Annotated in this window: 56 protein-coding genes and 1 tRNA gene (1 of these 57 only partly in view); 35 read left to right on the forward strand and 22 right to left on the reverse strand. The window is 68.8% G+C overall.

Features of this window, described 5'->3' with window-relative positions:
- The first annotated feature begins 279 nt into the window (after positions 1-279).
- From AC3WON_RS18495 to AC3WON_RS18515, 5 genes are all read left to right on the forward strand, one after another.
- Positions 280-1953: an AMP-binding protein gene (locus tag AC3WON_RS18495; protein WP_492321655.1), complete on the forward strand. Its 1674-nt coding sequence runs from the start codon at positions 280-282 to the stop codon at positions 1951-1953.
- 40 nt (positions 1954-1993) lie between these two features.
- Positions 1994-2380: a DUF488 domain-containing protein gene (locus AC3WON_RS18500; protein ID WP_340522989.1), complete on the forward strand. Its 387-nt coding sequence runs from the start codon at positions 1994-1996 to the stop codon at positions 2378-2380.
- A 57-nt stretch (positions 2381-2437) separates the two neighbouring features.
- On the forward strand, positions 2438-3682 hold the full coding sequence (locus AC3WON_RS18505) for a nucleoside recognition domain-containing protein (protein WP_492352453.1): 1245 nt from the start codon (positions 2438-2440) through the stop codon (positions 3680-3682).
- Between the two features lie 397 nt (positions 3683-4079).
- Positions 4080-6197 (forward strand): FUSC family protein, encoded by a 2118-nt coding sequence (locus AC3WON_RS18510; RefSeq protein ID WP_492352454.1) that lies wholly within the window; start codon positions 4080-4082, stop codon positions 6195-6197.
- A 112-nt stretch (positions 6198-6309) separates the two neighbouring features.
- Entirely contained in the window at positions 6310-6588 is a 279-nt protein-coding gene (locus tag AC3WON_RS18515; RefSeq protein ID WP_492321658.1) for a DUF1488 family protein, read from the forward strand.
- Positions 6589-6643: 55 nt separating this feature from the next.
- Here the strand turns inward: AC3WON_RS18515 and AC3WON_RS18520 are convergent, their stop codons facing one another.
- Positions 6644-7114, reverse strand: a complete 471-nt coding sequence (locus tag AC3WON_RS18520; RefSeq protein ID WP_492352455.1) for a universal stress protein — start codon at positions 7112-7114, stop codon at positions 6644-6646.
- A 204-nt stretch (positions 7115-7318) separates the two neighbouring features.
- On the opposite strand from AC3WON_RS18520, the gene paaA reads away from it, so the two are divergent.
- The 7 genes from paaA (at position 7319) to AC3WON_RS18555 (ending at position 12845) form a co-directional block, all read left to right on the forward strand.
- Positions 7319-8338, forward strand: a complete 1020-nt coding sequence (paaA, locus tag AC3WON_RS18525; protein WP_010813470.1) for a 1,2-phenylacetyl-CoA epoxidase subunit PaaA — start codon at positions 7319-7321, stop codon at positions 8336-8338.
- Positions 8339-8366: 28 nt separating this feature from the next.
- Positions 8367-8654, forward strand: a complete 288-nt coding sequence (gene paaB, locus AC3WON_RS18530; protein ID WP_010813469.1) for a 1,2-phenylacetyl-CoA epoxidase subunit PaaB — start codon at positions 8367-8369, stop codon at positions 8652-8654.
- A 10-nt stretch (positions 8655-8664) separates the two neighbouring features.
- Positions 8665-9516, forward strand: a complete 852-nt coding sequence (paaC, locus tag AC3WON_RS18535) for a 1,2-phenylacetyl-CoA epoxidase subunit PaaC (RefSeq protein WP_492321660.1) — start codon at positions 8665-8667, stop codon at positions 9514-9516.
- A gap of 31 nt (positions 9517-9547) precedes the next feature.
- Positions 9548-10108 carry a 1,2-phenylacetyl-CoA epoxidase subunit PaaD gene (paaD, locus tag AC3WON_RS18540; protein ID WP_492352456.1) on the forward strand — a complete coding sequence of 187 codons (561 nt, stop codon included), beginning with the start codon at positions 9548-9550 and terminating at the stop codon, positions 10106-10108.
- Positions 10109-10135: 27 nt separating this feature from the next.
- Positions 10136-11221 carry a 1,2-phenylacetyl-CoA epoxidase subunit PaaE gene (gene paaE / locus AC3WON_RS18545; protein WP_492352457.1) on the forward strand — a complete coding sequence of 362 codons (1086 nt, stop codon included), beginning with the start codon at positions 10136-10138 and terminating at the stop codon, positions 11219-11221.
- A 194-nt stretch (positions 11222-11415) separates the two neighbouring features.
- Positions 11416-12219, forward strand: a complete 804-nt coding sequence (locus tag AC3WON_RS18550) for a DUF1835 domain-containing protein (protein ID WP_492352458.1) — start codon at positions 11416-11418, stop codon at positions 12217-12219.
- 8 nt (positions 12220-12227) lie between these two features.
- Positions 12228-12845, forward strand: a complete 618-nt coding sequence (locus tag AC3WON_RS18555; protein ID WP_013958276.1) for a TetR/AcrR family transcriptional regulator — start codon at positions 12228-12230, stop codon at positions 12843-12845.
- Positions 12846-12872: 27 nt separating this feature from the next.
- Here AC3WON_RS18555 and kefC read toward each other — a convergent pair whose 3' ends face one another.
- Entirely contained in the window at positions 12873-14687 is a 1815-nt protein-coding gene (gene kefC, locus AC3WON_RS18560) for a glutathione-regulated potassium-efflux system protein KefC (protein ID WP_492321663.1), read from the reverse strand.
- Positions 14684-15238: a glutathione-regulated potassium-efflux system oxidoreductase KefF gene (kefF, locus tag AC3WON_RS18565; RefSeq protein ID WP_492321664.1), complete on the reverse strand. Its 555-nt coding sequence runs from the start codon at positions 15236-15238 to the stop codon at positions 14684-14686. The genes kefC and kefF overlap by 4 nt, the downstream gene beginning before the upstream one ends.
- Before the next feature lie 335 nt (positions 15239-15573).
- Here kefF and AC3WON_RS18570 point away from each other — a divergent pair, with 335 nt between their 5' ends.
- Positions 15574-16272, forward strand: coding sequence for a GNAT family N-acetyltransferase (locus AC3WON_RS18570; protein ID WP_010813461.1), 699 nt, complete (start codon positions 15574-15576; stop codon positions 16270-16272).
- A gap of 98 nt (positions 16273-16370) precedes the next feature.
- Here AC3WON_RS18570 and AC3WON_RS18575 read toward each other — a convergent pair whose 3' ends face one another.
- The 5 genes from AC3WON_RS18575 to AC3WON_RS18595 all read right to left on the reverse strand — a co-directional run bounded on the left by AC3WON_RS18575 (position 16371) and on the right by AC3WON_RS18595 (position 20608).
- On the reverse strand, positions 16371-16865 hold the full coding sequence (locus AC3WON_RS18575; RefSeq protein WP_010813460.1) for an Lrp/AsnC family transcriptional regulator: 495 nt from the start codon (positions 16863-16865) through the stop codon (positions 16371-16373).
- Positions 16866-17267: 402 nt separating this feature from the next.
- Complete coding sequence (locus tag AC3WON_RS18580) at positions 17268-17864, reverse strand: EF-hand domain-containing protein (protein ID WP_492352459.1); 597 nt, start codon at positions 17862-17864, stop codon at positions 17268-17270.
- Between the two features lie 152 nt (positions 17865-18016).
- A complete protein-coding gene (locus tag AC3WON_RS18585; protein ID WP_492352460.1) occupies positions 18017-18718 on the reverse strand; it encodes a type II secretion system protein N in 702 nt (233 codons plus the stop codon).
- A gap of 114 nt (positions 18719-18832) precedes the next feature.
- Positions 18833-20062, reverse strand: coding sequence for a globin domain-containing protein (locus AC3WON_RS18590; protein WP_492352461.1), 1230 nt, complete (start codon positions 20060-20062; stop codon positions 18833-18835).
- Positions 20063-20155: 93 nt separating this feature from the next.
- Entirely contained in the window at positions 20156-20608 is a 453-nt protein-coding gene (locus tag AC3WON_RS18595) for an RrF2 family transcriptional regulator (protein ID WP_492321668.1), read from the reverse strand.
- Positions 20609-20826: 218 nt separating this feature from the next.
- Between AC3WON_RS18595 and gspG the strand changes: the two genes are divergently transcribed.
- From gspG to gspF, 11 genes are all read left to right on the forward strand, one after another.
- Complete coding sequence (gspG, locus tag AC3WON_RS18600) at positions 20827-21294, forward strand: type II secretion system major pseudopilin GspG (protein ID WP_010813455.1); 468 nt, start codon at positions 20827-20829, stop codon at positions 21292-21294.
- Positions 21295-21323: 29 nt separating this feature from the next.
- Positions 21324-21824, forward strand: a complete 501-nt coding sequence (locus AC3WON_RS18605) for a GspH/FimT family pseudopilin (RefSeq protein WP_492321669.1) — start codon at positions 21324-21326, stop codon at positions 21822-21824.
- Positions 21821-22243: a type II secretion system minor pseudopilin GspI gene (gene gspI, locus AC3WON_RS18610; protein ID WP_492321670.1), complete on the forward strand. Its 423-nt coding sequence runs from the start codon at positions 21821-21823 to the stop codon at positions 22241-22243. The genes AC3WON_RS18605 and gspI overlap by 4 nt, the downstream gene beginning before the upstream one ends.
- Complete coding sequence (locus AC3WON_RS18615; RefSeq protein ID WP_492321671.1) at positions 22221-22925, forward strand: PulJ/GspJ family protein; 705 nt, start codon at positions 22221-22223, stop codon at positions 22923-22925. Before gspI ends, AC3WON_RS18615 begins: the two co-directional genes overlap by 23 nt.
- Entirely contained in the window at positions 22922-23962 is a 1041-nt protein-coding gene (gene gspK, locus AC3WON_RS18620; protein WP_492352462.1) for a type II secretion system minor pseudopilin GspK, read from the forward strand. Before AC3WON_RS18615 ends, gspK begins: the two co-directional genes overlap by 4 nt.
- A 270-nt stretch (positions 23963-24232) precedes the next feature.
- Positions 24233-25660 carry a type II secretion system protein GspL gene (gene gspL / locus AC3WON_RS18625; protein ID WP_492352463.1) on the forward strand — a complete coding sequence of 476 codons (1428 nt, stop codon included), beginning with the start codon at positions 24233-24235 and terminating at the stop codon, positions 25658-25660.
- Positions 25661-25678: 18 nt separating this feature from the next.
- Positions 25679-26287: a type II secretion system protein M gene (locus tag AC3WON_RS18630; protein ID WP_492352464.1), complete on the forward strand. Its 609-nt coding sequence runs from the start codon at positions 25679-25681 to the stop codon at positions 26285-26287.
- Positions 26287-27096 carry a type II secretion system protein N gene (gene gspN / locus AC3WON_RS18635; RefSeq protein ID WP_492344972.1) on the forward strand — a complete coding sequence of 270 codons (810 nt, stop codon included), beginning with the start codon at positions 26287-26289 and terminating at the stop codon, positions 27094-27096. The genes AC3WON_RS18630 and gspN overlap by 1 nt, the downstream gene beginning before the upstream one ends.
- A gap of 34 nt (positions 27097-27130) precedes the next feature.
- Entirely contained in the window at positions 27131-29569 is a 2439-nt protein-coding gene (gspD, locus tag AC3WON_RS18640; RefSeq protein ID WP_492352480.1) for a type II secretion system secretin GspD, read from the forward strand.
- Positions 29570-29577: 8 nt separating this feature from the next.
- Positions 29578-31131 carry a type II secretion system ATPase GspE gene (gene gspE / locus AC3WON_RS18645; RefSeq protein WP_492321676.1) on the forward strand — a complete coding sequence of 518 codons (1554 nt, stop codon included), beginning with the start codon at positions 29578-29580 and terminating at the stop codon, positions 31129-31131.
- 15 nt (positions 31132-31146) lie between these two features.
- The gene (gspF, locus tag AC3WON_RS18650) at positions 31147-32364 is read left to right on the forward strand and encodes a type II secretion system inner membrane protein GspF (protein WP_492321677.1); all 1218 of its coding nucleotides are present in this window, start codon (positions 31147-31149) and stop codon (positions 32362-32364) included.
- 81 nt (positions 32365-32445) lie between these two features.
- Here the strand turns inward: gspF and AC3WON_RS18655 are convergent, their stop codons facing one another.
- Positions 32446-33729 carry an NYN domain-containing protein gene (locus AC3WON_RS18655; protein WP_492352465.1) on the reverse strand — a complete coding sequence of 428 codons (1284 nt, stop codon included), beginning with the start codon at positions 33727-33729 and terminating at the stop codon, positions 32446-32448.
- Between the two features lie 347 nt (positions 33730-34076).
- Between AC3WON_RS18655 and AC3WON_RS18660 the strand changes: the two genes are divergently transcribed.
- On the forward strand, positions 34077-37670 hold the full coding sequence (locus AC3WON_RS18660) for an indolepyruvate ferredoxin oxidoreductase family protein (protein WP_492352466.1): 3594 nt from the start codon (positions 34077-34079) through the stop codon (positions 37668-37670).
- 66 nt (positions 37671-37736) lie between these two features.
- On the opposite strand, the gene AC3WON_RS18665 is transcribed toward AC3WON_RS18660, so the two are convergent.
- Positions 37737-38348 (reverse strand): HD domain-containing protein, encoded by a 612-nt coding sequence (locus tag AC3WON_RS18665; protein WP_492319995.1) that lies wholly within the window; start codon positions 38346-38348, stop codon positions 37737-37739.
- 138 nt (positions 38349-38486) lie between these two features.
- Here AC3WON_RS18665 and AC3WON_RS18670 point away from each other — a divergent pair, with 138 nt between their 5' ends.
- The 5 genes from AC3WON_RS18670 (at position 38487) to AC3WON_RS18690 (ending at position 42414) form a co-directional block, all read left to right on the forward strand.
- Positions 38487-38906 carry a GNAT family acetyltransferase gene (locus AC3WON_RS18670; RefSeq protein WP_492319996.1) on the forward strand — a complete coding sequence of 140 codons (420 nt, stop codon included), beginning with the start codon at positions 38487-38489 and terminating at the stop codon, positions 38904-38906.
- 32 nt (positions 38907-38938) lie between these two features.
- The gene (locus AC3WON_RS18675) at positions 38939-39289 is read left to right on the forward strand and encodes a GFA family protein (protein ID WP_013958300.1); all 351 of its coding nucleotides are present in this window, start codon (positions 38939-38941) and stop codon (positions 39287-39289) included.
- A 7-nt stretch (positions 39290-39296) separates the two neighbouring features.
- Positions 39297-39716 carry a VOC family protein gene (locus AC3WON_RS18680; RefSeq protein WP_492319997.1) on the forward strand — a complete coding sequence of 140 codons (420 nt, stop codon included), beginning with the start codon at positions 39297-39299 and terminating at the stop codon, positions 39714-39716.
- Between the two features lie 97 nt (positions 39717-39813).
- Positions 39814-41103, forward strand: coding sequence for an MFS transporter (locus AC3WON_RS18685; protein ID WP_492352467.1), 1290 nt, complete (start codon positions 39814-39816; stop codon positions 41101-41103).
- 87 nt (positions 41104-41190) lie between these two features.
- Entirely contained in the window at positions 41191-42414 is a 1224-nt protein-coding gene (locus AC3WON_RS18690; protein WP_492319999.1) for an MFS transporter, read from the forward strand.
- 6 nt (positions 42415-42420) lie between these two features.
- Here AC3WON_RS18690 and AC3WON_RS18695 read toward each other — a convergent pair whose 3' ends face one another.
- Positions 42421-43305: a DODA-type extradiol aromatic ring-opening family dioxygenase gene (locus tag AC3WON_RS18695; protein ID WP_492352468.1), complete on the reverse strand. Its 885-nt coding sequence runs from the start codon at positions 43303-43305 to the stop codon at positions 42421-42423.
- A 232-nt stretch (positions 43306-43537) separates the two neighbouring features.
- Between AC3WON_RS18695 and AC3WON_RS18700 the strand changes: the two genes are divergently transcribed.
- From AC3WON_RS18700 to AC3WON_RS18710, 3 genes are all read left to right on the forward strand, one after another.
- Positions 43538-43912: a hypothetical protein gene (locus AC3WON_RS18700; protein ID WP_492320001.1), complete on the forward strand. Its 375-nt coding sequence runs from the start codon at positions 43538-43540 to the stop codon at positions 43910-43912.
- Positions 43913-44138: 226 nt separating this feature from the next.
- Positions 44139-45071: a hypothetical protein gene (locus tag AC3WON_RS18705; protein WP_492352469.1), complete on the forward strand. Its 933-nt coding sequence runs from the start codon at positions 44139-44141 to the stop codon at positions 45069-45071.
- Positions 45072-45152: 81 nt separating this feature from the next.
- Positions 45153-46463 carry an MFS transporter gene (locus tag AC3WON_RS18710; RefSeq protein ID WP_013958307.1) on the forward strand — a complete coding sequence of 437 codons (1311 nt, stop codon included), beginning with the start codon at positions 45153-45155 and terminating at the stop codon, positions 46461-46463.
- 72 nt (positions 46464-46535) lie between these two features.
- Here the strand turns inward: AC3WON_RS18710 and AC3WON_RS18715 are convergent, their stop codons facing one another.
- Entirely contained in the window at positions 46536-46892 is a 357-nt protein-coding gene (locus AC3WON_RS18715) for a DUF2314 domain-containing protein (RefSeq protein WP_492320004.1), read from the reverse strand.
- A 105-nt stretch (positions 46893-46997) separates the two neighbouring features.
- On the opposite strand from AC3WON_RS18715, the gene AC3WON_RS18720 reads away from it, so the two are divergent.
- On the forward strand, positions 46998-47615 hold the full coding sequence (locus AC3WON_RS18720; protein WP_492320005.1) for a DNA-3-methyladenine glycosylase I: 618 nt from the start codon (positions 46998-47000) through the stop codon (positions 47613-47615).
- Positions 47616-48001: 386 nt separating this feature from the next.
- On the opposite strand, the gene AC3WON_RS18725 is transcribed toward AC3WON_RS18720, so the two are convergent.
- The gene (locus AC3WON_RS18725; protein WP_492352470.1) at positions 48002-48970 is read right to left on the reverse strand and encodes a cation diffusion facilitator family transporter; all 969 of its coding nucleotides are present in this window, start codon (positions 48968-48970) and stop codon (positions 48002-48004) included.
- Between the two features lie 150 nt (positions 48971-49120).
- Here AC3WON_RS18725 and AC3WON_RS18730 point away from each other — a divergent pair, with 150 nt between their 5' ends.
- The gene (locus tag AC3WON_RS18730) at positions 49121-49372 is read left to right on the forward strand and encodes a hypothetical protein (RefSeq protein WP_010813430.1); all 252 of its coding nucleotides are present in this window, start codon (positions 49121-49123) and stop codon (positions 49370-49372) included.
- 79 nt (positions 49373-49451) lie between these two features.
- Here AC3WON_RS18730 and AC3WON_RS18735 read toward each other — a convergent pair whose 3' ends face one another.
- The 9 genes from AC3WON_RS18735 to soxY form a co-directional block, all read right to left on the reverse strand.
- On the reverse strand, positions 49452-50129 hold the full coding sequence (locus AC3WON_RS18735; RefSeq protein WP_492352471.1) for an aspartate/glutamate racemase family protein: 678 nt from the start codon (positions 50127-50129) through the stop codon (positions 49452-49454).
- Between the two features lie 255 nt (positions 50130-50384).
- Positions 50385-50460 (reverse strand) — tRNA-Ala (locus tag AC3WON_RS18740).
- Positions 50461-50534: 74 nt separating this feature from the next.
- Positions 50535-52256 carry a thiosulfohydrolase SoxB gene (gene soxB / locus AC3WON_RS18745; RefSeq protein ID WP_492320020.1) on the reverse strand — a complete coding sequence of 574 codons (1722 nt, stop codon included), beginning with the start codon at positions 52254-52256 and terminating at the stop codon, positions 50535-50537.
- Positions 52257-52316: 60 nt separating this feature from the next.
- On the reverse strand, positions 52317-52811 hold the full coding sequence (locus tag AC3WON_RS18750) for a TlpA family protein disulfide reductase (protein WP_492320021.1): 495 nt from the start codon (positions 52809-52811) through the stop codon (positions 52317-52319).
- Positions 52812-52816: 5 nt separating this feature from the next.
- Positions 52817-53479, reverse strand: coding sequence for a sulfur oxidation c-type cytochrome SoxX (soxX, locus tag AC3WON_RS18755; protein ID WP_492352472.1), 663 nt, complete (start codon positions 53477-53479; stop codon positions 52817-52819).
- Positions 53480-53498: 19 nt separating this feature from the next.
- Complete coding sequence (gene soxA / locus AC3WON_RS18760) at positions 53499-54326, reverse strand: sulfur oxidation c-type cytochrome SoxA (protein WP_492352473.1); 828 nt, start codon at positions 54324-54326, stop codon at positions 53499-53501.
- 75 nt (positions 54327-54401) lie between these two features.
- The gene (locus AC3WON_RS18765) at positions 54402-54854 is read right to left on the reverse strand and encodes a DsrE family protein (protein WP_010812116.1); all 453 of its coding nucleotides are present in this window, start codon (positions 54852-54854) and stop codon (positions 54402-54404) included.
- An 86-nt stretch (positions 54855-54940) separates the two neighbouring features.
- Positions 54941-55252 (reverse strand): thiosulfate oxidation carrier complex protein SoxZ, encoded by a 312-nt coding sequence (soxZ, locus tag AC3WON_RS18770; protein WP_018006135.1) that lies wholly within the window; start codon positions 55250-55252, stop codon positions 54941-54943.
- 46 nt (positions 55253-55298) lie between these two features.
- Positions 55299-55338, reverse strand: the final stretch of a protein-coding gene (gene soxY, locus AC3WON_RS18775) for a thiosulfate oxidation carrier protein SoxY (RefSeq protein WP_010812118.1). 416 nt of this gene lie beyond the right edge of the window; the window shows 40 of its 456 coding nt (coding positions 417-456); its start codon lies off the right edge, out of view; its stop codon occupies positions 55299-55301.

A 55338-nucleotide genomic window follows, 5' to 3' on the forward strand; every position in this document is an offset into this window, starting at 1 on the left:
CATCCCGGTCGACCCCGCAACCCTTGCTGCGTCTGCTTTGCAGCGCTGCGTTGTGTTGCGAGGGGGCGAATATTAAGGGACGCAGGAGCGACTGGCAAGCGATTTCGCGAAATAATTCGAAGTCCTCGCAAAAGCGGCGCACGAGGCGCAAATGTCGCGGTGGTGACAGCATCCAGCGGCGCCTCGGCGTAAGCTGAGGCCGTGGGCGTTGGCCCAACCCGAGACGCCTTCTTTATATATAGACGTCGAATGCCAAGCAGAGCAGTTGAAGGAGACAAGATGACCCGACCCGTGACGCCCGGCCTCTCCCTGGTCGCCGGCAGCACCGACATCCCCCTGTCTGATGAGACGATTCCGGCATTGCTGGCGCGCACGGTCGCCGCAAACCCGGGCGGCCCGGCGGTGGTGTTCCGCGAGCATGGTGTGCGCTGGAGCTGGGCGGAGTTCAGCGACCAGGTCGATCGCCTGGCCAGCGGCCTGCTCCGGCGCGGGATCCAGCCGGGCGACCGCGTCGGCATCTGGGCGCCGAACCGGCCCGAATGGCTGGTGACCCAGTTCGCCACCGCGCGCATCGGCGCCATCCTGGTCAATATCAATCCGGCCTACCGCCAGGCGGAGCTGGAATACGCGCTGAACAAGGCGGGCGTGCGCATGCTGATCACGGCCGCGCGTTTCAAGACCAGCGACTACCTGGCCACCCTCCAGGCGCTGGCACCGGAGCTGGCCGAAGCCGAGCCGGGTGCGCTGCGCGCCGCCCGGCTGCCCCGGCTGCAGTGGGTGATCCGCATGGGAGGCGAGGCGACGCCCGGCATGCTCAATTACGACGCACTGCTGGCCGAACCCGATACTGCGCGCCTGGACGCGGTGACCGCCACGCTCTCCGCGCTTGACGCCATCAATATCCAGTTCACCAGCGGCACCACCGGCAACCCCAAGGGCGCCACCCTGACGCATCACAACGTGGTCAACAACGGCCGCTTTGTCGCCATGGCGATGCGACTTGGCGACAGTGACGTACTGTGCATCCCGGTGCCGCTCTATCACTGCTTCGGCATGGTGCTGTCGGTGCTGGCCTGCGTCTCGGTCGGCGCCTGCATGGTGTTCCCGGGCGAGGCCTTCGATCCGCTCGCGACCATGCAGGCGGCCAGCGAGGAACGCTGCACCGCCCTGCATGGCGTGCCGACCATGTTTATCGCCCAGCTGGACCATCCGGAGTTCAGCCGCTTCGACTTCTCGACCCTGCGCACCGGCATCATGGCCGGCGCCCCCTGCCCGATCGAGGTCATGAAACGCGTGGTGGCGGACATGCATATGTCGGAGGTCACCATTGCCTATGGCATGACCGAGACCAGCCCGGTCTCGTTCCAGAGCGCCACCGACGATCCGCTGGACAAGCGCGTCGCCACCGTCGGCCGGGTGCAGCCGCACCTGGAATGCAAGGTGGTCGACGCCCTCGGCGAGGTCGTGCCGACCGGCGCCACCGGCGAGCTCTGCACCCGCGGCTATTCCGTGATGCAAGGCTACTGGGAAGACGACGAGCGCACCCGCGAGGCCATCCGCGACGGCTGGATGCACACCGGCGACCTCGCCACCATTGACGACGAGGGCTACTGCAACATCGTCGGCCGGGTCAAGGACATGCTGATCCGTGGCGGCGAGAACATCTACCCGCGCGAGATCGAGGAATTCCTGTTCCGCCATCCCAAGGTGCAGGCAGTGCAGGTCTTTGGCGTGCCTGACCAGAAGTACGGCGAGGAGGTCTGCGCCTGGATCGTGCTCAAAACCGGCCAGAGCGCCACCGAGGAAGAGATCCGGACGTTCTGCCGAGACCAGATTGCCCACTACAAGATTCCGCGCTATATCCGCTTTGTCTCGGAAATGCCGATGACTGTGACGGGCAAGGTGCAGAAGTTTGTCATGCGCGACACCATGATTCATGATCTGGGACTTTAGCCGGACGCACACGCGTCGGCGGACATGAGCGGGACCCTCCATGACCATCCGAATCGTAAGACTGGGCACGCCGCGCGCGGCCGATGAAGGCCTGCGCATCGGCACTGTGCGCCGGCCGCCGCGGGGCGTGCCCAAATCCGAGTTTGCCAGCCGCGATTTCTACGATGTCTGGTATCCCGTGCTGTCGCCATCGCCCGAGTTGGTGGCCCAGGCGCTGCAGGCCACCGATGACAAGCAATGGCGGGCGTTCGTGCGGCACTTCCGCAAGGAAATGGCCGAGCCGGACGCCAGCCGCACGCTCGACCTGCTGGCGGCGCTGTCGCACCAGACCAATTTCTCGGTAGGCTGCTACTGCGAGAACGAGGCGCACTGCCACCGCTCGATCCTGCGCGAGCTGCTGGCCGAACGCGGGGCCGTGATCGGCTGAGCTGCACGCCGTGCCGGGAATCTCCCCGGCTTCGATTTCCCCGCTTCCCGCATTCCGATGGCCCTGAACGTTGTCTGGCTCGGTTTCTTCCTGATTTCCTTTGTCGCCGCCTGCGTCCGCCTGGCCAGCGGCGATCTCACCGTGTTCCCGGCGATGCTGGCGAGCCTGTTCGACAGCGCGCGCACGGCCTTCGAGATCGCGCTCGGCCTGGCCGGGGTGATGAGCCTGTGGCTCGGCATCATGCGGGTCGGCGAGCGCGCCGGCGTGGTCGATGCCTTCGCCCGGCTGGTGAACCCGCTGCTGCGCCATTTCTTCCCCGGCGTGCCGCAGGGGCATCCGGCCCAGGGGGCGATGATGATGAACGTGTCGGCCAACCTGCTCGGGCTGGACAATGCCGCCACGCCGCTCGGCCTGAATGCCATGCGCGAGCTGCAGACGCTGAACCGGCGTCCGGACGTGGCCACCAATGCGCAGATCATGTTCATCGTGCTGAATACGGCCGGGCTGACGCTGATCCCGACCTCGGTGATCGCGATCCGGCAGGCCATTGCGGTCAAGCAGGGGCTGGTGGGTTTCAATGCGGCCGATATCTTCCTGCCGACGCTGCTGGCCACCGGCGGCTCATGCCTGGCCGGCCTGCTGGCGGTGGCGTGGGTGCAGCGGCTGAACCTGCTGCGCCCGGCCGTGCTGGTGGCGTTCGGGCTGGTCGCGGCGCTGCTGGGCGGGATGTTCGCCTGGCTGCGGCACGCGCCGCCGGAGCAGGTCGGCAGCGTGACGGCACTAGCCGGCGCCGGCTTCATCCTGTCGCTGATCACGCTGTTCCTGGTCTGCGGCGCACTGCGGCGGGTCAATGTCTATGAAGCCTTTATCGATGGTGCCAAGGAAGGCTTTGGCGTCGCCGTGCAGATCATTCCCTACCTGGTGGCGATCCTCGTAGCCATCGGCCTGTTCCGGGCCACCGGCTGCATGGACGTGCTGATGGGCTGGCTGACGCTGGGCTTTGCCCAGCTGGGCATGAATACGGACTTCGTGCCGGCGCTGCCGGTCGGGCTGATGAAGATCCTGTCCGGCGCCGGCGCGCGCGGGCTGATGGTGGATGTGATGACGACCTATGGCGTGGACTCGTTCCAGGGAAGGCTGGCGGCGATCATCCAGGGCTCGACCGAGACCACTTTCTATGTGCTGGCGGTCTACTTCGGCAGCATCAATGTGCGCAATACGCGCCACGCACTGGGTTGTGCACTGGTGGCCGATGCTGCCGGGATCATGTGTGCCGTAGGTGCCGCATATCTGTTCCGCTAGGGACATGAATGGTCGGAAACCGGATTTTGTCGCATCGATACAACACCATTGTGCGCAATGTCGGACATTGACACATGACCACTTGGTGCGTCGCAACAAACCATGTATATTGGAGTCTGTCTCCTCCACCACCTCGGTGGATTCCAACCCACGCACAACCTGCGTGGGTTTTTTTTCGCCTTCGCGCCGAAACTGTCACAACCCCTGTGTACGTTTGCGCCTGCTGGCGCAGCAATCGTGCTTGGATCCTCGCCACGGGGCTTGCTCGCGCCACCTTGGTGCGGCGACCTGATGCTGCGGCCGACAGGCCAGTTTTGTTGCAATGCAGCAAACGGTATCGTAGAGTGGTCTCACGACGGGCGCCCGACCGGGCAGGCCCGCGTGGATCCCGGCCCGCATGTTCGCCTCCGCCCTCCTTGCCCGCTATTGGCCTGACCCCGTGCTGCTCCGGCGCGGGATCATCTATGCACTGTCGTTCCTGGCCCTTGCCGGTATTGGCTGGCTGACCGGGGATGCAGGCTACCTGTGGTCGGCAACGGCCTCGATCTGGACCTGCCTGGCGGACCGGCAAGGCACGGCGTCGGCACGGCTATCCAGCCTGGGAGCGGTCGGCATTGGCGGGGCGGTAGCCAGCGCGCTGGGCGCGGCCGTCGCGCCTTCGCCCTGGCTGGCCGTACTGGTCGTGATGGCGGGAGGGCTTGCCGCAGGCCTGGCAGAGACGCGCGGCCCGGCCAGTGCGCTGGCGGCCAAGCTGCTTTATGTCGTGCTGGTGGCCGCGTGCCTGCAGCCTGCGGCCGGGCCTGAGCTCGCCGTGCAGGCCCTGCAAAGCGGGCTCGACTTCCTGCGCGGCGGCGTGTTCGCGTGCCTGGCTTGCCTGGCACTGATCCCGTCGACCCGCGACGACCGGCCACGCACCGAGATCGTGGCCGCCTACGACGCGCTGGTCCGGCTCGCCACGGCACTCGCCGACACCCGCCACGGCAATGACCTCGCCACCTGCAAGCAGGACATCCGCAACCGCATCGAGGCTGCGCGCGGGGCCATCGAGGCCCGACGCAGCCTGCACGACGCCAGCACGCTCCTGCACTATGGCTATGCCGTGGGTGTCGCCGACGCCCTGTTTGCGCTGCTGATCGTCGCGGGCGAGCTGCGCGAGCGCGCCGGCACCGCCCAGGGCTTGCCGATGCAGCCGCCGTTGCGTCATATCGCACGCTGCATCGCCGACGCCCGCGAGCAAGTTGGCCAGGCCCTGGCGCGGCACGCGCCCGACCTGCCGGCCTTGAGCGCGGCGCTGCGCCACGAACTGCGGCGCCTGACCGCGCCCGTGGCCAATGCCAGCGCCCCGCCCCCCTACCAGTCGGCACTATCCGCCCTGGCGCGCCATCCGGATTTCGACCGATGGCGCGCGAGCTTCCGCTGGCCGCGGCGCGGCATCGGGCACGGGCTGGCGCAGATGCTGCGCGGGCTGGCCGACCACGCCGCAGGCGATGCCCTGGCCACGCGCCACGCCCTGCGCCTGGCGCTGGCCGGCAGCCTCAGCCTGCTGCCGGCGCAGTGGTGGCGGCTGGACCATGGCTATTGGGTGGCGGTGACCGTGATTATGGTGCTCAGCCCCCAGTTGCAGACTACCCGGCAGGTTTCCGTGAAACGCTTTGCGGGCTCGCTGGCTGGCGCATTGTGCGCCTGTGTGATCGGCCTGCTCCATCCGGCGCCGGTGGTAGCGCTGGGCATCAGCGCGGCCTTCCTGGCCGGAGCCTATGCCAGCCGCCTTGCCGGGCAGCCCGGGGCGTTCGCGTTCTGCCTGACACCGGCCGTGATCCTGTTCTCATGGGTGGGCGCGCCGGCCGTCGACAGCAGCCACTTTGCCGCGCTGCGCGGCATCGATACCGCGCTGGGCTGCCTGATCGCGCTGGCCACGTACTATGTGCTGGCACCGCGCGTGGAGATGTCGCGCGTGTTCCGCCATGCCGTCGACGCGGTGGCGGTCAACGCGGTCTACCTGCGAGCCGCTTTCGCGGCCAGCCGCGTGGCTGAGGCCACGACGCCGCTTGCCGTGCCGCGGCTGGAAGCCTTGCGCATTGCCGCCGGACGGGCTTCCACCCGCGCCGAACTCACGCTGGCACAGACCGCCGGCGCGCTGGCGCCGGACTATGCCGGGGCCTACCAGCGCGTGCATGCGAGCGCGCGCCGCATGGCCGCGCTGGCCGGCGTGGTGCGAGCCGGGGTAGAGTCGGGCGTTTTCACGCTTCCCGCCGGCGCTGAAGTGCGCGCGCTCCTGACGCAGCTGGAAGCCCAACTGGCCGAGCTGGCGATGCGGCCGGGCCTGGCAGACACTGCCGGCGACACCGAGCGCCCTGCGCTGCTACCCGCTGCCGCGCTCGACGCCTTCCTGGCGGAACAGGCCGACTACGCCGCCGCGCATATCGCCGCCGCCCATGCCGCGGTGGCGGACCTGCGCACGCTGGGCGCGGCCGCGCGCAAGCCGCCGGTGCGCCGGCGGGCGCACAGCAGCTGAGCGGCGTCAAGAAAGAAGCTTGCCGGCCCGGCCAGCGTACTGGCCGGGCTTTACGGAACGCGGCAATGGCCTATATTGATCTAATACGCCCGCCGCCAGCACGAGGCACGCCATGTCCGACATCACGTTCCCTCGCAGCCTCCCGACCTACTGCGCAGCCAGCCTCACGCTGTCCTGCCCCGCCACGGTCAACGGCAGTCCCACCCTGTATTCCGTCACCGCCGAGGCCCTCGAGGCCCATTTCGGCGCGCGTTCGCCGCGCGAGGAAGACCTGGTCGCAGCCTTCACCAGCAACCGCCAGCGCATCGAGCGCCTGGCCGAAAGCCTGTTCGAGCTGACCGAGGCGCGCGAGATCGTGCTGCGCAGCGGCCATTTCCGCTTCTCCGGCTGAGTCCCGTCGCGTGCCCTGGCGTCCCCCGATCGGGGGCATGATTTCAGTCGGCCGTTCAGTCAGCCTTCGCCTCGCCGCGCACCAGCAGCACCGGCGTGGTGGACTGGCGTATCACCGCCTCGGCCACGCTGCCCAGCATCAGACGGCGCACGCCGCGGCGTCCGTGCGTGCCGATCACCAGCAGGTCGGCGCCCCATTGGCGCGCGGCCTCGTTGATCGAGGCCCCCATGTCGCCTGGCACCGGCGCTTCGGTCACCAGCCGGGTTTCATGCGCCACGCCGGCCGCGGCCAGCCGCTGCGAGGCGGCCTGCAGCGCGCGCTGCCCGCTTTCCTCGAACGCCTTCTGTAGCTGGCTCGGATCGTAGTACCCGGCATCGAACATGGGCGTGCCGGTGTCCACGACATAGAGCGCCAGCACGGTGGCGCCGCCCGGGGCCGCCACGCGTATGGCTTCGCCCAGCGCCAGGTCGGACGTGCTGCTGCCGTCCACCGCCACCACGATCTTGCTGTATGCCGCGCTAGTCATAGGAATTGCCTCCGTTGGAAAGGGATGGCGGCGGTAACGCCGCCTGGCTTCGATACTACACGTGCGGCAGCCGCCACGAGGCGAGCGGGATCAAGCCACGGCCACGGTAGCGGGCTTTCCCTTAAATTGACCGACCGGTCGGCATATATATAATAGGGCCAGCACTGCCCGCGATCCGAGCGGCATCCCGTCAGAGGAGACACCATGTACACGCAGAGTCTTGACCTGCCCGGCCAGCACGCCGATACGGCACCGGCCAGCGCGCCCCAGGACGAAGCCGCCCGCCAGGCCGCGTTCGACGCCTGCATGGCCGCCGACGGCAAGATCGAGCCGCAGGACTGGATGCCGCAGGCCTACCGCAAGACCCTGGTGCGCCAGATCTCGCAGCATGCGCACTCGGAGATCGTCGGCATGCTGCCGGAGGGCAACTGGATCAGCCGGGCCCCGTCGCTCAAGCGCAAGGCCATCCTGCTAGCCAAGGTGCAGGATGAAGGCGGCCATGGGCTCTACCTGTATTCCGCCGCCGAGACGCTCGACGCCTCGCGCGATGACCTGGTCGACGCGCTGCACAGCGGCAAGGCCAAGTATTCGTCGATCTTCAACTACCCGACGCTGACCTGGGCCGACGTGGGCGTGATCGGCTGGCTGGTCGACGGCGCGGCGATCATGAACCAGATCCCGCTGTGCCGCTGCTCGTACGGCCCGTATGCGCGCGCCATGATCCGCATCTGCAAGGAAGAGTCGTTCCACCAGCGCCAGGGCTTCGACGCGCTGCTGGCGATGATGCGCGGCACCGAGGCCCAGCGCGAGATGGTGCAGGACGCGGTCGACCGCTGGTGGTTCCCGGTGCTGATGATGTTCGGCCCGCCCGACGCGGCCTCGACCAACAGCGCCCAGACCATGGCCTGGGGCATCAAGCGCATCTCCAACGACGACCTGCGCCAGAAGTTTGTCGATGCCACGGTCGAGCAGGCCCGCGTGCTGGGCGTGACCCTGCCCGACCCCGGCCTGCAATGGAATGCCGAGCGCGCCCACTATGACTACAGCCCGCTGGACTGGGATGAGTTCTGGCGTGTGATCAACGGCGACGGCCCCTGCAACAAGGAGCGCCTGGCCACCCGCGTGAAAGCGCACGAGGACGGCGCCTGGGTGCGCGAGGCCGCGCTGGCGCACGCCGCCAAGGTGGCCGAACGCGAAGCCCGCGCCAGCCGCGCCGCGGCCTGAACACCGCACCCGAGGACGGAGACAAACGATGCAACGCAAGGAATGGCCGCTGTGGGAAGTGTTCGTACGCAGCAAGCAAGGCCTGGAACACAAGCATTGCGGCAGCCTGCACGCCGCCGACGCGCAGCAGGCGCTGCACATGGCGCGCGACGTCTATACGCGGCGCCAGGAAGGCGTGTCGATCTGGGTGGTGCCGTCAGCGTCCATCACCGCCAGCGTGCCCGAGGAAAAGCCGGAGCTGTTCGACCCGATGGCCGACAAGATCTACCGGCATCCGACGTTCTACCAGCTGCCCGACGAAGTCAACCACATGTAAGGCCCGCACCATGACTGCGTCCCCACAGCCGACCGCGCCCGCCTCGCTCGACCACCTGCCGCCGGCACGCACCGCGGGCTTGCGCTACGTGCTGCGCCTGGCCGACAACGCTCTGGTCCTGGGCCAGCGCAACGCCGAATGGTGTGGCCACGGCCCGGTGCTGGAAGAAGACATCGCACTGGCCAACATCAGCCTGGACCTGATCGGCCAGGCGCGGCTGCTGTACGGCCGCGCCGGCGAACTGGAAGGCGAGCTGACCGGCCTGCCCCGCCATGAGGACGACTACGCCTACTGGCGCGCCGAGCGCGACTTCCGCAACTGGACGCTGCTGGAGCTGCCGCACCGCGGCCCGCTGGCCGGCAACGCCGCCGCCGAGCGCGACTACGCCGTCACCATCATGCGCAACTTCCTGTACAGCGCGCTGATGGTCGAGCTGTGGGAAGCATTGCTGGCCAGCCGCGCCGACCAGCTGGGCGCGATCGCCGCCAAGTCGGTCAAGGAAGCGCGCTACCACCTGCACCACGCGGCTGGCTGGGTAGTGCGCCTGGGCGACGGCACCGAGGCATCGCACGCGCGCATGCAGCGCGCGCTGGAGCACCTGCTGCCCTATATGAACGAGTGCTTTGCCGAGGACGCGGTCGAAACCGAGGCCGCCGCGCAGGGCATCGGCGTGGTCACGGCCACGCTGCGCCCGGCCTGGAACGCCACCGTCGCCGAGACGCTGCAGGCCGCCACGCTGGACTTGCCCCAGGCCACGAGCTTTGTCTCGACCGGCAAGCACGGCGTGCACTCCGAACACATGAGCTACCTGCTGGGCGAGATGCAGGGGCTGGCGCGGGCCCATCCGGGCGCGCAGTGGTAAGCGCACGCTTCGGCGTAAAGGGTTGACCAACATGAATATCGCCGCCATCCCCCTGCGCAACGACCGCGCCACCGATGGCCGCATCGCGCGTGCATGGGCGGCGCTGGAGGCGGTGCCGGACCCGGAGATCCCGGTGGTGTCGATCCGCGACCTGGGCATCCTGCGCGATGTCCTGACCGCCGCCGACGGCACGCTTGAGATCGTTATCACGCCCACCTATTCCGGCTGCCCGGCGATGTCGCAAATCGCCGAGGACATCGGCCGGGCGCTGGACGGCGCCGGGCTGGCGCCGTGGCGCATCCGCACCGTGCTGGCGCCGGCCTGGACCACCGACTGGATCACCCCGGCCGCGCGCGAGCGCCTGCGCGCCTTCGGCATAGCGCCGCCGGGCCAGTGCGGCACGCCGGCCGCGGCGCAGCCATTGCGCTTTGTGCCTCGCGCCGCCCGCGCGGGCGCGCCCGATGCCGTGGCCTGCCCGCGCTGCGGCAGCATGCATACGCAGGAAATCTCGCGCTTTGCCTCGACCGCCTGCAAGGCGCTGTACCGGTGCCTGGACTGCCGCGAGCCGTTCGACTATTTCAAACCCTACTGAGCCCCGCCGGGCCGAAGCCAGGCTGCCATGACTCCACAGTTCCATCCGCTGCGCGTGGCGCAGGTGCGCCCCGAGACCGCCGATACCATCTCGATCGCCTTCGAGGTGCCGGACACGCTGCGCGATGCCTACCGCTTCACCCAGGGCCAGTTCCTGACGCTGAAGGCGCCGGTCGACGGCAAGGATCTGCGCCGCTCCTACTCGATCTGCTCGGCCGTGCAGGACTACGACGCGCACGGCGAGCTGCGCGTGGCGGTCAAGCTGGTCGAGGACGGACTCTTTTCCACGCACCTGCATGACTCCATCGCCCCGGGCCAGGTGATCGACGTGATGACCCCCGACGGCCGCTTCCACGTGCCGCTCGATGCCGGCGCCGCGCGCCACTACGTGGCCTTTGCCGCCGGCAGCGGCATCACGCCGGTGCTGTCGCTGATCCGCACCACGCTGCAGGCCGAGCCGCACAGCCGCTTCACGCTGGTCTATGGCAACCGCAACGTCGACAGCATCATCTTCTCCGAGGCGCTGGAAGACCTGAAGAACCAGTACCTGGCGCGTTTCACGCTCTACCACGTGCTGTCGCGCCAGCCGCAGGAGGTGGACCTGCTGCATGGCCGGCTCGACCATGCCCGCGTGACCGCCTTCCTGCAGGCCCTGATCCCCGTGGAAGACATCGACGCGGCCTTTGTCTGCGGGCCGGCCTCGATGATCGACGAGGCCGAGGCGGCGCTGCGCGACGCGGGCGTCGACCCGCACCGCATCCACGCCGAGCGCTTCGGTGTGCCGCTGGCCCAGGCCAGGCGCAAGCCGGCCCCGGCACACGCCGACCATGCCGGCACCGCCGAGCTGGTGGTGGTGCTCGACGGCAAGCAGCACAGCATGCGCCTGCCGCTGGAAGACGCCGTGCTGGACACCGCGCTGGCCGCCGGCCTGGACCTGCCTTTTGCCTGCAAGAGCGGCGTCTGTTGCACCTGCCGCGCCAAGGTGCTGGAGGGCCAGGTGGACATGGAAAAGAACTACACGCTCGAGCCGTGGGAGATGGAAAAGGGCTTCGTGCTCACCTGCCAGGCGCGGGCGCTGACGCCGCGGGTGGTGGTCAGCTACGACGAACGCTGATCCGGGCACGCCGGGGCGTGCGTATTCAGACAATTGCCGACATTGGCCAGCACCGGCCGTGACTACAATGGCGGCAGGCGGCTTCGGGCTGGCGCGATGCTTGCAGGACAGTGACCGGGCGGGCGGCGATCGCGCCTGTCGCACCGCCGCCGCGGCGGTGCCAGCGAACCGTCCACCCATATACAATCACGGCCATGCAATATATCCACGTCGTCAACGGTGATGTAGCAGGCACGACCCTGCGCCAGGCCCTGGCCCAGGCTGCGCGGCCGGACCCTGTCGTGGTGCTGCGCGACGACCTGGCGGTAGGCCCGCTGGCCGACATCGACAGCACCGGTCTGATCCGCTCCGGCTTCTGGCAGCGGGTCGCCCCGCATACCGACATCGATTTCGGCGCCGAGATGCGCCAGGCGCTGGACCAGCTCCAGGGACTGCGCCAGGACAACATGGAAATGGCCATCTGGCACGGCCAGAGCGCGGCCGACCAGCTGATGCTGCGCCGGGTGGTGTTCCACCTGTACCAGGCGCCGCAGCGGATCAATGAAGTCGCCATGGACCTGCGCGAGCTGGAAATGCCCGCGCAGGGCAACCTGGCAGCGATCGGCATGTACACGCCCGCGCGGCTGGCGCGGCGCTTTTCCACCATCGCCCCGGTCTCGGTGCTGCGCCTGGGCCGCCTCGGCTACGAGTGGCAGCAGAACGTCAAGGAAAACGCCGACGTGCGGCTCTGGAAGGGCAACACGCTGGTGCCGGCGGCCTACCACACCATCGACGAGATCATCATGGAACGCGCCCCGTCCGAGTGGACGCCCGCGGCGCAGATGGTGGGCAGCGTGATGGGCGCGATCGAGGGTCTGCTGGCCAGCGACTGGTTCGTGTTCTGGCGCTGCCGCGAGCTGATCGCCATGGGCCAGCTGGTGCTGCGCGGCAATGCTGACTCGCTCGATACCTGCGAACTGCGCCGCCATCTCGGCAGCGGTGGCACCGGCGGCGAATAAACGAGAATATGGCCCGTACCAAGGCACCCGATTTCGAGGCGCAGCGCGAGCAGATCCTTGACCTGGCCGCCGCCGCCTTTGCCAACAGCAGCTACCCCAGCACCTCGATGGCCGACCTGGCCGCCGCCTGCGGCACCTCCAAGGCGCGGCTGTACCACTATTACGAGAGCAAGGAAGCGATCCTGTTCGACCTGCTGGACCGCTACACGCGCCGGCTGATGCTGCTCGTCACTGAAGTGGAGGCCGACGCCGAGCGCCACGCGCGCACCGACAAGGAAGCCTTCGGCAACCTGATCCGCGCCTTCCTGGCCGAGTACGAGACCTCGCAGACGCGCCATATCGCGCTGATCAACGACGTCAAGTTCCTGGCCGAGACCCAGCGCGACCTGATCCTGGGCCGCGAGCGCGACGTGGTCGCGGCGTTCTCGCGCCTGCTGCGCCGGGCCTACCCGGAGCGCGTCACGCGCGAGAACCAGACTGCGCTGACCATGACCATCTTCGGCATGATCAACTGGACCTTCACCTGGCTCAAGCCGGGCGGCCGGTTGTCCTATGCAGCGTTTGCCGAGATGGTGGTCGACCTGCTCGAAGGCGGCCTGCCCGGCCGGGCCGCGGCCGCGCGCTGACGCGGCGCCGGCCCGCCGCCCTGCCGCTCACATCCACTCGGCCTCTTCGCGCTGGCGCCGCTGCTCGCGGTCCTGGCGGAACATCTCTTCCAGTTCGTCGCGCGCCTGGCGCGCCAGCGAGACCAGCTTCTTCTGGTCGGTGTAGTGCGGATAGAAGCGGTCGATCGCCTGGATGTTGTGGCGCCGGAAACGCAGTGCCACGTTGCGGGCCTCGGCCGGATCGAAACCCAGCCCCTCCAGCACGCGGCGGCCCAGCATCAGCGAGCCCTCGAACATCTCGCGCTCGAACAGGTGCACGCCGCGGTCCTTGAGCTGGTAGATATGTGACACATGGCGCGCCCGGGCGTAGATCTGCAGCTCCGGAAAGCGCTGGCGCACGCGGTCGATCAGTTCCAGGCTTTCGTCCATGCCGTCGATGGCGACCACCAGGATGCGCGCGTCGGCAATGCCCGCGGCCTCCAGCAGGTCCAGCCGGGTGGCGTCGCCATAGAAGACCTTGAAGCCGTACTGGCGCAGGAACTCGATCTGGTCGGGGTCGTGGTCCAGCACCGTCACGCCCACACCCTGCGTGTACAGCAGGCGGCCGACGATCTGGCCGAAGCGCCCGAAGCCGGCGATCAGCACCGGATTGTGCTGCGGCGTGATGGCCTCGTCCGGGCGGGCCTTGCCGCTGCCCAGGCGCGGCGCCACCAGCCGGTCATAGGCCAGCAGCAGCAAGGGCGTGGCCACCATCGACAGCGCCACCACCAGCACCAGCAGGGCCTCGGTCTCGCGCGGCAGCAGGCCGGCGGTGCCGGCCACGCCGAACACCACGAAAGCGAACTCACCGCCCTGCGAGATCAGCAGCGCAAACAGCAGCCGCTGCCCGCGGGCGATGGCGAAATGCCGCGCCAGCAGCGCCAGCACCGCGGTCTTGGCAACCACGAAGGCGGCCACCAGACCCAGCACCAGCCAGGGCGAGTGTGCCAGCACGGCAAAGTCGATCGACATGCCGACAGCCATGAAGAACAGGCCCAGCAGCAGGCCCTTGAACGGCTCCAGGTCGGCCTCGAGCGCATGGCGGTATTCCGAATCGGCCAGCAGCACGCCGGCCACGAAGGTGCCCAGCGCCATCGACAAGCCCACCGCGTCCATCATCAACGCAATGCCCACCACCAGCAGCAGCGCAAACGCCGTGAACATCTCGCGCATGTCGGTGCGGGCGATAAAGCGCAGCGCCGGGCGCACCAGGTAGCGGCCCCCGACCACCACCGCACCGATCACCGCCACCGCCTTGCCCGCCGCCAGCCAGCCGGCCGCGCCCGAACCCGCGCCTGCGGCGCCCTGCGTGGCCAGCAGCGGCAACAGCGCGATCATCGGGATCGCGGCGATGTCCTGGAACAGCAGGATGCCGAAGCTGGCCGCCCCCGCCGGCGTGCCGAAGAGATTGCGCTCGGTCAGTGTCGCCAGCGCGATCGCGGTGGACGACAACGCCAGTCCCAGGCCCGCCACCAGCGCCACCTGCCACGGCGCACCCGCCAGCGCCGCCGCCGCGCCGATCACCAGCGCGCACGCAGCCAGCTGCGCGCCGCCGTAGCCAAAGATGCTCCGGCGCAGCGCCCACAGCTTGCGCGGCTCCAGCTCCAGGCCGATGACGAACATCATCAGCACCACGCCGAACTCGGAAAAATGCAGGATCGATTCGACATTGGTCACCAGGCGCAACGCAAACGGCCCGATCGCCGCCCCCGCCAGCAGGTAGCCCAGCACCGCGCCCAGGCCACTGCGCCGCGCCAGCGGCACCGCCACCACCGCCGCCACCAGGAACACCAGCAGCGCTATCAGGAAGTCGTGCTGGTTCATGCCTGCCCCCCCGCCGGCGCGGCGCCGGTGCCCAGCCGCCCGCAGACGTGGGCGATATGCTCGGCCAGTGCCTGGGCATCGGCATTGTTGGCGTCGTGCAGCACCACCGGCGGCAGCCAGCTCATGCCGCACAGCAAAGCGGTCTGTTCCAGCGGCAGCAGGAAGTCCCCGATCGGGTGGCCATGGGTGCCGTCCGGCCCGTAGGAATCGGCGGTGCCGCCGGTGCTCACCACCGCCAGCAAGGACTTGCCACGCAGCGCGGTGCCGCCGGGGCCATAGGCCCAGCCTGGCTCCAGTACCTCGTCGAGCCACAGCTTGAGCAGCGCCGGCACGCTGTACCAGCGCACCGGGAACTGCAGCACGATGGTGTCGGAGACCGACAGCACGCGCTGCTCGGCGACGACGTCGATGTCATAGTCGACATAGCTGCCGTAGAGATCGCGTACCTGTACCTGCGGCAGCGCGGCCAAGGCATCGGCCAGCGGACGGTTGACGCGCGAACGGCTGGGCGTGGGGTGCGCGTAGATCACAACGATTGGGGGCTCGGTCATCAAAGGCGATCGGCTAGGCAAGGGGAAGTCAGACGGACATGCGGGAGAACGCGGGATTGCGGCGTTGCACCAAATCCACATCCGGCACCACGCAACAATTCATCACATTTTTTCAAGCTGTTGATTTTATTCGATTTTTATTGATGCTATGGTGAGACGGCGGCCTGCTGCGATGCGGGAAGCTTACGCCGAACTGACAATTCCACTACAATACTTTTGGCGCCGCATCAAGATGGTGTTTCCCCCGAGTCTTGCGCCGAGCCAGGGAAAAGTGCCTGGCGGAACACCAACGCAGTGCTATTTTTATCTGTGACTGCACTAGGAAGGAAATAATCGTGAACCCGCTCGAACTGAGCAAGGCCGTCGGCGCACTGACCGACGAAGATCTGCGCAAGGCAGCCGAAGCCGCACAGGCCACCCACCGCGCCACCGTACTGGTGCGCGAGCTGGCGGCCCACCACCGCTCGCGCCTGCTGAAGCATTTCCTCGCCCTGGGCGAGGAGGATCGCCTGCTCCGTTTTGGCCAGTCCGTGGGCGACCACGTGATCGAAGCCTATGTCGACAGCATCGACTTCGACCATGACAGCGTGTTCGGCGTCTACGACGACAAGCTCGAACTGATCGGCGTGGGCCACTTCGCCAACCTGCGCGACAACGCCCAGGGCCGCGTGGCGGAGTTCGGCGTGTCGGTGTCGGGCAGCGCCCGCGGGCGCGGCATCGGCAGCGCGCTGTTCGAGCGTGCCGCGATCCATGGCCGCAATACCAATGTGCGCACGCTGTACATGCACTGCCTGTCGCGCAACGCAGCGATGATGCACATTGCCAAGAAGGCCGGCATGAAGGTCCAGTACGCCTACGGCGAGGCCGATGCCTACCTGGAACTGCCGCCGGCCGATACCGCCAGCCGCCTGACCGAAGCGCTGGACGAGCAGCTCGCCGACCTGGACTACGCGGTGCGCCGCAACCTGCGCGACGCGCGCCGCTTCGGGCTGCGCTTCTGGCGCACCATGGTGCCGCAGAAGCACACTGCCTGAGTCCGCTGAACTCCCCCGGGCCCGCTTGATGCGGGTTCCACGCCAACGGCGCATCGTAACGATGCGCCGTTCTTGTTTGCAGCCTCAGGTTTGCCGCATCAAGCCGCGCCGCCCACCGGCAGCGCCGTGGTGTCCTTGATGCTTTCCAGCGCAAAGCTGGAGCGCACGTCGATCACCGACGGGTGCGCCAGCAACTGCTCCTGCATGAAGCGCGCGAAGTGTTCCATGTCTTCCACGTAGACCTTGAGCAGCAGGTCCATCTCGCCGGTCATGGCGTGGCACGCGGCTACCTCCGGCCAGACCGCGATCGAGGCGCGGAACAGGTCCAGCGGAGCCTTGCCCTTGGGCGCGCCGCCATGCTTTTCCAGCCGGACATTGATATAGGCCAGCAGGCCAAGTCCGATCTTGTTGGGCTCCAGCAGCGCTGCGTACTGCCGGATCACGCCGATCTCCTCCAGCCGCCGGATGCGGCGCAGGCAGGGGCTGGGCGACAGGTTGACGCGCTCGGCCACCTCCAGGTTGGTCAACCGGCCGTTGGTCTGCAGCACTTCCAGGATCTTCCGGTCGATCTTGTCCAACTCCACCTTGCTCACGATATTGTTGCTCCGCAATATGTTTATTGGCAATTTTTTTGCGCAAATTTAGCAAGCCGTGCACAAGTACGCAATTTTTTGTGAAATTACGTCCGATTCAGGGCCGATTCTGATGAGCTGGCAGCCTTATCGGTCACTCGCGCGGCAGCCGGTCGGGCTGGGCAGACCTGTGGGGTGGCGCCACCGCAAATCGCGGCCGCGCCCCACCGGCCGGAAGCAGGCAAGGATGGTGCCAAGCCCGGCGAACAGGGAAGCGGCATTCTACGGGCGTTTGCGGGCGAGGTCAGATTCTTCCCAGTGCACGCACAAGGCGAACACGCAAAGAAAAAGCGCGCGAACCCTGAGGCTCGCGCGCTTGGTGAGACCTGGCAAGGTCCGCTGGTGCGGCCCTGCCCGGGCCGGTCAGCCGCCGCTGGTGGACGGGGCGCCCGGTGCCGCGGGCGCCGGCTGGCTGCCCGGTGCCGCCTGGCCACGCGGGCCGCGGTGCGAATGGTCGCGGTGCATCTTTTCCATGCCGGCGCGGATTTCGTCGCGGGTCAGCTTGCCATCGCGGTTGGCGTCGAGCTGGTCGAAGCGCTTGGCCAGGCGCGGCAGGCCGGCGTTGGCCTCAGCCTTGGTCAGCGCGCCGTCGCCGTTCTTGTCGGCAGTCTTGAACTTCTCGTCAAAGGCTGCCTGCATGCGCGCATGGCGCTCGGCCATGGTGGCCTTGCGGTGCGCGTCCATCTCGGCCTTGTCGATCTTGCCGTCGCGGTTGGTGTCGAGCTTGTTGAACCAGGCGTCGGCTTCCGCCTTGGAGATCGCGCCATCGCCGTCGGTATCGATTGCCTTCATCCACATGCCGCCACCGTGGTGGTGATGGTGACCCATGCCGGGCTTGGCGGCTGGCGCAGCGGATGGTGCGGGGGCGCTGGCCTGGGCAAATGCGCCACCGGCGACCAGGAGGGCGGCCGATGCGGCCAGGAACTGCTTCAGGATCTGCGGCTTGTGATTGCGTTGCATGTCTTGCTCCTTTTCATCACGTTTGGCATGTACGGATTAGAACGCAGACGATGCGGGGAAGTTGGCGCTTTTAATACGATGTTACCGGGCTCACAGAAAGGCCCGCGCGCCGTAAGGGAACGCAAGCAAGCGCGAATATTTGGCGCCCGGAATCAGTCCTTCGGCGCCAGTTGGCCTTCGCCGGCCGCCTGCGGCGCCATCGCCGGCTGGTACTGGCGCGGATCGACCGGTTGCGGCTGCGGTTGGGCGGGCTGGGCCTGTTGTGCTGGCGCCTGGCCTTGCGGCTGCTGGGCCGGTGCGGCGGGCTGGCTCACTACCGGCGCCGGGGGCGGCATCGGCGTTGCCATCGGTGCCGCGGCGCCGGCGGGCGGCGTGGGCAAGGCACCGGCCGCTGCCGGTGCGCCGCGCGCGGCACCGGCCTGCAGCGGCAGCACGATTTCCTGGCGCACGCCGCTGCGCTCGATCACCACCGCACGCTGGCGGATCTCCGCCAGCCGGATCTGCGGCGACAGCTCGGCGCCGGCGCGCACCGCCTTGGGCGGGCCGCCATCGATCGACACGATTGCCGCGCCCGCACCGCCATCCACCTCGGCCACCACGCCGATCAGCTGCACGTCGCGCGGGCCGCCCTGCGCCGAGCCGCCGAACAGCGTCGCGACCGCGCCGGTCTCGACCGCCTCGGTCTGGGCCACGCGCGCGCTCTGCGGCACCGGGATGGTACGCATCGCGCTGAAGGCCAGCACCCAGTGGGTGGCGAGCGCACACAGCGCGATAAACAGCACCAGGCTGGCCAGGCGCGGCAGCCAGGGCGCGGAGGCATCGAAACGGAGCGAAGGCCGGAGGGACAGTTGCATGGGATCGGGACCCTGGATGCCCACAGGGCGGGCAATGGCGCGTGAGCGCGGACGCGCCAAGCCTACCAGAGCCCCATGACACTGTCTGCCGTGCCGGTGCCGCGCCGCCGACCCTTAGAGCAGGTCGTCGAGCAGGTCCGGCCCGAACACCTCGCGCTCGATATGCGCCACCGGCACGCCTGCGCTGACCAGCGCATGGCGCTGCGCCTGCATGAAGCCGAGCGGTCCGCACAGGTAAAAGCTGCCGTCGACAAAGCGCTGCAGGTCAGGCTGGCGCAGCAGTTCGGCCACCGGCATGGTGCCGGCGTGGTCGTAGTCGCGACCGGCGACATCGCCCGCTTGCGGGGTTTCATAGCTGATGTGCGTGGCCAGCTGCGGCAGGCGCTCGCGCGCCCATTGCAGGTCGGCGCGATGGGCGTGATGGCGGCCGTCGCGCGCGGCATGGGCAAACAGCACCTGGCGCTGCGAGCGCTGCGAGCGCTGCGCGGCCAGCGTGCGCAGCACCGACAGCATCGGCGTGATGCCGATGCCGGCCGACAGCAGCACCAGCGGACGGCGGCCGTCGAGCGCCGGCGTGAACTCGCCGAACGGCGCGCTCACCTTGAGTTCAGTGCCCTCCTGGGCATTGGCGTGCAGCCAGTTGGACACGGCGCCGGCCGGGGTGCTGCGGTCACCCGCCTCGCGCTTGACCGAGATGCGCCAGGTCGGCAGCCCGCTTTCGGCCGACAGCGAATACTGGCGCAGCTGGCGCTGGCCATCGTCCAGGCGCGCCTCGACGCTGATGTACTGGCCTGGGCGGAACGCACGCAGCGGCTGGCCGTCGGCGGCAGCCAGAGTCAGCGCCACCACCTGGTCGCCCTGCGCCTCGCGCCGCACCACGCGCACCGGCGTCAGCTCGCCGGCGGCCACGCCGGTGCGCTGGTACAGGCGCGCCTCGGCGGCGATCAGCTCGCCGGCCAGCAACCAGTAGGCCTCGTCCCAGGCGGCCAGCAGCGGCGGCGTGGCGGCCTCGCCCAGCACCGCGGAGATGGCGCCCAGCAGGTGGCGGCCGACGATCGGGTAGTGCGAAGGCGTCAGGCCTACGGCCGCATGCTTGTGGACGATGCGCTCGAGCACCGGCCCAAGCGCCGCCGCGTTATCGATATTGGCCGCATAGGCGAACACGGCCGAAGCCAGCGACTGCTGCTGGCTGCCGTTGGCCTGGTTGCCCATGTTGAAAATCTGCGTCAGCTCGGGCCGGTCCGCGAACATCTCGCGGTAGAAATGCGTGGTGATGGCCAGGCCGTGCTCGCGCAGCACGGGGACGCTTGCATCGATATAGGGGCGGGAAGCGGCGGACAGCATCAGGAAACACTCCGTTCTAAATCATGCAAATTAAATGCATGTTTTTGCTCAAAATAAAACCGGCTCTCGCCGGCCCGCGCGGACAGGATCCGCTCAGGCCGAACGCCGGTTCAGGAAATCGCGATGCAGGCGGATGATCGACTCGGCCGTCTGGCTGCCGGTGACATCGGCCAGCGTGACGTCGTCTAGGGCAACGTAGAAAGCCTGCTCGGCCACGTCCAGCGCGCGCTTCAGGCGGCAGTTGCCGTTCAGCGCACAGGGCGGGTTGTCGCAGTCGATCACCGCCTTGTGCCCTTCCAGCTCGCGCAGGATGGTGCCGATGGTCAGCCGCTCCGCGCCGGGCCCCAGCTGCAGGCCGCCGTGGCGGCCGCGCGTGGCGCTGATCCAGCCCAGCTTCGACAGCCGCGCCGCCACCTTGACGAGGTGGTTGTGCGAGATGCCGAACTGCTGCCCCACCTCGGCAATGGTGATCGGCCGGCTGCCGTCGCCACGGGCGACGTACATCAGCAGGCGCAACGCATAGTCGGAAAAGCGGGTCAGTTGCATCGTGACGCCATCTTAAAAAAGATGCATCCAGGATGCAAGTTATTTGGCTGCCGAATGCACGTTCCCAGGAGCTGTGATCCGGATCAGACTTTGCCGAGGTGCCGAAGGGGCCGCCCATAAAACAGTCATGTGGCGCCGGTTATACTGACTGGCGAACCCGGCCCGCCGCCTCCTCACTGGTGCGGGCCCAGCCATTCAAGCCAAGAGGTCCACCGACGATGCGCAGATTCACTCCCCAGATTGCCAGCCCCGCCCGTTCCGTGCGTGCCCGCCGTGCGCGCGGCTTCACCCTGATCGAGATCATGGTCGTGATCGTGATCCTTGGCGTGCTGGCGGCGCTGGTGGTGCCCAAGATCATGAGCCGTCCGGACGAGGCCCGCATCGTGGCCGCGCGCCAGGACATCTCGTCGGTCATGCAGGCGCTCAAGCTGTATCGCCTGGACAACAGCCGCTACCCCACCACCGAACAGGGCCTGGCCGCGCTGGTGGCCAAGCCCACCACCGAGCCCGTGCCCAACAACTGGAAGGGCGGCGGCTACCTGGAAAAGCTGCCCAAGGATCCCTGGGGCCATCCGTACCAGTACCTGAACCCGGGCGTGCGCGGCGAGATCGACGTGTTCAGCTTCGGCGCCGACGGCCAGGCCGGCGGCAACGGCAACGACGCCGACATCGGCAACTGGGAATAAGCGCAGCCCCGCCGCCGCCCCCTGCAACCATGACCACGGCGCCGCGCCGCCGCGCGCCCGGCCCCCGGCGCCGCGGCTTTACGCTGCTCGAGCTGCTGGTGGTCATGGTGATCGCCGGCATCGTGATCTCGCTGGTGGCGGTCAACGCCTCGCCCAATGAACGGAGCCGCGTGCTCGACGACGGCCAGCGCATCGCGCGGCTGTTCGAGCTGGCGCAGGAAGAGGCGCAGCTTGGCGCCCGCCCGCTCGCCTGGGAGGGCGATGCCAGCGGCTGGCGCTTCCTGGAATCGACCCCCAACGGCTGGATCCCCATGCGTACCGACGTGTTTGCCCCGGGCCACTGGCGCCTGGCGCTGGACCAGGTCATCGTCGCCGAAGGGGGCCGCAGCACCGGCACCAGCAGCCCGCCCCGGCTCATCTTCGGGCGCGAGCTGATCGATGCCCCGCAGCGGCTGATCCTGGTGCGCGGCGATATCCGCGTGGACGTTGCCGGCGACGGCAGCGGCCGCTATTTCGCCAGCACGCCATGAAACCCTGCCCTCGCGCTTTGCCCCGCCCGGCCCGGCGCGGGCGCCGCACCGGCTTCACGCTGATCGAAGTGCTGGTGGCGCTGACCATCCTGGCAGTCGCGCTGACCGCGGCGATGCGCGCGATGGGCTCGATGGTCGATGCCAGCGCTTCGCTGCAGGCGCGCATGCTGGCCGAGTGGAGCGCCGAGAACCACCTGGCCGCGCTGCGCCTGGCCAAGACCTGGCCCGAGCCCGGCGTCAGCGGCTATGCCTGCCCGCAGGGCGGCACGCCGCTGTATTGCGAGCAATCCGTCTCGGGCACGCCCAATCCCGTTTTCCGCCGCGTCGAGATCGCGGTCTACCCGTCCGCCACGGACAAATCCGTACGCCTGGCATGGCTGGTCACCATAGTCCCCAATGAAACCCGCAACGTGCTCTGAGCGCCGCCGCCCGCGCCAGCCCGGCGGCTTCACGCTGCTGGAGATGCTGGTCGCCATCACGCTGCTGGCGGTGATGGCGGTGATCGGCTGGCGCGCGCTGGACAGCCTGACGCGCAGCCGCGAGCGCCTCACCGACCACGATGCGCGCCTGGACGCGCTGAAGGTGCTCTACGGCCAGCTCCAGGCCGACTGCGAGCACCTGGCCAACCCCACGCTGCTGCAGGCCAGCCCGGTCGAGATCGGCCAGAACCGGCTGCTGCTGGTGCGCGACCGCCGCGACGAAGGCCAGCCGCCGACCTGGCAGGCGCTGTCATACCAGCTCGACGGCAATACCCTGGTGCGCGTGGCCGCGCCGCCGGTGAACAGCCGCGCCGGCCTGCAGTCGGCCCTGCTGGCGCTGCGCCAGGGCGGCGGCAACACCGCGCAGGTGCGGCGCGTGCTGGCCGACGTGGACGGCATCAGCACGCGCGCATGGGTGGAGCCCGCCGGCTGGCAGGCCGACAGCGGGCGCATCCGCAACGTGCTGTTCACAGGCAACGCCGCCAGCGCCGTGGCCGCCTCCGCGCCCGGCGCCGCGCTGCCCAACACCGCGGTGCGCGCGGTGGAACTGACCATCTTCGCCCGCATGGGCGACGGCGATGCGCCGCGGCAGTTCCAGAAGATCTGCATGACCGGGCTATGAGGCAAGCCAGCCGCCCGCCTCGCCTGGCGCCGTTGCGCCGCCGCCAGCGCGGCGCGGCCGTGGTCACCGCGCTGCTGATTGTGACGCTGGCCGTGGTGGTGGTGTCCGGCATGCTGTGGCGCCAGCAGGTGCAGATCCGCGCCATCGAGAACCAGCGGCTGCTGGCCCAGGCCACCTGGATCGAGCGCGCCGCCGTGGACTGGGCGCGGCTGATCCTGCGCGACGACCAGCGCCGCACCAACGTCGACGAACTGGGCGAGCCGTGGGCGGTGCCGATCGCCGAGACACGGCTGTCGGACTTCCTCGGCGCGGCACTGCGCACCGACGTCGCGGGAGAGACCTCGTTCCTGTCGGGCCGCATCCTGGATGCGCAGGCGCGCCTGAACCTGGCCAACCTGGTGATATGGACCGCCACTGGCGGCGCAGACGGCCAGCCAGGCCGCGCGGCCTCGGTCGACCCGGCGGCGCTGGCCGCATACCGCCGCCTGCTGCAGACGGTCGGCCTGAACCCGGAGCTGGCCGAGACCACGGCGCGCTACATGCTGCAGGCCGCGCAGGGCGGCGATGCCAGCGGGCAGCCGGCGCCGCGCCCGCTGGACAGCGTGCAGGGGCTGATGGCGCTGCCCGGCTACACGCCGGAGATGGTGGCGGTGCTGGAGCCCTTTGTCACCGTGCTGCCCGAGCGCACGCCGGTCAACGCCAACACCGCCGAGGCCGAGGTGCTGGCCGCGGTCATCAACAAGCTACCGCTGGAGCGCGCGCGCGAACTGGTGCGCCAGCGCGACCGCGCCTACTTCAACAACCTGGGCAACCTGCAGACCCAGCTGGCCGCGGTGGCGCCGCAGGCGGATGCCGCCAACCTCGGCAACCTGCTCGACGTGCGCACGCACTACTTCCTGGTCTACGGACTGGTGCGGCACGAGCGCGCCACCCGGCTGCAGGTGTCGCTGGTCTTCCGCGGCGAGCCGCTGGGTACGGCCAACACCACCCGCGTGGTCTGGATCCAGGATGCGGACCGGCTGCCGGACCTGCGCTAGGCGGCGCCCACCAGGCCAGGCGACAGGCCGAATTTGCACGCGCAGGCAACCGGGGAGAATGGTATTGACGCGGTTTAGTCACACAGGCAAGGTATGCTGCGGCGCTGGCGCGAGCGTGGCACCAGCCTACCCGCCGCCGTCCGGCCTTCCTGGCCGCCCGCCGGCGTCCCCGCACCCCGGCATGTTTCCGACTCCGGGGCGATCCAGGGCGCATCCCAACCGGCCATGCGCCTGCCCGAGCCGTTCCATTGACGCCAAAGCAAGGAAACCTTGAGCACCACCCTGTACGTCCGCCTGCCACACCGGCCGCATGACCAGCCGCAACCGTGGCAGTTCGGCACCCTGCCGTTCGCGCTGGTGCGCACTGCCACGGCCGATACGGCGCGGCGTGGCCAGGCCCGTGCGACGCCGGAAGTGTTGCGCGAAGGCCACGCCCGTATTGCTGACCTGCCCGCGGCCGAGCGCCTGGTGCTGATCCTCGCCGCCAGCGACGTACTGCTGACCACCGCCAGCGTGCCGCCGCTGCCGCCCGCCCGTTTGAAACAGGCGCTGCCCAACCTGGTCGAGGACGCGCTCGCGACCGAGGCGCAGCCGTGCCATATCGGCGTGGGCCCTGCCCTCGACGGCAGCGCCGCGCGCGGACCGCGCCAGCGGCTGCTGATGGTGGCCGACCGCGCCTGGCTGCGCGCCGTGCTCGACGCCTTTGCCGAACACCGCCACCGGCGCCGCCATGTGCTGGCCGCGCAGCTGTGCGTGCCGCTGGCTTCCGCCGCCGAAGCCAGCACCGAGCCGTCACTGGCGAGCGCCGACGCGCCGGCGCCGGCGGCCGCGCTGGTGGTCGAAGCCGCCGCCAGCGCCCTGGCCCGGAGCGCCGAGTTGGGCGATGAGTTAGGCGGCGAGCTGCCCGGCACCGGCTCCGACGCCGCGCGCCAGTGGCAACTGACCGTGCGCACCGGCGCACACGCCGGCTACGGGTTGCTGCTGGGCGACGATGCCCTGGCCGCGTGGCAGGCGCTTGCGCCCGCCGGCACCTGGTATGCCGATGCCGACGCTGCCGCCGCGGCGCCGGTACCCGATCTGCGCCAGGCTGCCCGCGCCAGCTGGCACCTGTGGATAGAAGGCGCGCAGGAATTCCTGCGCGAGCCGGCGCTGGACCTGGCGCAGTTTGAATTCGCGCAGGGCCGGGCCGACCGCTGGAATTTGGTGGCATGGCGCTTGCCGCTGGCATTGCTGGCGGGCATCGTGCTGGTGCAGGTCATTGGCATGAACACGCACTGGCTGCTGCTGCGGCGCGAGCAGCAGCGGCTGGAAGCCGCGCAGCTGCAGGCGCTGCGCGGCGCCTTCCCGCAGATCCAGACCGTGCTCGACGCGCCGCTGCAGATGCGGCGGCAGGTCGAGCAGCTGCGCACCGCCAGCGGCCGCAGCACACCGGAAGACTTCCTGCCGCTGGCCGACCGCTTTGCCCAGGCCGCGCGCAGGCTGCCGCCCGACGCGCTGCAGGCGCTGGAGTACCGCGGCCGCATGCTGGTGGTGACGCTCAAGCCGGGCACGGACACGGCCGGACTGCGCAGCGCCGCGCGCCAGGCCGGGCTGCAGATGGAAGAAGACAAGACCGGAGGTGCCGCTGGCAGTACCAGCCGCAGCGCAGGCACCCCGGTGACGCCCGGCTCGCGCTGGACCGTCAGGCCCGGCCTGTAAGCGGGCCCACCAGCAAGCATGAATCCGATGAAAGACACAGCCCGAAGCCAGACGCCACGCGCCAGCCGGCCAGGCGCGACCTCTGCGCTGCGCACGCGCCTGGCGCGGCTACGCCCGTCCGTGCCGCAGGCGTGGCAGGAGCGCTTCAACGCCTTCTGGTTGGCGCGCAACCCGCGCGAACAGGCCATCCTGGCCGGCGGCGGCGCCCTGCTGGCGCTGGTGATCGGGTACCTGGTGCTGTGGGAGCCAGCCGCCGACGGCCGCGAGCGCCTGGCGCGCAACCTGCCCAAGCTGCGCGCCGACCTGGCCGAAATGGAATCCCTGGCTCAGGAAGCCCGCGGCCTGAAGGCCACGCCGGCGCCGTCGCTGCGCGGTGACGCGCTCACGCAGGCGCTGCAGGACAGCCTGGGCCAGCACGGCCTGAAGGCGACCCGGCTGGCCGCCGGCGCCGACAACAGCGTGCAGGTGCAGCTGGACAAGGTGCCGTTCGGCGCGGTCAGCGGCTGGCTGCAGGACGTGCGCCAGCAGCAGCGCATGAAGGTGATCGACGCCCGTATCGTCTATGTCGGCGCCACGGCGCTGGTGAACGTCAGCGCGACCCTGCAGGGTCCGGGCGGCCGCAGCTGATGGTACGGCTGGAAACGCTGCGCCTGCCGCGCCGCAAGCTGCGCCAGCCGGCCGCATGGCGGCGTCTGCGCTGGCTGGGGCTTGGCCTGGCGAGCGCCGCGGTGACCGTGGTGGCGATGCTGCCGGCGGCATGGATCGCCGCGCGCGTGGCCACGCAGACGCAGGGACGGGTACTGCTCGCCGATGCCAGCGGCTCGCTCTGGCATGGCAGCGCCACGCTGGCGCTGTCGGCCGGCGCCGGCAGCCAGACCGCGACCGTGCTGCCGGGCCGGCTGCAATGGACGCTGGCGTTCTGGCCGCTGCTGGGCGGCAGCGCGCGCCTGGTGGTGAGCCACTCCGAGGCCATGGCCGCGCCGGTCGCCATCACCGTGACACCCGGCGGCTGGAGCGCGCAGGCAGGCGCCATGCGGCTGCCCGCGGCGCTGCTCGAAGGCATCGGCGCGCCGTTCAATACGCTGCGCCCGGACGGCCTGATGCGCGTGGACTGGTCCACGCTGCAGGGCCGCTTTTCGGGCCAGGGCATGAGCGGCCATATGACGCTGCGCATCGAACAGGTGTCGTCGGCCGTGAGCCGGCTGCGCCCGCTGGGCAGCTACCGCGCCGAGCTCGACTGGACCGGCGAGGCTGGCGGCAAGCTGCAGCTGAGCACCATCGCCGGGGCGCTGCACCTGGAGGGCAGCGGCACGCTGGGGCGGCAGGCGCGCTTCGAGGGCACCGCGCACGCCGAGCCCGAAGCGGCAACCCAACTGACCAGCCTGCTGAGCCTGCTGGGACGACGAGACAACCATGTGACAAGGCTGCGCTTCTGATGCCAGGCCAATCCAGGAGCGCCCGGAAATGACTATGAAAACCCACGCCATCCGACCTGTTTTCCATACCGCCTGCGCCCGCGCCGTGGCCCTGCTGTGCGGGCTCTCGCTGCTGGCGCCCGCGCCGTTGTGGGCCCAGTCCGGCGCGCGCACCGGCACCCCGCCCGCGCCGCCCGACATCACGCCGTCCAACCGCGACCAGGTGGTGCTGAACTTCGTCAACGCCGACCTGGATTCGGTGATCAAGGCGGTCGGCCAGGCCACCGGCAAGAACTTCGTGATCGACCCGCGCGTGAAGGGCACGGTCAACCTGGTCACCGAGCAGCCGGTCTCGCGCGCGCAGGCGCTGCAGACGCTGGGTTCGGTGCTGCGCATGCAGGGCTATGCCATGGTCGAGAGCAACGGCTTCACCAAGGTCGTGCCCGAGGCCGACGCCAAGCTGCAGGGCTCGCCCACGGTGATCGGCGCCAGCCCCAGCCGCGGCGACCAGGTGGTGACGCAGGTGTTCCGGCTGAACTATGAATCGGCCAACAACCTGGTGCCGGTGCTGCGGCCGATGATCGCGCCGAACAACACCATCACCGCCTACCCGGCCAACAACACGCTGGTCATCACCGACTACGCCGACAACCTGCGCCGGCTGGCGCGCATCATCGCCGCGGTCGATGCGCCGGCCTCGGGCGAGGTCGAGCTGGTGCCGCTCAAGCACGCGCTGGCCAGCGATACCGCGGCGGTGCTGCAAAAGCTGCTCGACCCCGCCGCCGCGGGGGCCGCCGGCGGCTGCGCCCCGGGAGCCGATGCCAGCCTGCGCACCTCGGTGGTGGCGGAGCCGCGCAGCAATTCGCTGATGATCCGCGCCACCAGCCGCGCGCGCCTGCAGCAGGCGCGCCACCTGATCGAGAAGCTCGACCAGCCCTATGCACGCCCGGGCAATATCTGGGTAGTGCCGCTGAAGAACGCCGATGCGGTCAAGCTGGCGGCCACGCTGCGCGCCATCGTCGCCGCCGACAGCAGCTTCGCCAGCGCCACCCAGCCCGGCGGGCAGGCCGGCGGCATCGGCGGCGCGGCGGGCATGACCAATGTCTCGACGCCTGCCGGCGGGCAGTTCACCGGCGGCGCCACCGGCACCCAGGCCAGCATGCGCGGCGGCACCGGCGCATCCGGAGGCACGAGCGGCGCCTATGGCAACTCGGCCTTCGCCGCGTCGTTCGGCACCAGCACCCAGCCGACCACCGGCGGCATCATCCAGGCCGACCCGTCCACCAACTCGCTCATCATCACCGCCAGCGAACCGGTCTACCGCAACCTGCGCGGCGTCATCGACGACCTCGACGCGCGCCGCGCGCAGGTCTACATCGAATCGATGATCGTCGAGGTGACCTCCACGCAGGCCAGCGAGCTCGGCATCCAGTGGCAGGGCCTGATCAGCTCGCCGGGCGGCAACAACAACGTCTTTGCCGGCACCAACTTCGGCACCGGCGGACAGAACATCCTGAACCTGACCCTGGCCGGGGCGCTGGCCGACAGCAACCGCACCGCCGGCATCGCCGCGGCGCAGGGGCTGGTGCAGGACATCGGCGGCCTCAACCTGGGCATCGTCAACAAGGCCATGGGGCTGGGCGCGCTGTTGCGCGCGCTGGGCTCCAACGGCAGCGTCAACCTGCTGTCCACGCCGAACCTGATCACGCTGGAGAACGAGGAAGCCAAGATCCTGATCGGCCAGAACATCCCGATCACCACCGGCTCCTATGCCCAGACCGGCGGCGCGGCCTCGGTCACGCCGTTCCAGACCTTCGACCGCAAGGACGTGGGCATCACGCTGCGCGTGAAACCGCAGATCACCGACGGCGGGCTGGTGAAGATGCAGATCTTCCAGGAATCGTCGAACGTGGTGCAGGCGACCGCCAACCTGATCCAGGGCCCGACCACCAATGTGCGCTCGATCGAGACCAATGTGCTGGTCGACGACGGCCAGATCATCGTGCTGGGCGGCCTGATCGAGGACTCGTACGGCGACGGCGTGCAGAAGGTGCCGCTGCTGGGCGACATCCCATGGATCGGCGGCCTGTTCCGCTACGAGAACAAGAATCGCGCCAAGACCAACCTGCTGGTGTTCCTGCGCCCCTATGTGATGCGCACGGCCGGCGCCGCCGACCGCCTGACGCAGGACCGCTACGACTATATGCGCGCGCAGCAGCAGGGCTTTGTTTCGCCTAACATCATGGTGCGTGATACCAACACGCCGTTGCTGCCGCCGGCCGACGCCCCGTCCACGCCGTTCGTCGATCCGCGTGCAAACGGTCCGCTTGCCGCCCCGCTGCCGCTGCAGCAGACCCTTCCGCAGAATGCCCCGCAGCCCGGCGTGCCGGGCCAGCCACAGCCCATGCAGCCGGCACCGCAGCAGCTGCCGCAACCACCGGCGAACGCACTCCAGCCGCTGAACCCGCGCGGCGAGTCTGCGCTCCAGAACTAAGCCCCGACATGGCCAGCGAAGTCCAAACTGCCCTGCCCGCCGGCGCCAGCGCGCCGGCCGAGACCCTGGAGCCGCCCTCGCCGATGGCGGCGCGGCTGGTCTCGTACGGCTTTGCGCGCGAGGCGCCGCTGCTGGTCGCGCACCAGCGCCCTGACGGACTGGAAGTCTGGGTGACCCGCGCCACCTCTCCGACCGCGCTGGCCGAGGTCGCGCGCGTGCATGGCGCGCTGCGCCTGCGCGTGCTGGAGCCCGACGCGCTGGAGCGCGCCATGGCCGATGCCTACAACCGCCAGGACGCCGGCAGCGCCGCGCAGGTGGTGGGAGAAGTAGAGGGCGAGGTCGACCTGTCGCGCCTGATGCAGGACATCCCGGCGGTGGAGGACCTGCTTGAATCCGAGGACGACGCGCCGATCATCCGCATGATCAATGCGCTGCTGACGCAGGCCGCGCGCGAAGGCGCCTCGGATATCCATATCGAGCCGTTCGAGTCGTCGTCGGTGGTGCGCTTCCGCGTCGACGGCACGCTGCGCGATGTGGTGCGGCCGAAAAAGGCGCTGCACGGCGCACTGATCTCGCGCATCAAGATCATGGCGCAGCTCGACATCGCCGAGAAACGCCTGCCGCAGGACGGCCGCATCACGCTGCGCGTGGGCGGGCGCCCGGTCGACGTGCGGGTCTCGACCCTGCCCACCGGCCATGGCGAGCGCGCGGTGCTGCGCCTGCTGGACAAGGAAGCGGGCCGGCTCGACCTGGCCAAGCTGGGCATGGCGCCCGGCACGCTGCGCGGCTTCGACCACCTGATCCGCCAGCCGCACGGCATCGTGCTGGTGACCGGGCCGACCGGCTCGGGCAAGACCACCACGCTGTATGCGGCGCTGTCGCGGCTGGATGCGCGCACCACCAACATCATGACGGTGGAAGACCCGATCGAGTACGACCTGGACGGCATCGGCCAGACCCAGGTCAACGCGCGCATCGACATGACTTTCGGCAAGGCCCTGCGCGCGATCCTGCGCCAGGATCCGGACGTGGTCATGATCGGCGAAATCCGCGACCTGGAAACCGCGCAGATCGCGGTGCAGGCCTCGCTGACCGGCCACCTGGTGCTGGCCACGCTGCACACCAACGACTCGGCCTCGGCGGTGACGCGGCTGGTCGACATGGGGATCGAGCCGTTCCTGCTGTCGTCTTCGCTGCTGGGGGTGCTGGCGCAGCGGCTGGTACGCCGCCTGTGCCAGCACTGCAAGCGCGAGGAGGTGATCGAGGTCACTGCCGCCGAGGCCGAGGTGCTGCACGCGCAGGGCAAGCCGCTGCAGACCGTGTGGCACCCGGTGGGCTGCGACAAATGCGGCCAGTCCGGGTACCAGGGGCGCATGGGCGTCTATGAGCTGCTGACCGTCGGTGACGAGATCCGCACCATGATCCACCGGCAGGCGCCGGAGTCCGAGATCAAGCAGGTGGCGCTGGCGCACGGCATGCACACCATGCGCGGCGACGCGCAGCGCTGGGTCGACAGCGGCGCGACCTCGCTTGAGGAAGTGCTGCGCGTGACGCGCGACTAAAGCGGAGCCGCCCGGATGCCAGCCTTCCGCTATGAAGCCGCCGACGCCGCCGGCAAGACCGACCGCGGCGTGATCGAGGCCGACAGCCCGCGCCAGGCGCGCTCGCAGCTGCGCGCGCGCGGGCTGACACCGCTGACCGTCGACCCGCTCGCCGGTGCCGGCCTGGCGCCGCGCAGCGGCAGCCAGCTGTTTGCGCGCAAGCTGTCGACGCAGGAACAGGCGCTGTTCACGCGCCAGCTGGCCAGCCTGATCGTGGCCGGGCTGCCGCTGGACGAGGCGCTGGGGGCACTGGCCGACCAGGCCGAGCGCGCCTATGTGCACGAGCTGCTGGCCGGCATCCGCGCCGAGGTGATGGGCGGCAGCTCGCTGTCGGTGGCGCTGGCCCAGCATCCGCGCGACTTCCCCGACATCTACCGTGCGCTGGTCTCGGCCGGCGAGCACTCCGGCCACCTGGGACTGGTGCTGGAGCGGCTGGCGGGCTATATCGAGTCGCGCAACACCCTGACCTCCAAGATCCGGCTGGCCTTCACCTACCCCGCCATCGTCACGGTGGTGGCGTTCGCCATCGTGATCTTCCTGCTGTCGTACGTGGTGCCGCAGGTGGTGAGCGTGTTCGCCAATACCAAGCAGAAGCTGCCGATGCTGACCATCATCATGCTGGCGCTGTCGGACTTCGTGCGGAATTGGTGGTGGGCAGCGCTGGCGGTGCTGGCGGCGGCAGCGTTCACGATCCGCCGCGTGCTGAAGCAGCCCGCGGTGCGGCTGGAATGGCACCGCTGGCTGCTGACCGCGCCGCTGCTGGGCAAGCTGATCCGCGGCTACAACACCGCGCGGTTCGCCGGCACGCTGGCGATCCTGGTGTCGGCCGGCGTGCCGATCCTGCGCAGCCTGCAGGCGGCGGGCGAGACGCTGACCAACGAGGCGCTGCGCGCCAACGTGGAAGACGCCAACACGCGCGTGCGCGAAGGCGCCTCGCTGGCGCGCGCGCTGGCGGCGCAGAACCAGTTCCCGCCGGTGCTGGTGCACCTGATCCGCTCCGGCGAGGCCACCGGCAACCTGCCGGTGATGCTGGACCGCGCCGCGCAGGGCGAGGCGCAGGAACTGGAACGCCGCACGCTGTTCCTGACCAGCCTGCTGGAGCCGCTGCTGATCCTGACCATGGGCGTGGTGGTGCTGCTGATCGTGCTGGCAGTGCTGATGCCGATCATCGAGATCAACCAGCTGGTGCGGTAAGGACCTCTGCCAAAGAAAACGCCGGCGCGAAGCCGGCGTTTTCTTTGGCGGGTAAGGCCGGCATTGCGCCGGCCAGCCACATCACTCCGCTTTCTTGGCCGGGCGCTTGCGCGTCTTCCTGGCCGGTGCCCGGGCGGGCGCCGCCTCGGCAGCGGCTGCCTCCGGCTGGTGCTGGGCCTCTGGCTGCGCTTCAACCTGCGCCGACAGCACCGTCGTGCCCGGCGCGGCAAAGATCGACTGGTCGATTGGCCACGGGGTTTCGCTCAGCGTCACGTCAGGGCGGCGCGTGGCGCGCTTGCGTGCGGGGCGGGCCTTGGACTCAGCCTGCGGCGCTGCCTCCGCCACTGGCTCGGCCATCGGTTCCGGCTCGACCACTTCGGCGGCGACGACGGAAAGCTCGATCTCGGGTTCGCGCACTGGCACCGGCTCGGGCGCCGCCTCTGGCTGGGCCACGACGGGCGCAGGCGGATCCGCGGGCACGGGCGCCGGTGCCGGCTGGCGGCGTGCTTCAGGCGGCGCCGGACGCTGCTGCTGTTGCTGTTGCGGCTGGTGCTGCGACTGCTGCTGGCCGCGGCCATCGCCCTCGCCACCGCCCTTGGCGCGCTTCTTCAGGCGCACCCAGATGGTCTTGTTGTTGCCGCCGTTGCGGGTCTCGACCTCGAACAGGCCGGTGGCCTGCACCAGCTCCGAAAGCTTGCCGTACCCGTAGTTGCGCGAGTCGAATTCCGGCGCCTGCTTGGCGATGTGGTTGCCCATGCTGCCCAGCGTCAGCCAGCCGTCCTCGTCCGACACCGCCTGCGCCGCACTCTGCAGCAGGCGCACCAGGCGCGAGTCCTGGCGCAGCTCGCCGGTGCTGCGCTTGCGCGTGGGCGCGGCAGCCCCGTCGACGCCTTCGGCCCCTTCCGTATCCGCGTCGGCGCGCAGCACGTCGGAGTAGATGAACTTGTCGCAGGCGGTGACAAAGGGCTTGGGGGTCTTGCGTTCGCCGAAGCCATAGACGGTCAGCCCCTGCTCGCGGATGCGCGAGGCCAGCCGGGTGAAGTCGCTGTCGCTGGAGACGATGCAGAAGCCGTCGAAGCGCCCGGTGTACAGCAGGTCCATGGCGTCGATGATCATGGCGCTGTCGGTGGCGTTCTTGCCCACGGTGTAGCGGAACTGCTGGATCGGCTGGATCGAGTGCGACAACAGCCGCTCCTTCCAGCCGGCCAGGTTGGGCCGGGTCCAGTCGCCATAGATGCGCTTGACGGCGGCCACGCCGTACTTGGCGACCTCGGCCAGCAGGCCCTCGACAATGGCGGGCGCCGCGTTGTCGGCATCGATCAGCACGGCCAGGGTCGCGGTGCCCTGGCGGGGGGAATTGGTCATGTTCAGGTAGTCACTGGTTTGCCCGTCCCGTGCGTGCATCAGGACGGCAATCGGAAATCAGGTTGCACCAGGCTGGCTGTGCAGATGTGGCGCATCGCAGGCAGCCCGGCAGCGGCACGGGCCATCTCGATGCAACGCAGTGTACACGCGAACCCCTGTCCATACGGGAAATCACGGGCGCGGCGGGCACGCTTTGTGCTGCATTGCAAGGTACCGCCGATTTTGTGGCGGTGCTACCATGCCGCGCAGAGACACGACCGTCCAACACCTTCACAAGAGGTCATGAGGCGGTCGCCCACAACTGTAGGTGTCGGTGATCCCGACAGCACGCCCATAGAGGAGCACCTATGAATGCCCCCCTGACCTCCCCGGTCAGCGACGCCATCCGCCGCGCGCTCGAAAACGTTTCCCTCGAAGACAAATACACGCTGGAGCGTGGCCGCATCTATATCAGCGGCACGCAGGCCCTGGTACGCCTGCCGATGCTGCAGCAGGAGCGCGACCGCGCCGCCGGGCTGAACACCGCCGGCTTTATCTCCGGCTACCGGGGCTCGCCGCTGGGCGCGCTGGACCTGTCACTGTGGAAGGCCAAGAAGCACCTCGCCGCGCACCACATCGTGTTCCAGGCCGGCCTCAATGAGGACCTGGCCGCGACCTCGGTATGGGGGTCGCAGCAGGTGAACATGTACCCGGACGCCAAGTTCGATGGCGTGTTCGGCATGTGGTACGGCAAGGGGCCGGGCGTGGACCGTACCGGGGACGTGTTCAAGCACGCGAACTCGGCGGGATCGTCGAAGCACGGCGGCGTGCTGGTGCTGGCCGGTGACGACCACTCGGCCAAGTCCTCGACGCTGGCGCACCAGTCCGAGCACATCTTCAAGGCCTGTGGCCTGCCGGTGCTGTACCCGTCGAACGTGCAGGAGTACCTGGACTACGGCCTGCACGGCTGGGCCATGAGCCGCTACTCCGGACTATGGGTGGCGATGAAGTGCGTGACCGACGTGGTGGAATCGTCGGCCTCGGTGGAGCTGGATCCGCACCGCGTGCAGATCGTGCTGCCCGACGACTTCATCATGCCGCCGGGCGGCCTGAACATCCGCTGGCCGGACCCGCCGCTGGAACAGGAAGCGCGCCTGCTCGACTACAAGTGGTATGCGGGCCTGGCCTATGTGCGCGCCAACAAGATCGACCGCATCGAGATCGATTCGCCGCACGCGCGCTTCGGCATCATGACCGGCGGCAAAGCTTACCTGGACACGCGCCAGGCGCTGGCCGACCTGGGCCTGGACGATGCCACCTGCTCGCAGATCGGCATCCGCCTGTACAAGGTCGGCTGCGTGTGGCCGCTGGAGGCGCACGGTGCGCGCGCCTTTGCCGAAGGCCTGCAGGAAATCCTGGTGGTCGAAGAGAAGCGCCAGATCATGGAGTACGCGCTCAAGGAAGAGCTGTACAACTGGCGCGACGACGTGCGCCCCAAGGTCTACGGCAAGTTCGACGAAAAGGACAATGCGGGCGGCGAATGGTCGATCCCGCAAAGCAACTGGCTGCTGCCGGCGCACTATGAGCTGTCCCCGGCGATCATCGCCAAGGCCATCGCCACGCGGCTGGACAAGTTCGAGCTGCCGATCGACGTGCGCGCGCGCATCACTGCGCGCCTGGCCATCATCGAGGCCAAGGAAAAGGCGTTGGCCACGCCGCGCGTGACCGCCGAGCGCAAGCCGTGGTTCTGCTCGGGCTGCCCGCACAACACCTCGACCAATGTGCCCGAAGGCTCGCGCGCGCTGGCCGGCATTGGCTGCCACTACATGACGGTGTGGATGGACCGTAATACCAGCACCTTCAGCCAGATGGGCGGCGAAGGCGTGGCCTGGATCGGCCAGGCGCCGTTCGCGGGCGACAAGCACGTGTTCGCCAACCTGGGCGACGGCACCTACTTCCACTCCGGGCTGCTGGCAATCCGCGCGTCGATCGCGGCCAACGTCAACATCACCTACAAGATCCTGTACAACGATGCGGTGGCGATGACCGGCGGCCAGCCGGTGGACGGCCAGCTGTCGGTGCGGGACATCGCGTGGCAGGTGCACAGCGAAGGCGCGAAGAAGATCGTCATCGTCAGCGACCAGCCGGAGAAGTACAACGGCGCGATCAAGCTGCCCGAAGGCATCACCATCTATCACCGCGATCAGCTCGACAGCGTGCAGCGTGAGCTGCGCGAGGTGCCGGGCTGCTCCATCCTGATCTACGACCAGACCTGCGCCACCGAGAAGCGCCGCCGCCGCAAGCGCGGCACGATGGAGGATCCGCAACGCCGCGCCTTTATCAACGACGCGGTGTGCGAAGGCTGCGGCGACTGCTCGGTCAAGTCCAACTGCCTGTCGGTGGAACCGCTGGAAACGGATTTCGGCACCAAGCGCCAGATCAACCAGTCGTCGTGCAACAAGGACTTCTCGTGCCTGAACGGCTTCTGCCCGAGCTTTGTCACGGCCGAAGGCGCGCAGGTGCGCAAGCCCGAGCAGCACGGCGTGTCGATGGACACCCTGCCCGCGCTGCCTGAGCCGGAACTGCCGCCGATCCGCCGCGCCTACGGCATCCTGGTGACCGGCGTGGGCGGGACCGGCGTGGTGACCATCGGCGGCCTGCTCGGCATGGCCGCGCACCTGGAGAACAAGGGCGTCACCGTGCTCGACATGGCGGGCCTGGCGCAGAAAGGCGGCGCGGTGCTGTCGCACGTGCAGCTGGCCGCGCGCCCGGACGACCTGCACGCCACCCGTATCGCCATGGGCGAGGCGGACCTGGTGATCGGCTGCGATGCGATCGTGTCGGCCACCGACGAAGTCATCTCCAAGACCCAGGCCGGCCGCACCCGCGCCGTGGTCAACACGGCGCAGACGCCGACCGCCGACTTCATCAAGAACCCGAAGTGGCAGTTCCCCGGCCTGTCGGCCGAGCAGGACGTGCGCACCGCGGTGGGCGAGAAGTGCGAGTTCATCAACGCCTCGGGTCTCGCCGTCGCGCTGCTGGGCGACGCGATCTACACCAACCCGCTGGTGCTGGGCTACGCCTGGCAGAAGGGCTGGATCCCGCTGACGCTGCAGGCACTGGAGCGCGCCATCGAACTCAACGGCGTCGCCGTCGAGAAGAACAAGGCCGCGTTCGACTGGGGCCGCCATATGGCGCACGACCCCGAGCACGTGCTGTCGCTGACCGGCAAGCTGAAGAACACCGCGGAAGGCGCGGAAGTGGTCAAGCTGCCGACTTCGAGCGGCGCGATGCTGGAGAAGCTGATCGCCCGGCGCATGGAACACCTGATGGCCTACCAGGATGCCGCGTACGCGCGCACCTACCGCGAAGCCATCGACCGCGTGCGCGCGGCAGAGAGCACGCTGGCTGGCAGCGGCAAGGCGCTGCCGCTGACCGAGGCCGCGGCGCGCAACCTGGCCAAGCTGATGGCGTACAAGGACGAGTACGAGGTGGCGCGGCTTTACACCGACCCTGTCTTCCTCGACAAGCTGCGTGCGCAGTTCGAAGGCGAGCCGGGCAAGGACTACCGGCTCAACTTCTGGCTGGCACCGCCGATGACCTCAAAGCGCGATGACAAGGGCCACCTGGTCAAGCGCAAGTTCGGGCCGTCGACGATGAAGCTGTTCCGCGTGCTGGCCAAGCTGAAGGGCCTGCGCGGCGGTGCCTTCGACATCTTCGGCAAGACCGAGGAGCGCCGCACCGAGCGCGCGCTGATCGGCGAGTACCGTGCCTTGCTGGATGAACTGGTGGCGGGCCTCAATGCCGCCAACTACGACACCGCGGTGACCCTGGCCAACCTGCCGGACGATATCCGTGGCTTCGGGCATGTGAAGGAAAACAACCTGAAGGCAGTGCGTGGGCGCTGGGCCAAGCTGCTGGAGCAGTTCCGCCATCCGGAGACGGCGCAGCGCGCGGCCTGATGCGTGCTGTTCCTCCCCTCTCCCGCTGAGGGGAGAGGGAACACACGGTTGTGTTGTGCTGTCGCCTTACGGCCGCGCCAGCTCCTTTTCTCCCGGCTTCACATACATCGAATTCCTCGGCTGCGCCAGCACGCGCCGCACCATCGGCTCGAAGAACGACAGCGGCAGCGTGTCGTAGTCCGTCATGAAGGCGGCACCGTCGTACTTGCGGCAGAACTCCGCGGTGCGCTCGAACAGCTCGGGCTGGCTGCGGTATTGCTCGCGCAGGTTGCGGTCCAGGCCGAGGTGATGGAAGAAGTAGTAGCCCTGGAACACGCCGTGCTTTTCCACCATCCACAGGTTCTCTGGGCTGACGAATGGCTTGAGGATGGCGGCGGCAATGTCGGGATGATTGAAGCTGCCGAGCGTATCGCCGATATCGTGCAGCAGCGCGCAGACCACGTATTCCTCGTCCTGGCCGTCGCGGTGCGCCAGTGTCGCGGTCTGCAGCGAATGCGTGAGCCGGTCCACGGGGAAGCCGCCGCAATCGCCATCGAGCAGGCGCAGGTGCGCCAGCACGCGATCCGGCAGCGCCCGCGCGAATGGCATGAATTCGGCGGAGATGGCGGCCCAGTCCTCGCGGGTGCCGTGTTCCATATGGCTGAAGGTGGCGCGTGCAGGCGCGTGGGTGTCGCTCATGCGGGTCTCCTTTGGTGGCAGCGTGCGCGATGGCCGCGCATCGTCTCGCCGTGTTTTGCAGGCATTGTGGCATCCGCAGCGGCGCTACACTGTCAAAAAGCTAACAATGTGCCGGCATATTGCGGCGCACCACCAAGCATGCTGATCCGTCCTTTCCGCCCGGAAGACCAATCCTGCGTCATTGCCTTGTGGCAGGCCTGCGGCCTGACCCGTCCGTGGAACGACCCGCAGCGTGATATCGCGCGCAAGCTGACCGAGCAGCCTGAACTGTTCCTGGTCGGCGACATCGACGGCAAACCCGTCGCCACTGCCATGGTGGGGTTCGACGGGCATCGCGGCTGGGTCTACTATCTGGCGGTACAGCCCGGCCTGCAGGGCAAGGGCTACGGGCGCATGCTGATGGCGCATGCCGAGCAGTTGCTGATCGAGCGGGGCTGCCCCAAGATCAACTTGCTGGTACGCGCAGGCAACCGCGCCGTGATCGATTTCTACGACAAGCTGGGCTATGCGCCCGATGAAGTGGTCAGCCTGGGCAAACGACTGATTCCAGATATTTAGCGGGCACGCCGGACCGACCTCAAGGAGACGACATGACTTTCCACGGAAGCTGCCACTGCGGCGCCATTGCCTTCGAAGTGGAGGCCGACAGCATCCCCAGCGTGATCCGCTGCAACTGCTCGATCTGCCGCCGGCGCGGCCACCTGCTGTGGTTCGTGCCGCGCGCGACGTTCAAGCTGGAAACGCCGGAGAGCAATGCCTCCACCTACCGCTTCAACACCATGAAGATCGCGCACCGCTTCTGCCCGGTGTGCGGCTGCGGTCCGTATGCGGACGGGCAGGACAAGGACGGCAAGCCGATGGCCGCGGTCAATGTGCGCTGCCTGGACAATGTCGACCTGGACAGCCTGAAGGTCATCGACTACGACGGACTGCACCACTGAGGCCGCCATGTTCCGCATCCTGGGCATCGACCACCTGGTACTGCGCAGCGCAGACGTTGACGCGCTGCGGCGCTTCTATGTCGAGGTGCTCGGCTGCAGTGTTGAGCGCGAGCAAACCGAGCTGGGCCTGACGCAGCTGCGCGCGGGCAGCGGACTGATCGACCTGGTCGCGCTCGACGGCCCGCTCGGCCGCGCCGGCGGCGCCGGACCGGGAGCGCAGGGCCGCAACCTGGACCATTTCTGCCTGCGCATCGACCCGTTCGATGCCGACGCGGTGCGGGCGCACCTGGCGCGGCATGGCGTGGACGCCGGCGAGGTGGCGCAGCGCTTCGGCGCCGAAGGCAAGGGACCGTCGCTCTATGTGAGCGATCCGGACGGCAACGTGGTCGAGCTCAAGGGACCGCCTGTTCCGGTGACCGCACAGTAACGTGCGTGTCCCGCGCGCGGAGTGCGCGCGGGATCGCTACAATTTCCGACTGGCCCCACGCGCCGCCGTCCATGGCGACCACCCCGCTGGGCCCGCCATGACAACAATAGAAGCCAGCTCCGACGCGGACGCCGCCAGCACCGCCCCAGACGCCAGCCCGGCACGCACCGGACCCGCGCACCCCGCCACGCCGCCGCGCCGGCTGGTCTGGATCCTCGGCCTGACCGAGACCATCTCCTGGGGCACGCTGTTCTTCGCCTTCACCGTTTTCATCGACCCCATGAACCGCAGCCTGGGCTGGTCCAAGCCCTTCCTGGCGGGCGGCTATTCGCTGGGGCTGCTGGTGTGGGCGCTGTGCTCGTTCGCGGTGGGGCGGTTGCTGGACCGCGCGCCGGCGCGCAAGGTGATGGGCGCGGGCTCGGTGCTGGCCGGGCTGGGCCTGCTGCTGTGGGCATGGACGCCGTCGCAGCCGGTGTTCCTGCTGATGTGGGTGCCGATCGGGCTGGCCATGGCGACCACGCTGTACGAGCCCGCCTTCGTGGTACTGCGCCAGGCCTATGGCGACCAGTATCAGAAGCCGATCGTGGTGGTCACGCTGATGGCCGGCTTTGCCAGCACTATCTTCGTGCCGCTGGCGCAATGGCTGGTGATCCATCTGGGCTGGCGCCCGACGCTGATCGGCTTCGCCGCGCTCAACCTGCTGGTCTGCGCGCCGCTGCACGCGCGCATGCGCTACGCGCTGCATCCCACTTATTCCGGCATGACCCCCGCCGACGGCCAGGCCGGCAGCCGCGACATTGCCCGCGCCACGCTGCGTCAGCCGGTGTTCTGGGCGGTGGTGCTGGCCTTTACCGCGACCGCGGTGGTGGCCTCGCTGCTGGGGGCGCACCTGATCCCGATGCTGACCGAAAAGGGCATGCCGGTGGCGCAGCAACTGGTGGTGGCCGCGCTGATCGGCCCGGCCCAGGTGGCGGGCCGCATGCTGATGATGCGCGCGGGGGTGCGCCACCCGGTGCGGCTGTCGCTGCCGGTCTATGCGCTGATGGGCGCCGGGCTGCTGTGCTTTGCGCTGGGGCACGGCGCCTGGCTGATGGTGGCCGCGGTGCTGTACGGCTGCGCCAACGGCGTCAACACCATGCTGCGCGCGATGGCCATGCCGGAACTGATCTCGCGCCATCACTACGCCACGCTCAACGGCCTGATGATGACGCCGGTGCTGCTGATGCAGGCCGCCGCGCCGTGGCTGGGCGCGCTGCTGTGGCGTGCCGCCGGCGGCTACTGGCTGATGCTGTGGGTGATGGTGGCGCTGGCGCTGGGCGCGCTGCTGGCCTTCGGCTACGCGCTGCACCGGCGCGGGCTGCTGCGCGTGGATGCCGCCAGCCGGTAGCGCGGCGTTGTCATACCCGCCTCGCGCCGATGCGGGACAATGACGGCTTTTGCAGGGGCACCGCCGCCCCCCCTGCCGCACCCTCCCATGCCTGAGCCGCATTCCCCGACCGCTTCCGCGCCCTTGCCGGCCACGGTGTCGCGCGCCACGCGCGGCACCATGGCGCTGTTCTTCGTCAATGGCGCCACCTTTGCCACGTGGGGCGTGCATATTCCCACGATCAAGGCACGCTTCGGCCTGTCCGACGCGATGCTGTCTCTGGCGATGCTGGCCGTGGCCGGCGGCGCCATCCTGGCGATGGGCCCGGTCGGGCGCTGGGTGGCGCGCGCGGGCAGCGCGCGGGCGTCGATGACGGGCGGGCTGCTGTTTGCGCTGGCCACGGTGGCGATCCTGGCGATGCCATCGTTCTGGCTGCTGCTGCCCGCGCTGGTGGCGTTCGGCATGGCCAATGCCGCCTTCGATGTCGCCATGAACGCACAGGCGGCCACGGTCGAGGCCAGCCGCACGCGGCCCGTGATGTCGGCGCTGCACGGAATGTTCAGCCTGGGCGGCATGGCCGGCGCGGGTGCGGGCGGCCTGGTGCTGTCACTGGACGTGGCGCCGCTGGCACATGCGGCGATGATGGCGGGCGTGACCGCGGCGGTGGCGCTGGGTACGCTGCCCGGGCTGCTGGCGGACCATCCGGTGCTGCCATCGGCGGCCCACCATCGCGACCACGCGGTGCGCGCGCTGTGGCTGCTGGGCCTGCTGGCGTTCCTGGGCCTGGTCGGCGAAGGCGCGATGTACGACTGGACCAGCGTCTATATGCGCGACGTGGCGCAGGCGCCCGATGGCTGGATCAGCCTGGGCTACGCTGCGTTCTCGGGCGGGATGGCGTGCGGACGCTTCGGCGGCGACCGCCTGCGCGCGCGCCTGGGCGACGGCGCCACGCTGACTGGCAGTGCCTGGCTGGGCTTTGGCGGCATTGCGCTGGCGCTGCTGGTGCCGCTGCCGCTAGCCGCGCTGGCAGGCTTTACGCTGATGGGGCTGGGCGCGGCCAATATGGTGCCGATCTTCTTCGTTGCCGCGTCGCGGCTGCCGGGCGTGGCGCCGGCCGAAGCAATTTCGCGCGTGGCGCGCTTTGCCTACCTGGGGCTGCTGCTGGGGCCGGTGCTGATCGGCGGGGTCGCGCACCTGGCCAACCTGCGCATCGGGCTGGCGCTGGTGGCGCTGACCATGGGCTGGATCGCGCTCGCGGGCGCGCGCTCGGCACGGCGCTACCTGCCGGCGCGCGCCGGCACGCCGGCGGCACAGGCCCCGGCCGAACGGTAACGCGCGTCAGGCCGCCGCGCGCAGCGGTGCGCCGGCGCCCAGGCCCTCGAACACGAAGCTGTCCATGGCGAGCACGCCATAGGTCACCTCATCGGCAACCCGCGACACGCTGGCCGGCGCCGGCCCTGCGCCACTGGCAGCCTGGGGACCCAAGGCCGCGCCCAGCGCCACGAAGAACGGCAGCAGGTGCTCGTCGGTCGGGTGCGCGCGGCGCGCATACGGCGCCTGGGCGCGGTAGTCGGCAATGCGGCCGGTATCGCCGCTGGCCAGGGCCTCGTCGAGGGCATCCGCCATCCAGCCGCGGAAGGCTTCCACATATGGCTCGGCCTGCGCCCCATGCTGGTCGCGCCGGCCGCCGCCAAACACTTCCTGCAGGTTGTGCGTGAAGCTGCCGGAGGCCAGCACCAGCACGCCCTCGTCGCGCAGCGGCGCCAGCGCGCGGCCGATCTCGATCTGCGTTGCGGGCGACAAGTAGGGGTTCAGCGCCAGTTGCACCACCGGCACGTCGGCATCCGGGAAGAAGTGGCGCATCGGCATCCAGGCGCCGTGGTCCAGCGGGCGTTCTTCGTCCTGGCCGACAAACCCGGCACCGGGGACCGCTGCCGCCTCGACCAGGGCCTTGACCCGCCCGGCCAGCGCCGGCGAACCCGGGGCGTCGTAGCGCAGTGCGTACAGCTCGCGCGGGAAGCCGCCGAAATCGTGCCAGGCTTCCTGGCGCTCGCGGCTGGTGACAGCCAGCGTGCTGTAGATCCAGTGCGCCGAGATCACCAGCACCGCGCGCGGGCGCCGGGTGCGCAGTTGCCCGCCCAGCGCATCGAAGGCGGCGCCGGTGGGGCCGGGATCGATGGCGAGCATCGGGGAACCGTGGGAGATGTAGAGCGAGGGAAGCATGGCAGGACCACCTTCAAACTGTTTGTGTACCTGCATCCAGTTTGGCAAAGATCCGCGCTGGGCACGGGCGCCATTTGCGGACACGTCGTGCAAAAAAGTTGAACGGCCGGGCCCAGCGTGGCGTGGCGCACACAGCGCCTCGGTCACCGGCAACGCAGCCAGGGGCGATCGGCCTATGATGCAACCGTGAGCCCCCGGCGGTGTCATCCGGCGGGGCTCCTGCAACGCCTTGATGCCACCGGCACGCCCCGCGCGCCATGTGTGGCCGGAGACTTCGGTGGTACCGCGCATCCCGCGCCGCCCCGGGCGGCACCCTCCCTTCCTGGCCCACTGGTGGCAACCGGGCGTCTACGGCAGCGTGCCCGCCGTCGCCCTGTGGATCCTGGCGCGCCTGCCGGCCGGCTTGCTGGCATCCCTGGCCGGCACGCCCGCTGCGGCAACCTGGCTGAACCATGCCGGCGACACCGTGTTCGTGACCGGCTGGGCCGCCAGTGCGCTGCTGCTGTGGCTCACGCGCCGCCGGCCGGCGCCCACCCATCCAGCCATGCCGGCTACGCCGCCCTCCCCGCCCTCCGGACCGTCGACCCGCCGCCATCCGGCCGCCTGACCGGCGCCGCGCCGATTTAAGGCGGCAGCAGTCCGATCTGAAAGATTTCGCGCGACGCTCCCTCACTATCCTGCGTCGCTAGAATGCGCGGGAGATTGCCGCACGGCAGCGCGCTGCGGCACTGACTGCACAGAGATTGTCCATGTCCGCACGCCAGCGACACCGACGGTTCCACCCCGCGCCTAGCCGCCGCTCGCGGCCCCTTTGGCGGACGGCCCTGGCCGCCATGGGCGCGGCGGCGCTGCTGGCCGCCGGCGCGGCACATGCCCAGGGCGCGCCCGGACTGCGCCTGGCCGGGGCCAATGTGCAGCGGCACGCCAACGCGGTGCTGTCGCTGATGGCGTACTCGGTGGTGCCGGACCTTACCTCCAGCTCGCTGTCGATCAACAACACCAGCACCGACGATCCCGGCATCGTCATGTCGCAGCTGGGCGGCGGCTTCACCATCAGCAAGTCGTTCCCGCTCTACCTGGAAGGCGCCATCGCCTACAGCCGCTACGATCCCACCTTCGTTGCCACCAATGGCGCCGAATCCCGCGCCATCCCGACCCGCTGGAACACCTTTTCCGGCACCATCGGCGTGGGCTGGGACTTTCCGCTGACGGCCAACAAGGAACTGGTGTTCCGGCCGATCTTCAACGCCTCGCTGGGCAATGTCTCCAGCGACCTGTCAATCGGCAAGTTCGCGGTCGAGCAGGTCACCGATCGCCAGCTCAACTTCCTCGACGGCGGCAGCCTGAATGCCTACGGGCTGGGCGGCTCGGTGATGCTGGACTGGGAGCACTACCGCGAGAACTACGAGATCGACGTGGAACTGCGCTACACCAATATCCACCTGCAGAGCTTCGGCGGTACGTCCAGCGCGGTCACGGGCACGGCCACGGCGCAGACCGCCAACCTGTGGGCGCGCTGGCGGGCGCCAACCGGGATGCATGCGTTCGACCGGCCGGTACGATACGTGCTTGAGCTATCACATTCACACTACCTTGGCAGCCAGGCCGGTATCCTCGGCTTCAACTACCTGACCACGCTCGGCACCGGGCTGGAACTGGACACCAGCGCGCACGAGGTCTTTGTCACGCGGATCCGGGCGGTGCTGCGCTATGTGTTCGGCAACAACGTGTCGGGCGTCTCGCTGGGGCTGGCGGTCAGCTTCTGAGCGCGTTCACGGCGGTTCAGGGGCGGATGGAAAATTAAGGAATCGCTTAATATCACGGTTTCCCCGCCTTTCCGACGCTTCATGACCGCGACTACCGCCCCCATCCCCGACATTTCAGCCGCCACCCGACGAAAGGCGATCATCGCCGCGACCATCGGCAACGGCCTGGAATGGTTCGACTTCACCGTCTACAGCTTCTTTGCCGTCATCATCGCCAAGCTGTTCTTCCCGACCGGCGATGACCTGACCTCGTTCCTGCTGACCGTCGCCACCTTCGGTGTGGGCTTCTTCATGCGCCCGGTCGGCGCCATCGTGCTGGGCGTCTACGCCGACCGCGTGGGCCGCAAGGCGGCGCTGACGCTGACCATCTTGCTGATGGCGCTGGGCACGGCCATCATCGGGCTGGCCCCGACCTACGACCAGATCGGCCTGTGGGCACCGGCGCTGATCGTGTTGGCGCGCCTGATCCAGGGCTTCTCCGCCGGCGGCGAGGTGGGAGGCGCCACCGCCTTCCTGATCGAGCACGCGCCCGACGCCGAGCGCGGCGCCTACGCCAGCTGGCAGCAGGCCAGCCAGGGCATCTCCTTCATGCTGGGCGCGGCCATGGGCGCGCTGGTCACCAATGGCCTGTCGCCCGAGCAGATCGATGCCTGGGGCTGGCGCATCCCGTTCCTGTTCGGCCTGCTGATCGGCCCGGTCGGCATGTATATCCGCTCGCACCTGGACGAGCCGCCCGAGTTCGAGGCGCGTCAGGCCGCGCGCAAGGCCGCCAAGGTCAAGTTCTCGCCGCTCACGCAGGTGCTGCGCGACCACCCGCGCGAAGTGCTGGCCGGCCTGGGCGTGACCATCCTGTGGACGGTGTGCACCTACGTGCTGGTGTTCTATATGCCGTCGTACGCCAAGCAGCAGCTGGGCCTGCCGCTGGGCGCGACCTTCAAGTCGACCGCGCTGTGCGGCGCCATCATCCTGGTGCTGTGCCCGCTGATGGGCATGCTGTCGGACCGCATGGGCCGCAAGCGCATGCTGGGCATCGTGGCGCTGCTGATCGGCGTGCTGGCTTATCCGCTGTTCCACTGGCTCAATGTGTCGCCGAGCACGCAGACGCTGCTGCAGGTGCAGATCGTGCTGGGCATCCTGCTGGCGGCCTTCACCGGCCCGGCCCCGGCGGTGCTGGCCGAGCAGTTCCCGACCGAGGTGCGCTCCACCGGGCTGTCGCTGGCCTACAACTTCGCCGTGACCATCTTCGGCGGCTTTGCGCCGCTAATCGTGACCTGGCTGATCGAGTCGACGCAGAACAAGCTGGCGCCGGCTTACTACGTGATCGCCGCTGCCGTGGTGAGTTTTATCGCGCTGGTGTTCATGCACGACCGCACGGGCAAGAAGCTGGCCTGAGCCGTCCGCGCCAGTTCCAGGCAAGAAAGCCAGCCGCGAGGCTGGCTTTTTTGTTGCGCGCGGGCAGCCCGTCTAGCCGGCTTCGTCCTCGTCCCGGTGGATATTGATCACATGCCGAGCCTCGAAGCACAGCGGCATGCCCGGGTTCATCTCGTCGGTGCAATACGGCTGGTTATCAAGCTCGCCGGTATAAAGGCTGCCCTCGCGCCCGGTGACGATGACCCACATCCGCTCCACGTGAACCTCTTCGCTGCCCGTCTCGTCCGCGACCAGGATGCGGAAGATCAGCTTGACCAGCTGGCCGGGTGCGAGTTCATCACGCTCCTCGCGCGGCGGCATCCAGAAGGTCTCGGGATGGGCGGCGGCGATGGGCTCGGCGTCGTCGAGCTCCCATCCGTCTTCGTCCAGGGTTGTCAATCGCATGTCCATTTTCAGCCTTCCGCAATCTCTCAGGTGCGGGCATGATCGCAGCAAATGCGCCGGTCGGCGAGAGCCTGGCCGGCGTGCGGGACTTTCAACAGGGAACAGGTACCCATGACAAGCAAGAAGGAAGCAGCGGTGCGCTGCGGCTGGTGCGGCACGCTGGAGGACTATTGCCACTACCACGACACCGAGTGGGGCTTTCCGGTCGCCGACGACCGCCGGCTGTTCGAGAAGCTGTGCCTGGAAGGCTTCCAGTCCGGCCTGAGCTGGCTGACCATCCTGCGCAAGCGCGAGGCCTTCCGCAAGGCGTTTGCCAATTTCGACATCGAAAAGGTGGCGCGCTTCAGCGAGCGCGATATTGCGCGCCTGCTCGGCGACGCCGGCATCGTGCGCCACCGCGGCAAGATCGAGGCGGCCATCAACAATGCGCAGCGGGCCCGCGAACTGCTGGAGACGGAATCGTCGCTGGCCGCCTACTTCTGGCGCTTCGAGCCCGATCCGTCCAGCCGGCCCAGGGTGCTGACACCCGAGGTGCTGCGCACCATGGCGACTTCGCCGGAATCCACGGCGCTGTCAAAGGACCTGAAGAAGCGCGGCTGGCGCTTTGTCGGTCCCACCACCATGTACGCGCTGATGCAGGCGATGGGGCTGGTCAATGACCACCAGGAAGGCTGCACGACCCGGGCCGAGGTGCTGGCTGCACGCAAGGTGTTCAAGGTGCCGCGCTAGCGTTGCGTGGACGTATACCCGGCGCGCGCCAGGTATACGCCGGCGCACCAGCGCCATGGCCCGCGTAAACGTCAGGCCAATGCGAACGGCGCAACGGTCCTGTCTATGTCTTTAATATTGTTTACGTATGTAAACATAGTAGTAGTAGGTAAACCAGGCATCAGGCCGTGGATAAGTCACCTTTCTCCTTTCGGCTCAGGGACTTGCAGCAAAGATAACCACCGCGGGATAACCCTGATTCGCCGGGATAGCGTGGCAGTCACGTATACGTCAGCAGTGCGGGCGCCGCAGTTATCCGTATACGTCCCACAAGGCACCCCCAGGCGGGGCACAGCTTGTCCGGCCGGTTATCCCCAGCAACCGGCAAAGATGTCCACAGGCCGGGCTCAGGCAGCGCTGGCCTGGCTGCTCATGTATACGGGATCGACGTGCGTCATCACGTTGAGCACGTGATGGTGCTCCAGGGTGCGGCGCCGGGCTTCGACCGCGATCGCATGCCCCTGCGCCACCGTCAGCGCGGCATCGATCTCCAGGTGCACGTCAACCAGCACCTGGTCGCCCATCTTGCGGGTGCGCAGGTCGTGCAGGCCCAGCACGCCGGGCGTGCCCAGCATGGTCGCGCGGATCGCCGCGACGGTTTCCTCGTCGGCCGCGCGGTCCATCAGGTCGTTGAGCGCATCCCAGCCGAAACGCAGGCCCATGCGCGCAACCATCAGCCCGACCACGATGGCCGCCACCGGGTCGAGCATGTGGTAGCCCAGCAGGTTGCCGCCAATACCCAGCGCCACCACCAGCGACGAGGCCGCATCCGAGCGCGCATGCCAGGCATTGGCCACCAGCATGCCCGAGCGCACGCGCCGCGCCACCGCGAGCATGTAGCGGAACAGCAGTTCCTTGGACACCAGCGCGACCAGTGCCACCCACAAGGCCACTGGCTGCACCGGCTGCAGGCTGGCCGGGTGCTGCAATTTGTCCACCGCCGCCCACAGCATGCCTGCCCCCACCGCCAGCAGCAGCGCGCCGAGTGCCAGCGACGCCGCGGTCTCGAAGCGCAGGTGGCCGTACTGGTGGTGGGCGTCCGGATCCTTGCGGCTCTGCCAGGCGGCCAGCAGCACCACGAAGTCGGACAGCAGGTCCGAGAGGGAATGCGCGGCGTCGGCGATCAGCGCCTGCGAGCCAGAGATGACACCGGCCACCGCCTGCGCGGCGGTCAGGCCGATATTGACGGCCACGCTGACCAGCGTGCTGCGCCGGCCAGCCCGGTGGCGCGCGTCGGCCTCGGCCGGGCTGGCGGCGGTGGCGTCGTCCGGAAGGCCGGCGGATGCCGGCCGCAGAGGGTTGTGTTCCGATTCCATCGGGTGACTATAGCCCAACATCCGCGACAGGCGGACCGGGCCACGGCGGCGCTGCCGTGCCGATTTCGTAACAGCGCTGGCGAAGTTCTGGTGTCGCCTTTACCGTTACACAGGACGGGAACACCCGGACACTGCAAGGAGGACCCAACGATGGCGATTCGGTCACTTGCCTCGCACAGCACATCCCAGCTGCGCCGCCTGGTCGGACAGATGCAGGCGGAAGTCGATGCATTAGAGAACCTTTCCACCCCAGACGCCGACGCGCAAAGCCGCCTTGGCTATGCCATCGGCCGCCTGCGCGACGGCATCGAGGCGGTCGAGGACGCGCTGCAGTCGCTGCGCGCGCTGCAACAGGTACGGCCCTCGGCGATGAAGGCCCGCCGGCCGACCCGGGTGGCCTAGCCTACCCGCGCCTGCACGCTGGCGCGACCCACACGGCCGGGCAAATCGCTCGCGCTCCTTGTTGTCCCCACGGGCCGGCTTACGCCGCCGGGCAATAGCGCAGCGCCTGCGACATGGCCGCGCACGCGGCCGGCACCGGGCCGATGACGGGAATCGGAAAGCGCTGGCCCAGCGCCCGGGCGGCCTCGCCCAGCGGGCCGCCGCCGATGATCACGGCTTGCGCGCCGTCGGCTCGGATGCAGGTATCGACCGCGCCCGCCAGCAGGTCTTCCTGCTGCTGCGGCGCGCCGCCCAGCGCGCGCGGATCGCCCTCGGTGAAGCGCGTGCCCGTGAACAGCTCGTCCAACCCCTGCCGGCGCACGCTGGCGCTGATCGACGCCGCCAGCCGCGGCGTGGTGGTGGCGATGCCGAAGCGCCGCCACCCGGCCGCGGCCGCGTGCATCGAGGCTTCGCCGATACCCACCACCGGCACTGACAGCTGCGCGCGCAGGGCCTCGATGCCGGGGTCGCCGAAGGCGCCGACGATCACGCCGTCGGCACCGCCGGCCAGGCGCAGCATGTCTGCAGCGCAGATCGCCTCGGCGGCCACGGCAAGATCGTCTTCGTCGATGATCATCGGCGCGCCGCGCGTGACCGTCGCGCCGACCACGGCCGGCGGCGCGGGCATGGCCTGCGCGAACCAGGCGCGCGCGATCTCGACCATCATCTGCGTGGTGGCGCTCGACGTATTCGGGTTGATCAGCAGGATGTGGCTCATGGATGCCTCTTGAGATTCAGGAATGCCAGCGCAGGGACATCGCCAGCGGGTGGCTCGATTTCCTGTTGGCTTGCATGGGATCGAACAAGGCCCCGGCGGGCGTAGGTTGGCGGCGGCACAAGGCGCGTACGCCTGTGCCGAGGTGTCAACGATAGCGTATGGCGGCTGCCAGCGCGAGATGGCGGACAGCGCGGGCGGCAGAAGCACAAAAGCCCCGGAAAGCGTTGGCTTTCCGGGGCTTTTGCGCGGGATATCTGGTGGACCGAAGGAGGATCGAACTCCCGACCTCTGCATTGCGAACGCAGCGCTCTCCCAGCTGAGCTATCGGCCCGTGGCGGTTGATTGTAGCGTAATACGGCAGCGCCCTTCAATCCTCTGCGCGGCGCGTGACGGGGCCGCACAACATCAGGCGGCCATGCCCGGATTGCCGTCCATGCCGCGCACGCGCGGCAGGTTCAGCGGGCGGGCGCTGACTTCCCTGGTGCTGCGCAGCCACTGCGCCATCACGTCCCAGATCGGCGCGCCGCCGGCCTGGCGCGCCTCTTCGGCCACCGGGGCCCAGCCCGCCACCTTGTAGGTCTTGCCGGCTTCCAGCGGCTTGCCGGCCAGGCGCATGTCGCTGATGCGCTTGCCCATGCCGGCGGTCGGATCGATGGTGTATTGCAGCCCGCCCACGCGCACCATGTCGCCGCCCTGCTGGTAGTACGGGTCGGGATTGAACAGGTTGTCGGCCACGTCTTCCAGGATGGTCTTGATGGTCTCGCCGCTCATCTGCGTCACCGTGGTGTACGGGTAGGTGATGGCGGTCTGGTCCATCAGGTGTTCCATGGTGATGGCCTCGCCCGGCAGCAGCGTGGTGCCCCAGCGGAAGCCCGGCGAGAACGCGATCTGCGCGCCCTGGGCCTGCATCAGGCCGTCCAGGATCAGCTGGTCGAAGGTGCCGTTGAAATTGCCGCGGCGGTACAGCAGGCCGCGGTTGACGGCCAGCACTTCGCCCAGCTTCTGCTCATAGGGCGCGCGGACTTTCCTGATGAGCGCGTCCATGGCCGGGTCGGCCGGCAGGTAGTTGGCGAACACCGGCAGCAGCCGGTAGCGAAAGTCCGCGACCTTGCCGCCCTTCACGTCAAAGTCCAGCACGCCGAGGAACTTGCCGTTGGAGCCGGCATTGGTCACCAGCGTGGTGCCGCCGGCATTCTTCACCGGCACCGGCGCGGGCATGCCGTCATGGGTATGGCCGCCCAGGATGGCGTCGAGCCCGCGCACGCGCGAGGCCAGCTTCAGGTCCACGTCCATGCCGTTGTGGGACAGCAGCACCACCGCCTGCGCGCCCTTGCCGCGCGCTGCGTCGATGACCTGCTGCAGATTCTCTTCCTGGATGCCGAAGGTCCAGTCCGGCACGAAGTAGCGCGGGTTGGCGATGGGCGTGTACGGGAACGCCTGGCCGATGATGGCCACCGGCACGCCGTTGATCTCGCGGATCACGTACGGATCGAACACCGGATCGCCGAAATCGTTGGTCTTGATGTTCTGCGCCAGGAAGGCGACCTTGCCCTTGAAGTCCTTGTCGACGATCTCCTTGACGCGGTCCGCGCCCAGGGTCATCTCCCAGTGCGGCGTCATCACGTCCACGCCCAGCGCCAGCGCGGCATCGACCATGTCCTGGCCCTTGGTCCACAGCGCGGTGGCCGAGCCTTGCCAGGTATCGCCGCCATCGAGCAGCAGGGCGCCCGGCCGGCCTGCCTTCAGCCGTTTCACCAGCGTGGCCAGGTGCGCAAACCCGCCGACCTTGCCATAGCGGCGCGCGGCCTCGTTGAAATCCAGGTAGGTGAACGCATGCGCCTGCGGCGTGCCGGGGCGGATGCCGTACTGGCGCAGCAGCGCGTCGCCGACCAGGTGCGGCGGCTTGCCGGCATAGTCGCCGATACCGAGGTTGACGTTGGGCTCACGGAAATACACCGGCCGCAGCTGCGCATGGCAGTCGGTGAAATGCAGCAGGTGGACGTTGCCGAAGCGCGGCAGGTCGTACATGGCCTCGGCGGCCTGCGCGGCGTGCGCGTCTTGATGGGGGAACGTCATGCCGCCGGCGCCGGCAATGGCCAGCACCTGCAGGAACTCGCGTCGGTTCATGTCTCTTCCTGGAATTGACGGTGGCGGTCGGCCCTGGCGCGGGCGTCCGCCATCGCAAAACTATGGCCGCGCGTACCGCTCCAGCGCCGCCACGTCGTCTTCAAGCATTTCGCCCACTTCCTTCTGCACCACGCGGCCGCGCGCGTCGATCACGTACAGCTCCGGCAGTCCCTTGCGCTTGCCGAACACGGCCTGCAGCGCGGGCGAATCCGTCGTCGCCGGGAAGGTGTAGCCGCGCTTCTTCATGTAGTCGGCAGCCTCGCGCGGATCCTTGTCGATGCTGATGGTCAGCACCTGCAGCGGCGTGCCGCGCGTGCGTTCATAAAGCTTCTGCAGGCGCGGGTTCTGCATCGCGCAGAACGGGCACCACGAGGCCCAGTATTCGACCACCAGCGGCTTGCCGGCCAGCGCGCCAGCGCTGAGGGTGCGCCCGTCGAGCGTGCGCACGTCGGACAGGCGCACGGTGTCGCCGACCTCCAGCGCTGCCGCGCCGGCTGCGGCGCCGGCCAGGCTGAAGGCCAGCAGCCAGCGCAGCAGCACGGCAGGCGCGCGCATCGGCCTTACTGGTTGACCGGCGAGGCCGGGTCGAGCAGCAGCGCCATCACGTCGCGGATCTGGGCCTCGGTCAGGATGCCCTTGTGGCCGAAGCGCGGCATGTTGGAGCAGGCGGCGTAGGCGCTGGAGTCCCAGATCTTGCCCCAGGTGTACTTGATGACTTCCTGCGAGTTGCCGCGCAGCTTGCCGTACTGGTACAGCGACGGGCCGATATTGCCGAACGAGATCTCGGCCTTGGTCATCTGGTGGCAGGCGTAGCAATTGCCGCCGTTGGTGCCGCCGACCTGGTCGGTGAACTGCATGCCGCGGCCGTTCTGGGCGACCTTTTCGCCTTCCTTCCAGTCGCCCAGCCATTTGTCTTCGGCGGGGTATTTCACCTGCTTGAGCTCGGCGGCTTCGATCTTCTTGGCAAGCTTTGCCGGCACCTTGGTGCGGTCCGGGTACTGGCTGCAGGCCTGCTGCATGCCGTCCTGGTTGAGCACGCCCTCGACCGTGACCGGGCCGCGTGACGAGAACGAGTCCTCGATCAGGTGCTTCATGTCGGCACCGCTGACGGCGGCGGGCTTGCCCTTGGGCGTGCGGGCCCTGGTGCTGTCCTGCGCGTGGGCGCCGCCTGCCAGCAGGGTGGCCAGGGCCGCGATGGCCAGTGCCTGGTGTTGTCGTTGCATGTTGTCTCTCCCGTACTGGTCAGCGCTTCATCGCCGGGCCGTCGTAGGTCCCGCCGTTGGCGTTCTTCGCCAGGAACATGGTCAGCGCGGTGATCACGTCCGAGCCATAGGCGGGTTCGGGAAAGCGCTGCTGGCGCAGGCAGTCGTACAGGCGGTGCTGCATGGTGCGGACCTCGCCCTGCGAGACGCGGTAGGCGGGCCAGGTGGTGTAGGCCGCCTGCGCGCCCTTGTCGGTCAGCAGGTTGGGCAGGTCCTGCAGCCGGATGCGCTGGCCGTCCACCGCATGGCAGGTGGCGCAGGCAAAGTCATAGGCGCCGCCGCGGTAGAAGAACATCTTCTCGCCCAGCGCATAGGTGCGCTTTTCTTCGGGATGGCTGAGCTGCACGTTCATCTTCACACCGCGCGACTCGCCGGTCAGGTAGGCCACCAGGCGCTCGATCTCGGACGGCTTGCCCGACGACGAGAACGGGTTCTTCGTTGCCTCCTCCCTGGTCAGCCCCTGCAGCGTCATGCGGCAGTAGGCGAGCCGCTGCTCCAGGTCCATCACCTTGCTGGCGTCCTTGAAGTAGCGCGGCAGCTCGGCGTAGGCGCCCTTGGTCACGCCCGGGCCCTTGCCCAGGTCGCATTGTTCCAGCGAGGCGTTCTTCGGGCCGGCCGGCTTCTTCCACAGTTCTTCGCCGGCGGCTTCCCACAACTCGGCGGGATTGCCTTCGGCCAGCATCTGGCGGTACTTGGCGATTTCGTCGGCGGTGCTGCCCTGCGCATGCACGGCGGCAGCAGAGGCCACCGCAGCGGTGGCCGCCGCGGCCAGCGCGGCGCGCCGGGCCAGGCTTCGGATGGTGTTCATGGGGCTTCTCCTCGCGGCCTCGCACCGTGGCGGGCCGTTCTCTCTCTCTTGTTGCCGGAAGCTACGCCGCCCGGCTCAGGGCTTGATATAGGCGTAGCCTTCTTCGGCCTGCAGGCGCGCAATCTCGACCACGCCGGCCGGTACCACCTTGGCTTCCATCAACAGGCTCGATTCCGCAATCTTGCGTGCGGTCAGCGTGTTGCGGCACACGCGGAACTCCACCCCGGCCGAGGCCAGCGCGCCCACCGGGCCGTCAAAGGTGTTGCCGCGCGCATCCTTGGCGCCTTCGACCAGGAAATCGATGCCGTAGCCGAACGCCACTACCACGATCTTCGTTCCCGGCGCGCCGTTCAGGTGGTTGCGCAGGTTGCCCATCGCGCGCACCGCCTGGTCGATGCCTTCCGACAGCTGGTACACCACCTTGATGCGCCCGCCCTTGCCCGCAGCCGGCGCGGCCTGGGCCGCGGCTTTTGCCGACAGGCCGATGGCGGCCAGCGCCGCCGATGCTCGAATAAATGCTCGCCGCATGTTGTTCCTTCCCGCCGGGCCAGTCCCGGCATCCGTCCCGAACCTTAGCAGAGGACGGCGTGGCCTGCCGGCCGCGGGAACGGCTGTCAGGCGATGGTCGCTTCGTCGGTGCGCTTGTCGCCCTTGTTGTCGATCCAGGTCACTGCGACCTTGTCGCCCTTGGCGCCGCCCTTGAACTTGAAGTTCAGGAACGGGTCCTTCGACACCGCCGGGCCGAACTGGGCGCGGAACACTTCCTTGCCCTTGCACTGGGCGGTCACGGTCTGGATATGCCAGGCCGGCACGACCTTGCCGGACGCATCCTTGCGCTGGCCGGTTTCCATGTCGTGCTTCATCAGAATCTTGACGTCAACCACGCCGCCGTTTTCGGTGGCGCGTACGCGCATCGGGTCTGCCATGTGTTTCTCCTGTTGCAGTTTGGGAATCTCGATCCGGGGCGCGGCGTCAGCCGCCGCAGCCGCCCAGCGTGACCTTGATTTCCTTC

The sequence above is a fragment of the Cupriavidus sp. FW305-46 genome, from assembly GCF_058787075.1.

Coding starts and splice junctions, on each gene's coding strand:
- gspI (WP_492321670.1), top strand. CDS start 21,821: ATGAAACCCTGCCCTCGCGCTTTGCCCCGCCCGGCCCGGCGCGGGCGC.
- AC3WON_RS18715 (WP_492320004.1), bottom strand. CDS start 46,892: ATGGACATGCGATTGACAACCCTGGACGAAGACGGATGGGAGCTCGAC.
- gspE (WP_492321676.1), top strand. CDS start 29,578: ATGGCCAGCGAAGTCCAAACTGCCCTGCCCGCCGGCGCCAGCGCGCCG.
- AC3WON_RS18765 (WP_010812116.1), bottom strand. CDS start 54,854: ATGCGGCGAGCATTTATTCGAGCATCGGCGGCGCTGGCCGCCATCGGC.
- AC3WON_RS18705 (WP_492352469.1), top strand. CDS start 44,139: ATGGGCGCGGCGGCGCTGCTGGCCGCCGGCGCGGCACATGCCCAGGGC.
- gspG (WP_010813455.1), top strand. CDS start 20,827: ATGCGCAGATTCACTCCCCAGATTGCCAGCCCCGCCCGTTCCGTGCGT.
- AC3WON_RS18675 (WP_013958300.1), top strand. CDS start 38,939: ATGACTTTCCACGGAAGCTGCCACTGCGGCGCCATTGCCTTCGAAGTG.
- AC3WON_RS18495 (WP_492321655.1), top strand. CDS start 280: ATGACCCGACCCGTGACGCCCGGCCTCTCCCTGGTCGCCGGCAGCACC.
- AC3WON_RS18555 (WP_013958276.1), top strand. CDS start 12,228: ATGGCCCGTACCAAGGCACCCGATTTCGAGGCGCAGCGCGAGCAGATC.
- AC3WON_RS18730 (WP_010813430.1), top strand. CDS start 49,121: ATGGCGATTCGGTCACTTGCCTCGCACAGCACATCCCAGCTGCGCCGC.
- paaD (WP_492352456.1), top strand. CDS start 9,548: ATGAATATCGCCGCCATCCCCCTGCGCAACGACCGCGCCACCGATGGC.
- AC3WON_RS18685 (WP_492352467.1), top strand. CDS start 39,814: ATGACAACAATAGAAGCCAGCTCCGACGCGGACGCCGCCAGCACCGCC.
- AC3WON_RS18500 (WP_340522989.1), top strand. CDS start 1,994: ATGACCATCCGAATCGTAAGACTGGGCACGCCGCGCGCGGCCGATGAA.
- AC3WON_RS18585 (WP_492352460.1), bottom strand. CDS start 18,718: ATGCAACTGTCCCTCCGGCCTTCGCTCCGTTTCGATGCCTCCGCGCCC.
- AC3WON_RS18665 (WP_492319995.1), bottom strand. CDS start 38,348: ATGAGCGACACCCACGCGCCTGCACGCGCCACCTTCAGCCATATGGAA.
- AC3WON_RS18630 (WP_492352464.1), top strand. CDS start 25,679: ATGAATCCGATGAAAGACACAGCCCGAAGCCAGACGCCACGCGCCAGC.
- AC3WON_RS18710 (WP_013958307.1), top strand. CDS start 45,153: ATGACCGCGACTACCGCCCCCATCCCCGACATTTCAGCCGCCACCCGA.
- AC3WON_RS18595 (WP_492321668.1), bottom strand. CDS start 20,608: ATGCAACTGACCCGCTTTTCCGACTATGCGTTGCGCCTGCTGATGTAC.
- AC3WON_RS18680 (WP_492319997.1), top strand. CDS start 39,297: ATGTTCCGCATCCTGGGCATCGACCACCTGGTACTGCGCAGCGCAGAC.
- AC3WON_RS18590 (WP_492352461.1), bottom strand. CDS start 20,062: ATGCTGTCCGCCGCTTCCCGCCCCTATATCGATGCAAGCGTCCCCGTG.
- AC3WON_RS18750 (WP_492320021.1), bottom strand. CDS start 52,811: ATGCGCGCGCCTGCCGTGCTGCTGCGCTGGCTGCTGGCCTTCAGCCTG.
- AC3WON_RS18700 (WP_492320001.1), top strand. CDS start 43,538: ATGCCACCGGCACGCCCCGCGCGCCATGTGTGGCCGGAGACTTCGGTG.
- gspF (WP_492321677.1), top strand. CDS start 31,147: ATGCCAGCCTTCCGCTATGAAGCCGCCGACGCCGCCGGCAAGACCGAC.
- AC3WON_RS18695 (WP_492352468.1), bottom strand. CDS start 43,305: ATGCTTCCCTCGCTCTACATCTCCCACGGTTCCCCGATGCTCGCCATC.
- AC3WON_RS18580 (WP_492352459.1), bottom strand. CDS start 17,864: ATGCAACGCAATCACAAGCCGCAGATCCTGAAGCAGTTCCTGGCCGCA.
- AC3WON_RS18720 (WP_492320005.1), top strand. CDS start 46,998: ATGACAAGCAAGAAGGAAGCAGCGGTGCGCTGCGGCTGGTGCGGCACG.
- gspD (WP_492352480.1), top strand. CDS start 27,131: ATGAAAACCCACGCCATCCGACCTGTTTTCCATACCGCCTGCGCCCGC.
- AC3WON_RS18655 (WP_492352465.1), bottom strand. CDS start 33,729: ATGACCAATTCCCCCCGCCAGGGCACCGCGACCCTGGCCGTGCTGATC.
- paaB (WP_010813469.1), top strand. CDS start 8,367: ATGCAACGCAAGGAATGGCCGCTGTGGGAAGTGTTCGTACGCAGCAAG.
- AC3WON_RS18725 (WP_492352470.1), bottom strand. CDS start 48,970: ATGGAATCGGAACACAACCCTCTGCGGCCGGCATCCGCCGGCCTTCCG.
- AC3WON_RS18670 (WP_492319996.1), top strand. CDS start 38,487: ATGCTGATCCGTCCTTTCCGCCCGGAAGACCAATCCTGCGTCATTGCC.
- gspK (WP_492352462.1), top strand. CDS start 22,922: ATGAGGCAAGCCAGCCGCCCGCCTCGCCTGGCGCCGTTGCGCCGCCGC.
- paaA (WP_010813470.1), top strand. CDS start 7,319: ATGTACACGCAGAGTCTTGACCTGCCCGGCCAGCACGCCGATACGGCA.
- kefF (WP_492321664.1), bottom strand. CDS start 15,238: ATGACCGAGCCCCCAATCGTTGTGATCTACGCGCACCCCACGCCCAGC.
- paaE (WP_492352457.1), top strand. CDS start 10,136: ATGACTCCACAGTTCCATCCGCTGCGCGTGGCGCAGGTGCGCCCCGAG.
- soxZ (WP_018006135.1), bottom strand. CDS start 55,252: ATGGCAGACCCGATGCGCGTACGCGCCACCGAAAACGGCGGCGTGGTT.
- soxA (WP_492352473.1), bottom strand. CDS start 54,326: ATGAACACCATCCGAAGCCTGGCCCGGCGCGCCGCGCTGGCCGCGGCG.
- AC3WON_RS18690 (WP_492319999.1), top strand. CDS start 41,191: ATGCCTGAGCCGCATTCCCCGACCGCTTCCGCGCCCTTGCCGGCCACG.
- gspN (WP_492344972.1), top strand. CDS start 26,287: ATGGTACGGCTGGAAACGCTGCGCCTGCCGCGCCGCAAGCTGCGCCAG.
- soxX (WP_492352472.1), bottom strand. CDS start 53,479: ATGCAACGACAACACCAGGCACTGGCCATCGCGGCCCTGGCCACCCTG.
- kefC (WP_492321663.1), bottom strand. CDS start 14,687: ATGAACCAGCACGACTTCCTGATAGCGCTGCTGGTGTTCCTGGTGGCG.
- AC3WON_RS18515 (WP_492321658.1), top strand. CDS start 6,310: ATGTCCGACATCACGTTCCCTCGCAGCCTCCCGACCTACTGCGCAGCC.
- AC3WON_RS18510 (WP_492352454.1), top strand. CDS start 4,080: ATGTTCGCCTCCGCCCTCCTTGCCCGCTATTGGCCTGACCCCGTGCTG.
- AC3WON_RS18520 (WP_492352455.1), bottom strand. CDS start 7,114: ATGACTAGCGCGGCATACAGCAAGATCGTGGTGGCGGTGGACGGCAGC.
- AC3WON_RS18550 (WP_492352458.1), top strand. CDS start 11,416: ATGCAATATATCCACGTCGTCAACGGTGATGTAGCAGGCACGACCCTG.
- AC3WON_RS18735 (WP_492352471.1), bottom strand. CDS start 50,129: ATGAGCCACATCCTGCTGATCAACCCGAATACGTCGAGCGCCACCACG.
- AC3WON_RS18660 (WP_492352466.1), top strand. CDS start 34,077: ATGAATGCCCCCCTGACCTCCCCGGTCAGCGACGCCATCCGCCGCGCG.
- soxB (WP_492320020.1), bottom strand. CDS start 52,256: ATGAACCGACGCGAGTTCCTGCAGGTGCTGGCCATTGCCGGCGCCGGC.
- AC3WON_RS18605 (WP_492321669.1), top strand. CDS start 21,324: ATGACCACGGCGCCGCGCCGCCGCGCGCCCGGCCCCCGGCGCCGCGGC.
- paaC (WP_492321660.1), top strand. CDS start 8,665: ATGACTGCGTCCCCACAGCCGACCGCGCCCGCCTCGCTCGACCACCTG.
- AC3WON_RS18505 (WP_492352453.1), top strand. CDS start 2,438: ATGGCCCTGAACGTTGTCTGGCTCGGTTTCTTCCTGATTTCCTTTGTC.
- AC3WON_RS18615 (WP_492321671.1), top strand. CDS start 22,221: ATGAAACCCGCAACGTGCTCTGAGCGCCGCCGCCCGCGCCAGCCCGGC.